At 50.8% G+C, this 57,671-nt stretch carries 56 protein-coding genes, 1 tRNA gene and 1 pseudogene (2 of these 58 only partly in view); 27 read left to right on the top strand and 31 right to left on the bottom strand.

Going from position 1 to position 57,671, the window contains the following annotated elements:
• Positions 1-134, top strand: partial view of a two-component system response regulator TorR gene (gene torR, locus A1WG_RS04420; RefSeq protein ID WP_001120100.1) — the end only. It extends 559 nt beyond the left edge of the window; the window shows 134 of its 693 coding nt (coding positions 560-693); the start codon falls outside the window, past its left edge; it ends in the stop codon at positions 132-134.
• Here the strand turns inward: torR and torT are convergent.
• Positions 107-1,135, bottom strand: coding sequence for a TMAO reductase system periplasmic protein TorT (gene torT / locus A1WG_RS04425; protein ID WP_001516147.1), 1,029 nt, complete (start codon positions 1,133-1,135; stop codon positions 107-109). The genes torR and torT overlap by 28 nt on opposite strands.
• An 82-nt stretch (positions 1,136-1,217) precedes the next feature.
• On the opposite strand from torT, the gene torS reads away from it, so the two are divergent.
• A complete protein-coding gene (gene torS / locus A1WG_RS04430; RefSeq protein WP_001054762.1) occupies positions 1,218-3,962 on the top strand; it encodes a TMAO reductase system sensor histidine kinase/response regulator TorS in 2,745 nt (914 codons plus the stop codon).
• 71 nt (positions 3,963-4,033) lie between these two features.
• A complete protein-coding gene (locus A1WG_RS04435) occupies positions 4,034-5,107 on the top strand; it encodes a 4Fe-4S binding protein (RefSeq protein ID WP_001516145.1) in 1,074 nt (357 codons plus the stop codon).
• Positions 5,108-5,156: 49 nt separating this feature from the next.
• Here A1WG_RS04435 and A1WG_RS04440 read toward each other — a convergent pair whose 3' ends face one another.
• The 4 genes and pseudogenes from A1WG_RS04440 to cspG form a co-directional block, all read right to left on the bottom strand.
• Positions 5,157-5,330 (bottom strand): GnsA/GnsB family addiction module toxin, encoded by a 174-nt coding sequence (locus tag A1WG_RS04440; RefSeq protein WP_001019201.1) that lies wholly within the window; start codon positions 5,328-5,330, stop codon positions 5,157-5,159.
• Positions 5,320-5,541 (bottom strand): annotated as a pseudogene (locus tag A1WG_RS25005) (cold-shock protein). The gene A1WG_RS04440 and the pseudogene A1WG_RS25005 overlap by 11 nt, the downstream one beginning before the upstream one ends.
• On the bottom strand, positions 5,516-5,704 hold the full coding sequence (locus A1WG_RS23730) for a cold shock small protein YmcF (protein ID WP_071524879.1): 189 nt from the start codon (positions 5,702-5,704) through the stop codon (positions 5,516-5,518). Before A1WG_RS23730 ends, A1WG_RS25005 begins: the two are co-directional and overlap by 26 nt.
• Positions 5,705-5,714: 10 nt before the next feature.
• The gene (gene cspG / locus A1WG_RS04445; RefSeq protein WP_000066492.1) at positions 5,715-5,927 is read right to left on the bottom strand and encodes a cold shock protein CspG; all 213 of its coding nucleotides are present in this window, start codon (positions 5,925-5,927) and stop codon (positions 5,715-5,717) included.
• 284 nt (positions 5,928-6,211) lie between these two features.
• Between cspG and cspH the strand changes: the two genes are divergently transcribed.
• A complete protein-coding gene (gene cspH, locus A1WG_RS0122250; protein WP_000087760.1) occupies positions 6,212-6,424 on the top strand; it encodes a cold shock-like protein CspH in 213 nt (70 codons plus the stop codon).
• Here the strand turns inward: cspH and A1WG_RS04450 are convergent.
• The 10 genes from A1WG_RS04450 to hyaA form a co-directional block, all read right to left on the bottom strand.
• Complete coding sequence (locus tag A1WG_RS04450; RefSeq protein WP_001516144.1) at positions 6,412-7,722, bottom strand: AppA family phytase/histidine-type acid phosphatase; 1,311 nt, start codon at positions 7,720-7,722, stop codon at positions 6,412-6,414. The genes cspH and A1WG_RS04450 overlap by 13 nt on opposite strands.
• Positions 7,723-7,809: 87 nt before the next feature.
• Complete coding sequence (cbdX, locus tag A1WG_RS04455; RefSeq protein ID WP_000270307.1) at positions 7,810-7,902, bottom strand: cytochrome bd-II oxidase subunit CbdX; 93 nt, start codon at positions 7,900-7,902, stop codon at positions 7,810-7,812.
• A 13-nt stretch (positions 7,903-7,915) separates the two neighbouring features.
• On the bottom strand, positions 7,916-9,052 hold the full coding sequence (appB, locus tag A1WG_RS04460) for a cytochrome d ubiquinol oxidase subunit II (RefSeq protein ID WP_001516143.1): 1,137 nt from the start codon (positions 9,050-9,052) through the stop codon (positions 7,916-7,918).
• An 11-nt stretch (positions 9,053-9,063) separates the two neighbouring features.
• Complete coding sequence (gene appC / locus A1WG_RS04465) at positions 9,064-10,608, bottom strand: cytochrome bd-II oxidase subunit 1 (RefSeq protein ID WP_001516142.1); 1,545 nt, start codon at positions 10,606-10,608, stop codon at positions 9,064-9,066.
• A 134-nt stretch (positions 10,609-10,742) separates the two neighbouring features.
• Positions 10,743-11,600, bottom strand: a complete 858-nt coding sequence (locus A1WG_RS04470) for a hydrogenase expression/formation protein (protein ID WP_000004881.1) — start codon at positions 11,598-11,600, stop codon at positions 10,743-10,745.
• On the bottom strand, positions 11,597-11,995 hold the full coding sequence (hyaE, locus tag A1WG_RS04475) for a hydrogenase-1 operon protein HyaE (protein ID WP_001516141.1): 399 nt from the start codon (positions 11,993-11,995) through the stop codon (positions 11,597-11,599). The genes A1WG_RS04470 and hyaE overlap by 4 nt, the downstream gene beginning before the upstream one ends.
• Entirely contained in the window at positions 11,992-12,579 is a 588-nt protein-coding gene (gene hyaD, locus A1WG_RS04480; RefSeq protein ID WP_000003648.1) for a hydrogenase 1 maturation protease, read from the bottom strand. The genes hyaE and hyaD overlap by 4 nt, the downstream gene beginning before the upstream one ends.
• The gene (gene hyaC / locus A1WG_RS04485) at positions 12,576-13,286 is read right to left on the bottom strand and encodes a Ni/Fe-hydrogenase b-type cytochrome subunit (protein WP_001156752.1); all 711 of its coding nucleotides are present in this window, start codon (positions 13,284-13,286) and stop codon (positions 12,576-12,578) included. Before hyaC ends, hyaD begins: the two co-directional genes overlap by 4 nt.
• A gap of 18 nt (positions 13,287-13,304) precedes the next feature.
• Entirely contained in the window at positions 13,305-15,098 is a 1,794-nt protein-coding gene (hyaB, locus tag A1WG_RS04490; protein ID WP_001516140.1) for a Ni/Fe-hydrogenase large subunit, read from the bottom strand.
• A complete protein-coding gene (gene hyaA / locus A1WG_RS04495; RefSeq protein ID WP_001516139.1) occupies positions 15,095-16,213 on the bottom strand; it encodes a hydrogenase 1 small subunit in 1,119 nt (372 codons plus the stop codon). The genes hyaB and hyaA overlap by 4 nt, the downstream gene beginning before the upstream one ends.
• A gap of 404 nt (positions 16,214-16,617) precedes the next feature.
• Here hyaA and A1WG_RS04500 point away from each other — a divergent pair.
• From A1WG_RS04500 to tusE, 3 genes are all read left to right on the top strand, one after another.
• Positions 16,618-16,705, top strand: a tRNA-Ser gene (locus A1WG_RS04500).
• A 207-nt stretch (positions 16,706-16,912) separates the two neighbouring features.
• Positions 16,913-17,572: an FtsH protease modulator YccA gene (yccA, locus tag A1WG_RS04505; protein ID WP_000375136.1), complete on the top strand. Its 660-nt coding sequence runs from the start codon at positions 16,913-16,915 to the stop codon at positions 17,570-17,572.
• Positions 17,573-17,663: 91 nt separating this feature from the next.
• Positions 17,664-17,993, top strand: coding sequence for a sulfurtransferase TusE (gene tusE / locus A1WG_RS04510; protein WP_010376933.1), 330 nt, complete (start codon positions 17,664-17,666; stop codon positions 17,991-17,993).
• Here tusE and yccX read toward each other — a convergent pair.
• Complete coding sequence (gene yccX, locus A1WG_RS04515) at positions 17,990-18,268, bottom strand: acylphosphatase (RefSeq protein ID WP_001516138.1); 279 nt, start codon at positions 18,266-18,268, stop codon at positions 17,990-17,992. The two genes, tusE and yccX, sit on opposite strands and share 4 nt — an antisense overlap.
• Before the next feature lie 94 nt (positions 18,269-18,362).
• On the opposite strand from yccX, the gene rlmI reads away from it, so the two are divergent.
• Together rlmI and hspQ are read left to right on the top strand one after the other, a co-directional pair.
• Entirely contained in the window at positions 18,363-19,553 is a 1,191-nt protein-coding gene (gene rlmI, locus A1WG_RS04520; protein WP_000116311.1) for a 23S rRNA (cytosine(1962)-C(5))-methyltransferase RlmI, read from the top strand.
• A 57-nt stretch (positions 19,554-19,610) separates the two neighbouring features.
• Positions 19,611-19,928 carry a heat shock protein HspQ gene (hspQ, locus tag A1WG_RS04525; protein WP_001295356.1) on the top strand — a complete coding sequence of 106 codons (318 nt, stop codon included), beginning with the start codon at positions 19,611-19,613 and terminating at the stop codon, positions 19,926-19,928.
• A 44-nt stretch (positions 19,929-19,972) separates the two neighbouring features.
• Here hspQ and A1WG_RS04530 read toward each other — a convergent pair whose 3' ends face one another.
• Positions 19,973-20,386: a CoA-binding protein gene (locus A1WG_RS04530; protein ID WP_001516136.1), complete on the bottom strand. Its 414-nt coding sequence runs from the start codon at positions 20,384-20,386 to the stop codon at positions 19,973-19,975.
• Between the two features lie 172 nt (positions 20,387-20,558).
• Between A1WG_RS04530 and A1WG_RS04535 the strand changes: the two genes are divergently transcribed.
• Both A1WG_RS04535 and mgsA read left to right on the top strand, forming a co-directional pair.
• Positions 20,559-21,221: a DUF2057 family protein gene (locus A1WG_RS04535; protein ID WP_000847778.1), complete on the top strand. Its 663-nt coding sequence runs from the start codon at positions 20,559-20,561 to the stop codon at positions 21,219-21,221.
• A 95-nt stretch (positions 21,222-21,316) separates the two neighbouring features.
• Positions 21,317-21,775, top strand: a complete 459-nt coding sequence (gene mgsA, locus A1WG_RS04540) for a methylglyoxal synthase (protein WP_001516135.1) — start codon at positions 21,317-21,319, stop codon at positions 21,773-21,775.
• 31 nt (positions 21,776-21,806) lie between these two features.
• Here mgsA and helD read toward each other — a convergent pair whose 3' ends face one another.
• Entirely contained in the window at positions 21,807-23,861 is a 2,055-nt protein-coding gene (gene helD / locus A1WG_RS04545; RefSeq protein ID WP_001516134.1) for a DNA helicase IV, read from the bottom strand.
• A 122-nt stretch (positions 23,862-23,983) separates the two neighbouring features.
• On the opposite strand from helD, the gene A1WG_RS04550 reads away from it, so the two are divergent.
• Complete coding sequence (locus tag A1WG_RS04550; protein WP_001261229.1) at positions 23,984-24,430, top strand: YccF domain-containing protein; 447 nt, start codon at positions 23,984-23,986, stop codon at positions 24,428-24,430.
• A gap of 9 nt (positions 24,431-24,439) precedes the next feature.
• Positions 24,440-26,602 (top strand): YccS family putative transporter, encoded by a 2,163-nt coding sequence (yccS, locus tag A1WG_RS04555; RefSeq protein WP_001516133.1) that lies wholly within the window; start codon positions 24,440-24,442, stop codon positions 26,600-26,602.
• Here yccS and sxy read toward each other — a convergent pair.
• Positions 26,565-27,194 carry a CRP-S regulon transcriptional coactivator Sxy gene (sxy, locus tag A1WG_RS04560; RefSeq protein WP_000839163.1) on the bottom strand — a complete coding sequence of 210 codons (630 nt, stop codon included), beginning with the start codon at positions 27,192-27,194 and terminating at the stop codon, positions 26,565-26,567. The genes yccS and sxy overlap by 38 nt on opposite strands.
• Before the next feature lie 217 nt (positions 27,195-27,411).
• Here sxy and sulA point away from each other — a divergent pair, with 217 nt between their 5' ends.
• Complete coding sequence (sulA, locus tag A1WG_RS04565; RefSeq protein WP_000288698.1) at positions 27,412-27,921, top strand: SOS-induced cell division inhibitor SulA; 510 nt, start codon at positions 27,412-27,414, stop codon at positions 27,919-27,921.
• Positions 27,922-28,276: 355 nt separating this feature from the next.
• Positions 28,277-29,329 carry a porin OmpA gene (ompA, locus tag A1WG_RS04570; RefSeq protein WP_001516132.1) on the top strand — a complete coding sequence of 351 codons (1,053 nt, stop codon included), beginning with the start codon at positions 28,277-28,279 and terminating at the stop codon, positions 29,327-29,329.
• 74 nt (positions 29,330-29,403) lie between these two features.
• Here ompA and matP read toward each other — a convergent pair whose 3' ends face one another.
• Complete coding sequence (gene matP, locus A1WG_RS04575; RefSeq protein WP_001516131.1) at positions 29,404-29,856, bottom strand: macrodomain Ter protein MatP; 453 nt, start codon at positions 29,854-29,856, stop codon at positions 29,404-29,406.
• 187 nt (positions 29,857-30,043) lie between these two features.
• Between matP and A1WG_RS04580 the strand changes: the two genes are divergently transcribed.
• Positions 30,044-31,804, top strand: a complete 1,761-nt coding sequence (locus A1WG_RS04580) for an AAA family ATPase (RefSeq protein ID WP_000156540.1) — start codon at positions 30,044-30,046, stop codon at positions 31,802-31,804.
• Positions 31,805-31,872: 68 nt separating this feature from the next.
• Positions 31,873-32,391, top strand: coding sequence for a bifunctional 3-hydroxydecanoyl-ACP dehydratase/trans-2-decenoyl-ACP isomerase (gene fabA / locus A1WG_RS04585; protein ID WP_000227927.1), 519 nt, complete (start codon positions 31,873-31,875; stop codon positions 32,389-32,391).
• Between the two features lie 69 nt (positions 32,392-32,460).
• Here the strand turns inward: fabA and rmf are convergent, their stop codons facing one another.
• From rmf to rlmKL, 6 genes are all read right to left on the bottom strand, one after another.
• Positions 32,461-32,628 (bottom strand): ribosome modulation factor, encoded by a 168-nt coding sequence (rmf, locus tag A1WG_RS04590; RefSeq protein ID WP_000828647.1) that lies wholly within the window; start codon positions 32,626-32,628, stop codon positions 32,461-32,463.
• A 255-nt stretch (positions 32,629-32,883) separates the two neighbouring features.
• The gene (gene pqiC, locus A1WG_RS04595; RefSeq protein ID WP_001516130.1) at positions 32,884-33,447 is read right to left on the bottom strand and encodes a membrane integrity-associated transporter subunit PqiC; all 564 of its coding nucleotides are present in this window, start codon (positions 33,445-33,447) and stop codon (positions 32,884-32,886) included.
• Entirely contained in the window at positions 33,444-35,084 is a 1,641-nt protein-coding gene (pqiB, locus tag A1WG_RS04600) for an intermembrane transport protein PqiB (protein WP_000445524.1), read from the bottom strand. The genes pqiC and pqiB overlap by 4 nt, the downstream gene beginning before the upstream one ends.
• 4 nt (positions 35,085-35,088) lie before the next feature.
• A complete protein-coding gene (gene pqiA, locus A1WG_RS04605) occupies positions 35,089-36,342 on the bottom strand; it encodes a membrane integrity-associated transporter subunit PqiA (protein ID WP_001516129.1) in 1,254 nt (417 codons plus the stop codon).
• Positions 36,343-36,543: 201 nt separating this feature from the next.
• The gene (locus A1WG_RS04610; RefSeq protein ID WP_000053064.1) at positions 36,544-38,451 is read right to left on the bottom strand and encodes an ABC transporter ATP-binding protein; all 1,908 of its coding nucleotides are present in this window, start codon (positions 38,449-38,451) and stop codon (positions 36,544-36,546) included.
• Positions 38,452-38,462: 11 nt separating this feature from the next.
• A complete protein-coding gene (rlmKL, locus tag A1WG_RS04615; RefSeq protein ID WP_001086563.1) occupies positions 38,463-40,571 on the bottom strand; it encodes a bifunctional 23S rRNA (guanine(2069)-N(7))-methyltransferase RlmK/23S rRNA (guanine(2445)-N(2))-methyltransferase RlmL in 2,109 nt (702 codons plus the stop codon).
• Positions 40,572-40,815: 244 nt separating this feature from the next.
• On the opposite strand from rlmKL, the gene A1WG_RS04620 reads away from it, so the two are divergent.
• A complete protein-coding gene (locus A1WG_RS04620; protein WP_001516128.1) occupies positions 40,816-41,925 on the top strand; it encodes a YcbX family protein in 1,110 nt (369 codons plus the stop codon).
• Here A1WG_RS04620 and zapC read toward each other — a convergent pair.
• Positions 41,922-42,464, bottom strand: a complete 543-nt coding sequence (gene zapC, locus A1WG_RS04625; protein ID WP_001220666.1) for a cell division protein ZapC — start codon at positions 42,462-42,464, stop codon at positions 41,922-41,924. The two genes, A1WG_RS04620 and zapC, sit on opposite strands and share 4 nt — an antisense overlap.
• A gap of 173 nt (positions 42,465-42,637) precedes the next feature.
• Entirely contained in the window at positions 42,638-43,648 is a 1,011-nt protein-coding gene (gene pyrD, locus A1WG_RS04630; protein WP_001516127.1) for a quinone-dependent dihydroorotate dehydrogenase, read from the bottom strand.
• 236 nt (positions 43,649-43,884) lie between these two features.
• Here pyrD and ssuE point away from each other — a divergent pair, with 236 nt between their 5' ends.
• The 5 genes from ssuE to ssuB are packed head-to-tail and all read left to right on the top strand — an operon-like array spanning position 43,885 to position 48,121.
• Positions 43,885-44,460, top strand: coding sequence for an NADPH-dependent FMN reductase (gene ssuE / locus A1WG_RS04635; protein WP_001516126.1), 576 nt, complete (start codon positions 43,885-43,887; stop codon positions 44,458-44,460).
• Entirely contained in the window at positions 44,453-45,412 is a 960-nt protein-coding gene (locus A1WG_RS04640; RefSeq protein WP_016242623.1) for a sulfonate ABC transporter substrate-binding protein, read from the top strand. The genes ssuE and A1WG_RS04640 overlap by 8 nt, the downstream gene beginning before the upstream one ends.
• Positions 45,409-46,554: an FMNH2-dependent alkanesulfonate monooxygenase gene (gene ssuD / locus A1WG_RS04645; RefSeq protein WP_001516124.1), complete on the top strand. Its 1,146-nt coding sequence runs from the start codon at positions 45,409-45,411 to the stop codon at positions 46,552-46,554. The genes A1WG_RS04640 and ssuD overlap by 4 nt, the downstream gene beginning before the upstream one ends.
• 11 nt (positions 46,555-46,565) lie before the next feature.
• The gene (gene ssuC / locus A1WG_RS04650; protein WP_000235185.1) at positions 46,566-47,357 is read left to right on the top strand and encodes an aliphatic sulfonate ABC transporter permease SsuC; all 792 of its coding nucleotides are present in this window, start codon (positions 46,566-46,568) and stop codon (positions 47,355-47,357) included.
• Positions 47,354-48,121, top strand: a complete 768-nt coding sequence (gene ssuB / locus A1WG_RS04655) for an aliphatic sulfonates ABC transporter ATP-binding protein (RefSeq protein ID WP_001516122.1) — start codon at positions 47,354-47,356, stop codon at positions 48,119-48,121. The genes ssuC and ssuB overlap by 4 nt, the downstream gene beginning before the upstream one ends.
• Positions 48,122-48,226: 105 nt before the next feature.
• On the opposite strand, the gene pepN is transcribed toward ssuB, so the two are convergent.
• Positions 48,227-50,839, bottom strand: a complete 2,613-nt coding sequence (pepN, locus tag A1WG_RS04660) for an aminopeptidase N (protein ID WP_000193796.1) — start codon at positions 50,837-50,839, stop codon at positions 48,227-48,229.
• A 265-nt stretch (positions 50,840-51,104) separates the two neighbouring features.
• Here pepN and pncB point away from each other — a divergent pair, with 265 nt between their 5' ends.
• The 4 genes from pncB to aspC all read left to right on the top strand — a co-directional run bounded on the left by pncB (position 51,105) and on the right by aspC (position 56,928).
• Complete coding sequence (gene pncB, locus A1WG_RS04665) at positions 51,105-52,307, top strand: nicotinate phosphoribosyltransferase (protein WP_016242622.1); 1,203 nt, start codon at positions 51,105-51,107, stop codon at positions 52,305-52,307.
• Between the two features lie 169 nt (positions 52,308-52,476).
• Positions 52,477-53,877, top strand: a complete 1,401-nt coding sequence (gene asnS / locus A1WG_RS04670) for an asparagine--tRNA ligase (protein ID WP_000117892.1) — start codon at positions 52,477-52,479, stop codon at positions 53,875-53,877.
• 602 nt (positions 53,878-54,479) lie between these two features.
• The gene (ompF, locus tag A1WG_RS04675) at positions 54,480-55,553 is read left to right on the top strand and encodes a porin OmpF (protein ID WP_000977929.1); all 1,074 of its coding nucleotides are present in this window, start codon (positions 54,480-54,482) and stop codon (positions 55,551-55,553) included.
• A 184-nt stretch (positions 55,554-55,737) separates the two neighbouring features.
• Positions 55,738-56,928, top strand: coding sequence for an aspartate transaminase (aspC, locus tag A1WG_RS04680; protein WP_000462674.1), 1,191 nt, complete (start codon positions 55,738-55,740; stop codon positions 56,926-56,928).
• A gap of 50 nt (positions 56,929-56,978) precedes the next feature.
• Here aspC and gloC read toward each other — a convergent pair whose 3' ends face one another.
• On the bottom strand, positions 56,979-57,626 hold the full coding sequence (gloC, locus tag A1WG_RS04685; RefSeq protein WP_001109447.1) for a hydroxyacylglutathione hydrolase GloC: 648 nt from the start codon (positions 57,624-57,626) through the stop codon (positions 56,979-56,981).
• A 26-nt stretch (positions 57,627-57,652) separates the two neighbouring features.
• On the bottom strand, positions 57,653-57,671 hold the final stretch of the coding sequence (locus A1WG_RS04690; protein ID WP_001516120.1) for a peptidoglycan L,D-endopeptidase MepK. 530 nt of this gene lie beyond the right edge of the window; 19 of the gene's 549 nt are visible here — the last part of the coding sequence; the start codon falls outside the window, past its right edge; the stop codon is at positions 57,653-57,655.

Here is a 57,671-nt window from a genome sequence, read left to right as displayed (position 1 = left end):
CTGCCCGTCGGGTGGAAAACCCCGACCTGCGTACCGTCGATGTGTTAATTCGTCGTTTACGCCATAAACTCAGCGCGGATTTACTGGTGACTCAACATGGCGAGGGCTATTTCCTAGCCGCTGATGTGTGCTGATAAAAATAGACCGGACGAAATCCTCCTGGCGACAGCGAGCGGCGAATATGTTTACGGTCGGCATTTTTCGGCGTCAGGATTAAAATCGGTGGGCTGATATTATCAGACACCGATTGTCCCTGTAATTGTCTGATAGCCTGCTCAACAGCCAGTTCCCCCTGCCAGACCATTTGATCGCTGGCAGCCATAATCACTCTTCCCCGCTTCAGGCCACGATAAACCTGGTGTGAAAGATAAAATGACACTACGGTGAGCGGCGTTTTCAGGTTGCGCCCTTCGCCCATCGCCGCCTCTGCGGCAATGGCCGTTCCGGCAACAACGTCGATTTCTGGATGACGCTCCAGCATCTCCTGCAACAGGTTACGCTGGATTTCAATATCGTTATCTCCGAGCGCAATATCAACAATACGCACCGGGCTTCCGGCAATGGCTGCGCGGAACCCCGCTACCATCTCCTTACTACCTCCGGCGTTGTCCGGGCCGGGCATCAACAATACATTGAGAGGTTTTCCGTTGCTCCATTGCACCAGATACCGCCCCGGCTGATAGCCCATCTGAAACCAGGGCACGCCAACGCGGCTTGTTACCTGTGAGTCGTCAATGGCATTCACCAGCTCGATCACTGGCAGACTTTCTACCTGCTTTTGCAATTCGGGAAATGACGTCGTGCTGCTACCGAGCAAAATCGCTTCTGCGCCCCATTGTTTACACTGCTCAATTTGCGCCTGCTGAGTAGCCAACTGACCGTAGCCACCGGCCTCCAGCACTTTTAAATCCACACCATAGCGGCGGGCTGCTTTCTGCATACCATAGTTCAACGATAACCAGTATGAATCCTTCAGACTGGGATAGAGCGCACACAATTTCCATGAGCGTTTGACTTTAAGTGATGTAACAGGCTGCTCCGTAAAATGTTGCGCATCATGCCAGCGCAACAGGTTATCGCCCGCAAAAACGGGTAACACGAAAAAGGGAAGAAGTAACAAAAGCAGTATGCGCATGATAGCCTCATCAATAATAAGGCTTTATGCTAGATGCATTCCACTTTGCGACTCAACCTTTTTCACCTAAAGTGCACCAACTGTGAATTTAACCCTGACCCGAAGACTCTGGATGGGCTTTGCCCTGATGGCGTTGCTAACCCTGACCAGTACTCTGGTGGGATGGTACAACCTGCGTTTTGTCAGCCAGGTAGAAAAAGCCAATACTCAGGCATTGATTCCTACCATGAATATGGCGCGTCAGTTGAGCGAAGCCAGCGCCTGGGAACTTTTCGCCGCGCAGAACCTGACCAGTGCCGATAACGAAAAGATGTGGCAGGCACAGGGGCGAATGCTCACCGCGCAAAGCCTGAAGATTAACGCGTTGTTGCAAGCGTTACGGGAACAAGGTTTCGACACCTCTGCGATTGAACAACAGGAGCAGGAGATCTCCCGTTCGTTACGTCAGCAAGGCGAACTGGTGGGGCAGCGTTTGCAACTGCGCCAGCAACAGCAACAACTCAGTCAGCAAATTGTCGCTGCCGCTGATGCGATCGCACGTATGGCGCAAGGTCAGGCGAATAACGCTGCGACCTCTGCCGGAGCCACTCAAGCCGGGATTTATGATTTGATCGAACGTCATCAACACCAGGCTGCCGAAAGTGCGCTCGATCGGCTGATTGATATCGATCTTGAGTACGTTAACCAAATGAATGAACTGCGTCTCAGCGCCCTGCGGGTGCAGCAAATGGTGATGACTCTGAGGCTGGAGCAGATCCAGAAAGATGCGCCAACGTTGGAAAATCAACTCAATAATGCAGTGAAAATTCTACAACGTCGGCAAATACGCATTGAAGATCCGGGTGTGCGCACACGGGTGGCACAATCCTTAGAAATCATTCATCGTTATAGCGATTTACTGGCGCTTTATCAGCAGGACAATGAAATCAGCAATCGTCTGCAAACTCTCGCCCAAAATAACATCGCCCAGTTCGCACAGTTTAGTAGCGAAGTCAGCCAACTGGTTGACACTATTGAGCAACGCAACCAAAGTGGACTCACTCATCTGGAAAAAGCCAGTGAACGAGGGCAATACAGCTTGCTACTCCTGGGCGTTGTTTCCCTTTGCTCTTTGATTCTGATCCTCTGGCGCGTGGTTTATCGTTCAGTCACGCGCCCACTTGCCGAACAAACGCAGGCACTGCAACGCCTGCTGGACGGCGATATCGACTCCCCTTTCCCGGAAACCGCTGGCGTGCGGGAGCTGGATACCATCGGGCGGCTGATGGATGCTTTTCGCAGTAGTGTTCATGCGCTTAATCGCCACCGCGAACAACTGGCAGCGCAGGTCAAAGCGCGCACTGCCGAATTGCAGGAACTGGTAGTAGAACACCGGCTGGCACGGGCGGAAGCAGAAAAAGCCAGTCAGGCAAAATCGGCGTTTCTGGCGGCAATGAGCCATGAGATCCGCACTCCGCTGTACGGCATTCTCGGCACCGCTCAACTGCTGGCGGATAACCCGGCGCTTAACGCCCAGCGTGATGATTTGCGGGCAATTACCGATTCTGGCGAATCATTGCTGACCATCCTTAACGATATTCTCGATTATTCGGCTATCGAAGCAGGTGGCAAGAATGTCTCGGTCAGCGATGAACCGTATGAACCGCGCCCGCTGCTGGAAAGTACCCTGCAATTAATGAGCGGGCGGGTGAAAGGTCGTCCGATTCGACTGGCAACGGAAATTGCCGACGATGTACCGACCGCGTTAATGGGTGATCCGCGACGTATTCGCCAGGTTATTACCAATTTGTTGAGTAATGCCCTGCGTTTCACTGACGAGGGGCAGATTGTCCTGCGTAGCCGCACTGATGGCGAACAATGGCTGGTCGAAGTGGAAGACAGCGGCTGTGGTATTGATCCCGCGAAACTGGCTGATATCTTCCAGCCATTTGTTCAGGTGAGTGGTAAACGCGGCGGCAGTGGACTGGGGTTGACCATCAGTACCAGCCTGGCCCAGGCGATGGGCGGCGAACTGATCGCCACAAGCACGCCGGGGGTTGGAAGCTGTTTTTGCTTACGGTTACCGTTACGCGTTGCCACCGCGCCAGCACCTAAAATAGTCAATCAGGCGGTGCATCTGGATGGTTTACGCTTGCTGTTAATTGAAGATAACCCGCTAACGCAGCGTATTACCATCGAGATACTGAACGCCAGTGGTGCTCAGGTCACTGCTGTTGGAAATGCCACGCAGGCTTTAGAGACGCTGCAAAATAGTGAATCGTTTGCTGCCGCGCTGGTGGATTTTGATCTGCCGGATATCGACGGCATTACACTTGCCAGGCAACTTTCGCTGCAATATCCGTCGCTGGTTTTGATTGGCTTTAGCGCCCATGTCATCGACGAAACGTTGCGCCAGCGTACCAGTTCGCTATTTCGCGGAATTATCCCTAAACCGGTGCCGCGTGAAGTGCTCGGTCAGTTACTGGCGCACTATCTCCACCAGCAAAAAAATAACGATCAGCCGCTGGATGTATCGCAACTCAATGAAGATGCACAGTTAATGGGAGCGGATAAGATCCACGAATGGCTGACATTATTTAAACAACATACCCTGCCGCTTCTTGATGAAATAGACACTGCTCGCGCCAGACACGACAGCGAGAAAATCAAACGCGCTGCGCACCAGCTAAAAAGTAGTTGCGCCAGTCTGGGAATGCGCAGTGCCAGCCAGTTGTGCGGGCAACTTGAGCGGGAACCATTAGCCGCTCTCCTGCCGCGCGAAGAAATTACACGCAGTATCGCGGCTCTGGAAGAGTGGTTGAATAAGAAAGACCTGAACGCGATTTGAATCAATATCAGCCAGATAAGAAGACTTAGAATAGTAGCATTTAGCATGCAACTTAATGGACTGGCAAAATCATGGCTGAGAAAAAAAGAATCCGCTGGCAGCGGCGGCCAGGCACAACGGGCGGTAAATTACCGTGGAATGACTGGCGCAATGCCACGACCTGGCGTAAAGCGACGCAATTATTACTGCTGGCAATCAATATTTATATTGCCATCACCTTCTGGTATTGGGTGCGCTATTACGAAACGGCAGGTAGTACGCCTTTTATCGCAAGGCCAGGTGGTATTGAAGGCTGGCTCCCTATTGCCGGTCTGATGAATCTGAAATACAGCCTTGAAACAGGCCAGTTACCTTCCGTGCACGCCGCCGCGATGCTGTTGCTGGTCGCTTTTATCATTATCAGCTTGCTGCTGAAAAAAGCCTTTTGCTCGTGGCTATGCCCGGTTGGTACGCTATCTGAGTTAATTGGCGATCTGGGGAAAAAACTGTTTGGTCGGCAATTTGCCCTTCCTCTCTGGCTGGATATTCCTCTGCGTGCGGTGAAATATCTGCTGTTGAGTTTTTTTCTCTATATCGCGTTATTCATGCCCGCTCAGGCGATTCACTATTTTATGCTATCGCCCTACAGCGTGGTGATGGATGTTAAAATGCTCGATTTCTTTCGTCATATGGGGACAGCGACGTTAATCAGCGTGATCGTTTTGCTGATTGCCAGCCTGTTTATTCGCCATGCCTGGTGTCGTTATCTCTGCCCGTATGGCGCGTTAATGGGACTGGTTTCGCTATTATCGCCGTTTAAGATTCGTCGCAATGCCGAAAGTTGTATCGACTGCGGCAAATGCGCAAATAATTGTCCGTCACGGATCCCTGTCGATAAATTAATCCAGGTTAGAACGGTGGAATGTACCGGCTGTATGACCTGCATCGAGTCATGCCCGGTCGCCTCAACATTAACTTTTTCGCTGCGAAACCCCGCGATAAATAAAAAAACTTTTGCGTTATCTGGCTGGCTAATAACACTACTGATATTGGGAATTATGTTCGCGGTGATTGGTTACGCGATGTATGCAGGTGTATGGCAAAGCCCGGTGCCAGAGGAATTGTACCGACGCTTAATTCCACGGGCGGCAATGATTGGTCATTAACAGAGTGACAAGCGGAACATCACCTCGTGCTGGGGTGATGTCCACAAAATCACATTATTTGGATTTTGACGTCATAGCCTTCAAGCCCGGTCATTTTCTCCCGCGCAGTGAAGCGAATTTCAGAGACTTCTTTCCCTGTGCTCTTGTTTAATTCGGTGATTTTTTGCGCAATAAAGTCGGAGATTTCTGTTTCGGCTTGTTTTTTTAGCTCTTCAATATTCACTGTTAACCTCTTCTGGTCTTAAAAGGCAGCAACACGCCAGTAAGGTGTTGGTTCCCTGTTCAGGTAACAAAAGTTATAAGCTATCTGCCTGAAAGATTCAATAATCAGTAGGTTATCGCTCAATATGCATACAGGGATGAGTGCAAACAGAAGATATAAAAAAGGCTCCGCGAGGGAGCCTGATATTATTTTGTGAAATCCAGTGGCGCATGGTCTGTGCGTATTTGTAAAGCAACGTTATCAAAGGTGATCATCGTCGATTTACAGAAAATACACTTAGCTCCCAAAGGATTTCGCTCCGTCACATCGAATGCCGATGTGCGGTACTGTGAACCATGACAACATGGACAGCGGAAATGGAGATGTTGAGTAATAACGGCAACCTTAGAGCGCAACAACGTTCGCTGCCGAGGGACCACGTTGCCCCTGCTCAATAGAAAATTCGACTTTCTGATTTTCATTCAGAGTGCGGAATTCATTGCTCTGGATGGCGGTGAAATGAACGAAGACGTCCTTGCTGCCATCATCAGGAGTGATAAAGCCAAAACCTTTATCTGCGTTAAACCATTTTACTAAACCAGTCATTTTATTAGACATATTTTACTTCCTTCATTTTGGGCCTTTCGGCAAACAGGGCTTTAATACAGAAACTACTTAGTGTTCAGGAGAGAGACTCAAAAGAAGGGGATAATGCCTGATAATGAGAACTGCTTTAGTAAACTACTTTGTATGCTGTCTGTCTTTCAAACCGACGCAGCTATTAACGCATGATACACATAATTAAGCAAATTTATTTTAGCCGTCCGGCGGTCTTAAATATCGCTGGCTTTATTTTTTTAAAACCGTATAGTGCAGCGCAGTATTTTTAGTAAGGAATTTGTTTGTCCCGTAAAATGACAGGAATTGTCAAAACCTTTGATCGCAAAAGCGGCAAAGGATTCATCATCCCCTCCGACGGTCGTAAAGAAGTCCAGGTCCATATTTCCGCATTCAGCCCCCGCGACGCAGAAGTACTTATACCAGGGTTACGCGTAGAGTTTTGCCGCGTTAATGGCCTGCGTGGACCAACAGCGGCAAATGTTTATTTATCCTGATATAAACTGCAGGCCGGAATACGCGCTTCATTCACGATTTGCGTAAAATCCGCCAGTGAACACATGCCCTGCGCGTTTCTTTCTTCACACTCGGCCAGCGTCAACTTCACTTCCCCTGGCGGCGTATCAAGCGACAGACGGGCTTTATCACGCATCTGCTGCAAGGTCTGGAATACCAGCGAAACCTGAATCCACTGACTGTTATCACTTAGCCGCCGCCAGCGTTCAAATACCAGTTCACCTCCCGGCGGGGTGTTATCCGGTTGGCCCGGCAGCGTCCAGTTAAGTCCCAGTGCCCCACCTAAATCCGCCAGGTTAGTATCATGCCCGGCAATAAACAGCAGCGAAGTCGGTAGCGTAACACCATAGCTCTGCCTTTGCGGATTATGTGGCGTCAGCGCCGTCAGGAGCAAATCCAACAGGGGCGTGGCACGGCTACGGGCCACTTCTGGGGTACGTTGCAGCAGATAAAACTGCGCATTATGCAGACTCAGCAAGGTGTTCCACTGGTGTGAATCAGTAATTCGTCCCCAACCAGGCTCCGGCATTCCCTGTGCCTGCTGCAGGAGAAATATCTCCGTCAGCATTGATGCCAGACTCACCGCACCGGTTAATGAAACGTTATCGGTACTTACTTTCAGTTCAGACGGCAATACTTGCGTCAATGAACAACTTTCGTCTTGTTTCTCTCGTTTGAGGCACAGACTTGATTGCGGGAAATTAAGCACCCGCTCCAGTTCGTGAAATGCCGTTTGCCGATGATCAGTAAAGTTAGTGATCGAGCCGCCTGCCCTGTTAAGAATAGCTTCTGTCACGTTCGCTTTATCCAGTTGGCAGACACCGGTTTTCAGCGGGTTAAATAGCGGATCGGGACTGGCGGTGTCTGACCGGGTATGTACGGTTATTGCACAATTGGGAGCCAGCCCGGCGGCAAAGGCTTCGCCTGTTTTACGGGTGCGTTCGTCGACATCAGCAATAATCGCCACCTGACCTGGTTTCGGACAGCCATTTTTTGCCAGCAAACCGTCAGTCACCAGACGCTGGCGTTGGTAATGTCCGAGATAAGAGATCAGCTCACCGCCTCGTGGTGTCAGCCAACCCAGTTTCACCGGCCAACCTGGCCATGTGTCTGGAGTAATTTCCTGCATGAGTTGCGTAGATTTAGTGGGGGCACGCACGCCATGACGGCTGACAATCACCACACTCTCCAATTTCAGTTCCGGCTCACTCTGAGCGTATGCAGGTAGTGGTGTTAACGGAAGCAGAAGAGAAAAAAAGGGGAGCAATATCGCTTTCATCGCCAGGTTTCCGTTTTTCATGTTTCGCATTATTGCCGGATACGACGCTGACGCTTCTTCTCCGGCCTATGTTCGTTGTGCGTCAAATCAACCTTTTAGACGCGGTTCCAGCCACACCAACACCACGGTGGAGAGTGAACACATCAACAAAATGCCGACGAACCACAATAAATACCACATTGTTCATCCCTCCTTAGTACAGCTCATGATCGTGATGGCGGAGAGTTTCAGTTGTCATACGCCCCCACATTTTGTAGTAGCTCCACACAGTGTAGAGCAACACAATAGGCAAAAATATCAGCACAATTACTAACATAATGCTCAACGTCAGTTGACTGGAGGTGCTATCCCACAGCGTCAGGCTGGAGATCGGGCTGATGTTCGAAGGCATAACAAATGGAAACAGCGTGATGCCTGCCGTGAAAATCACGCCAAATTGCATCAATGACGCCAGCAGAAATCCCCAACCGGGGCGACCACGATAAATCGCCATCACCGTCAGCAACGGGCAGAAGAAACCCAGCAGCGGGAAGATCCACAATACCGGCGATTCAACAAAATTATTCATCCAGGCACCAGGTAGTACCGCAACCAGTTTCATTAACGGATTGGATGGACCGTTAACATCCTGAGCGAGCAATACGAAGCCATCAATACCAACCCACAGCCAGTACCCCGCCAGCAAAAAGCAGAGCATCACCAGCAGAGCCGCGCGTTTGGTCGCCAGTTGCGAACGCAGGTGAATAGCACCGACTGTTTTTAGTTGCAGCCAGACGCCCCCTTGCAAAATCACCATTCCAAGACTGAGCAAACCGCACAGTAGAGGGAATGGCGTCAGCAATTGCCAGAAGCTACCGAGGTACTCCACGCGTAATTGCGGCGTGAAAGCAAACGGCACGCCGAGTAACAAATTGCCAAACGCGATACCGAAGACGACCGGCGGTATCAGACTACCGATGACCAGCCCGGCATCCCACATTTTACGCCAGCGTGCATCCTCGATTTTTCCGCGATAATCAAAGGCCAGCGGGCGGAAGAACAGCGAGCACAGCACCAGGATCATCGCCACATAAAATCCAGAAAACGCAGCGGCGTAAACTCTGGGCCAGGCGGCAAATAATGCCCCTCCCGCGAGGATTAACCAGACCTGGTTGCCTTCCCAGTGTGCGCCAACACTGTTAATCACTATCCGGCGTTCATCATCATCACGCGCCACCAGCGGCAGCAGGCAACCGATCCCCATGTCAAATCCGTCGGAGATCATAAAGACCACCAGAATCACGCCAATCAGTAGCCACCAGATGAAGCGCAATGTTTCATAATCAAACATGATTCTCTCCTTTACCCCTGCTGCTGTGTCGGTTGTTCACTCTGCATCGCGCTTGGCCCCAGACGGGCATATTTCTGCATCAGGTAGACTTCAGCGATTAAGAACAGGGTGTAAAGCCCTACTATCATGATCAGTGAAAAAGCCAGTTGTCCTGTGGTTAAGGCAGAGTGCGCGGAGTATGTTGGCAAAATGTCCTGAATCGCCCACGGCTGACGGCCAAACTCGGTCATAAACCACCCTGCTTCAATGGCAATCCACGGCAGCGGCAAACTCCAGAGCACCATTTTCAGCACCCAACGATGCTGGTCGATTTTGCCGCGCAGCGTCTGAACGAGCGCAATCAGCATTACCAGTAACAACAGCGAACCGCAGCCCACCATGATGCGGAAACTCCAGAACACCGGCGCAACTTGTGGAATAGCACCGCGCATAGCCGCCTGATACTGCGCAGGTGTGACATGATTCATATCCGGCGCATAGCGGGAGAGCAACATGCCATAACCGAGATCGTTTTCCAGCTCATGAAATGCTTGCAGTACATGCGGCTCGCGGTTGCCTTGCGAAATCTCCTGCATCAGCAGCCAGGCCATACGCCCGCGTTGCAATCGTGGATAAGTTTCAGCCATCAAATTTTTCAACCCTGGTACAGGCTTATCTAATGAGTGAGTGGCGAGGATCCCTAACAGCGCAGGGATTTTGATGGCAAAAGCGTTACGCTCTTGATCCTGTTCCGGCCAGGCAATGAGATGGAACGGCGCAGGTGCCGGTTCGGTTTGCCACTCCCCTTCCATTGCCGCCAGTTTTACCGGCTGAACGCGTGCGACTTCATAGGCAGAACTGTCTCCAAGTTGCAGCGCGCCGATTATCGCCAGTGTGCCAAAGACCGAACCGATAGCAAACGAACGTAAAGCGACATCACGCTCCCGTCCGCGCAGTAAGTACCAGGCGCTGATCGCCATAATGAACATCGCCCCGGTCACATAACCTGCCATCACCGTATGGACAAATTTCACCTGGCTGACGGGGTTAAAGACCAGATCGCTGAAACTGGTCATCTCCATACGCAAGGTGTCGATATCGAAATGCGCGCCGGTCGGAAACTGCATCCACCCATTGGCATTCAAAATCCACAATGCGGAGATATTGGAACCAAATGCCACCAGCCAGGTGACCAGCAGGTGCTGGTATTTATTCAGCCGTTGCCAGCCAAAGAAGAACAGACCGACAAAGGTGGATTCGAGGAAGAAGGCCATTAATGCTTCCATCGCCAACGGTGCGCCAAAAATGTCGCCCACATAGTTGGAATAGAATGACCAGTTAGTACCAAACTGAAACTCCATGGTGAGACCAGTAGCCACGCCGAGAGCGAAGTTGATACCGAAGAGCTTACCCCAGAAGCGCGTCATATCGCGGTAGACTGTTTTGCCGGTGACCACGTAAATGGTTTCCATGATAGCCAGCAAAAAAATCAGCCCCAGGGTAAGGGGCACGAACAAAAAGTGGTATAGCGCGGTCAGTGCAAACTGCCAGCGCGACAAATCAATAACATCCCACATGCGAACTCCTGTAGGCGAAGAGAGGGAAATAACCCTTTAATAGTAGATCTCCCTTTTTATCCTTACAGTTTGTAGGTGGTTGTATTCGCTGATTGCGATATTCATAGGACTGAAAGCGATATTTGCCGCCATTTTCACTGTTGCGCGCTTTCTATAAGCCACTGACACACCTCGCCCAACCGCTGCGCGGAGTCCGCCAAATCTTCCGGCGCTGCCAGCACAACTTCCGGTATCGGGCAGATTTCATAACTCTCAAGTAATGGGCCTTTTAACGTATCCATACAGCGTAAATGCCAGACATGTCGCAAACCGGTGGCGTTGATATAGCTCTCGCCATAGCCAATAGTGCGAATCTGGATATTACCCGGCCCGCACAGCCGCGAGAGAAATAACCTGTCAGCCTCGCTGACAGGCAACTGCGTCAGGTTAATACTATGTGGCTGCGCCTCAGGATTACGCACATGCGCCAGCAATTCATGAGCCAGCGGCAGTCCGTTCATCAGACCATCAATGGGCGGTGGTAGCAGCGAATCTGTCGGCAGCGTATTATGCGTTGCCGCCTGCCATAACGGCAGCGGCGCGCAGCCTGTCTCCAGCCGGTCTTCCAGCAACAGCTCACCGCTACGCCTGCGTACTCGCCACAATCCGCAGAAGATCGCCTCCTGAATTTCACTTTCACTGCCGTCAATATGTTGGATGCGCACTGACACTTCCCCTTCTCCGAGAAGCGTATTGATAAAGTGGCGATCATCAGCATTGAGATTTAACAGATCGACGGCCAGCACCTCGCCTAATGGCGGTACGCGTTGCGTTAGTTGATGCTGTAGATCGTTTAACAGCGTAATCACCCGTGGACTATGAGCACACTGCTCCAGTGCCGCCATGCTCGGTTCATCATTCACCTGACAGGTAATTGGCAGCGGATTCATGCTGAAACTGTCATCATCAGGTTGCGTTCCTGGCCCCAGCAGATGGAAAAAAGTCTCACTCATGAATCACATTCCTGTTTTGATTCGACAAGGCCGCGCATCAGGTTTATCAGCTCTGCCCACGGGTGAATGCCATTCAATACGCCGCGATAATGACCATCAGTAAACACTAATGTGGCTGGAAAACGAAAAACACTAAATCTGTCTCCGATGGCTTCACTTTGCTCAAGATCGGCAATTGCCACCTGCCATGCATAATCTGGAAACTCACGCAGTAGCTCTGCGACCATCACCGGATTATCACTGACTTCAGGAGTACGTTTCGGATCGCTGCTTAACAGCACCACACTATCCGGCGCTTGCATAAGCCACTGATCGAGACGAGGCTCAGTGATCGGCGTCCAGCCACGCGCCAGCATACGTTGCCACAACGCACTAAAAGGTGAGTCGTTAATCATCCCTGCTCCTCCAGCGTCATCCGATACTGACGCAAGCGAACACCTTCGTAATTTTCCATCGACAGACAGTCATAATTGAGACAACGCGATTCCTCCGCCCGTTGCGGCACAACTCCCCACGCCGACAGTTGCACCAGCGCCGCCTGTTCCGCTGCAGGCAGTTGCTCCCGCGCAAGCTCGCTAAGGCTACCGCCGTAGTCGTCGAGCATTGCCGGTTGTAACCCGACGAGGGCAATATGTGTTGGCAGATGTCCGCGGATATCTGCCAGCGCTAATACTTCGGAGAAACTGTTCTGGTGCAGGCTCATTTTCTTCGCACTGAGATATGCCGGAATGCGCTCTCCGGCATATGTTCGTAGTGTTCCGGGTTCCAGCCCGTAATCAATAGCATCGAGAATCAACAGATGGCTGGCGTTTTCAACATACCCCAGCAGGTTCAGCCCCTGAGTACCACCATCGACAATCTCCACGTTTTCGGGCCAGTGATAATGGGCATACAGCCGTTCCGCCACCCGCACACCGAAACCTTCATCGGCCCACAGCAGGTTGCCCAACCCCATTACCACTACACGTTGCTCGCTCATGAACGCTCCTTGTCGCTGCTCATTTTTCCAAATTTGTGGCTACGGTAGCCGTTCACCATCGTGGAGATCACCGTGTCGTCGGACATGATGTCTTCACGCAGCGCCATATAAACATGACCAATCACAAATGCGCCAATCAACCACATGCCCAGCCGATGCCAGCTATGAATGTCCAGCGAGTTGCCGCCCGTCCAGTAGAAAAATTCCACTACATAACGAAACGGCGCAAAAATGGCGTACTGGCTGTGTTCGCTATACAGCGCAAAACCGGTGACGATCATAAAAACAGACATCAGGAAATAGCCGAACATCGCAGCCTGCGCGATGGGGTTATGGCCAATGTCAGCGCTCGGGCGTTTTGCCAGAAACAGATACCAGCGGATTTCGTACCACACGCCCAGCCACCAGCTTTTGCGCCATACCGGCACGATGAAAAGCTCGCGTGAGTAGCGATTGCCGACAAACGCCCAGTAGATCCGCATCAGCAAGACGACGGTAAAAATCATCCCGGCGCTGAAGTGTATTAGCCTGATGTAGCCCATATAGAACAGATACGTCGCCTCACCACTGACTGAAGGCAGCGGCTTGCCGATAAAGTAGCCGGTGACCATCAATACCGCCATGCACAGCACCGTCAGCCAGTGCCATATCCGCACGGGCGCTTCAAAGACATAGTGGCTGATAACGTTGTCGCTTTTCTCTTGCATGATGATTCTCCTTCGCTGTTAGCGCACCTGCACGGAGATCAGTTCGCTACCGTCGTCGCCCAGCACATGCGTTGAACAGGCGAGGCACGGGTCGAAGCTGTGCAGGGTACGCAGGATCTCCAGCGGTTGCTCGGGGATCGCCATTTTGGTGTTCATCAGTGCGGCTTCATAAGCACCAATTTGCCCTTTGGGATCGCGCGGGCTGGCGTTCCAGGTGGTCGGCACCACACACTGGTAGAGATCGATTTTGCCATCGCGAATAGCGGCCCAGTGACCTAAAGCCCCACGCGGTGCTTCAGTAAAGCCGACGCCACGGCACACTTTCGGCCAGGTCGCAGGCTCCCATTTTTCGGTGGAGGCGGTGGCAAGATTGCCGTTTTTCAGGTTGGTCATTAACTTGTTGAAAAAGTACTGTAACTTACTTGCAGCCCACTGAGCTTCATGGGCGCGGCACAGAATGCGGCCTAACGTCGACTGGATGCCAGAAAGCGGCAGGTTCAGCGCCGACATCATCCGATCAACCGACTCAACGGTCGCAGCATCGCCTTTGTGGTAAGCGATTAACGTGCGAGCCAGCGGCCCTACTTCCATCGCATGACCGCGCCAGCGTGGCGCTTTGATCCACGAGTAGCGCTCCTGTTCATTCAGTTGCTGAATGTTTGTATCGCTACCTTTAACGTCGCCGGGGTTGTACCACGGGTCGGTGATACCATCGAACGGATGACGCCCGACCTGATCGTCGGGATAACGATACCAGGCGTGATCGACAAATTCCTGCACCTGCTGCGGATCAACTAAATCCACTGGCAGTACGTTTTTGAAATCGCCATTGATCACCGCACCGCCAGGCATCAGCAGACTTTTCTCGCCAAAGTCGTTAGCGATATCCGGGAACGCACCGTAGCTGAGGACGCATTTATCAGAAAGGCCAGTGCCGATTTCACTCCACGGTTTGTTGAACTGGCCGATGGCTAAGGCGTCGGGGATCATCACGTTATTAATGAAGTCCGCCGTGCGGGTAATGATCGACTGCACCAGGTTCAGGCGCTCCATATTAACCGCCCCGACCGCACCGCTTTCGTCGATATTTATGGCACAAGGCATCCCGCCGACAATCCAGTTGGGATGCGGGTTTTTACCGCCAAAGACCGCGTGGATTTTGACAATCTCACGCTGGAAATCGAGAGCTTCGAGATAGTGAGCAAAGCCCATCAGGTTGGCTTCTGGTGGCAGTTTGTACTGCGGGTGCCCCCAGTAGCCGTTGCGGAAGATCCCTAACTGCCCGCCTTCGACAAATTTCTTCAGTCGATTTTGCACATCAAAGAAGTAACCTGGGGAAGACTTCGGCCACGAGGAGAGGCTTTGCGCCAGTTCGGAAGTTTTACGCGGGTCGGCTTGCAGCGCGTTAAGTACGTCGATCCAGTCCATTCCGGCGAGCTGATAAAAGTGCACCAGATGGTCGTGGCACCAGAGCGTCGCCAGCATAATGTTGCGAATGATATTGGCGTTATCCGGCACTTTGATGCCAATAGCATCTTCAATGGCGTAAACCGAAGCCAGGGCGTGTACGCCGGTGCAGACGCCGCAGATACGTTCAACGAACGCCCACGCATCACGCGGATCACGGCCTTGCAAAATGATCTCCAGCCCGCGAAACATCGTGCCGCAGGAGACAGCATTGGTGATCACATTCTGATCGTTAATATTCACTTCACAGCGCATATGACCTTCGATACGCGTGATCGGGTCGACCACCAGGCGACGTCCGGCATTATTGATGGTGTATCCCTGAGTTTCGTACTGAGTGCTCATGCCTGTTTATCCTCGTTGCCTGGCTGTTGTTCGGTCTCTGCTGGTTGCTGGTTATGACGTCTGCGCTGGTCAATCGCGCTGGCGACTGCATGTACGCCAACAGCCGCAGCCACGACGCCAAGCGCGGTTAAGCCCACGGTATCGGCGGTAGAGTGCGTTCCCATCTGCGGAATATCGACCACGCGGCTGTAGAATGAGCCGCGATCCCAGAAACCATTTTCAGAACAGCCCAGGCAACCGTGACCGGACTGGATCGGGAAGGAGACGCCATCATTCCAACGGGTTGAGGAGCAGGCGTTATAGGTGGTTGGCCCTTTACACCCCATTTTGTACAGGCAGTAACCTTTGCGAGCGGCGTCATCGTCCCAACTCTGGACAAACTCACCAGCGTCAAAGTGGGCGCGGCGATAGCATTTATCGTGGATACGTTGACCGTAGAACATCAGTGGACGCCCCATTCTGTCGACATCTGGCAGGCGATCAAACGTCACCATATAAGTAATGATGGCGCTCATCACATCCGGGATCGGCGGACAACCAGGGACTTTAATGATTGGTTTGTCGGTAATGACTTTATCGATAGGCGTTGCCTGCGTCGGATTGGGGCGAGCGGCTTGTACGCAGCCCCAGGATGCGCAGGTTCCCCAGGCAATAATTGCGCTGGCCCCCGCGGCGGCACGTTTGAGTTTCTCAATAAACGGCCGACCGCTGCTGATACAAAACATCCCCTGCTCGCCCAGAGGCGGGTTACCTTCTACTGCAAGGATATATTTGCCGTTGTATTGCGTGATGATATCTTCAAAGACTTCCTCCGCCTGAGTACCAGCGGCAGCCATTAAGGTATCGTCGTAGTCGAGAGAAATAAGGGAAAGAATGACATCCTTCGCCAGCGGATGAGCAGAACGGATAAAAGATTCGGTGCAGCAGGTACATTCCAGACCGTGGATCCACACTACCGGAATACGCGGTTTATTCTCCAGCGCCCAGGCAATCTTCGGTGCCATCCCCGCGCCTAATCCCAGCGAGGTGGCAGCCAGACTGCAATATTTAAGAAAACTCCGCCGGGTAACCCCCTGACGTCGCATAGCCTGGTAAAAGGTTTCCTCATTATTCATATCGCACGTCTCTTCTCCTTGCGACACCGACTGAAGTGCCGGGCGCTTTTGGTCGGCAAGCGACGTCCCTGTAGCAAGGTAAACTATCGCTTCACGAGAGAGACAGAAAACGAAAGCTCATCCTTCTGCACTGGCGCACGTCGCCAGAAAGTATTGTTAATAAAGCGTAGTGAACGTTTTGCACAAAACAATACAAAGTATGTGGATTTATCTTTTAGCGATAAAAATGGATCTTATTTTCCTAAAAGCCTGGCGCAGGAAGATTACGAGTGGTTTTTATGGCGACGAAACACCCAAATTGCTGTTATTTCACGCAAACAACACCATTTTGGCTGTTTTTCAGGCAAACAAACAAATTGGGGGTTTACACGACGCATCGGGATGTTTATAGTTCGCGTCATTCCGGAAGTGTGGCCGAGCGGTTGAAGGCACCGGTCTTGAAAACCGGCGACCCGAAAGGGTTCCAGAGTTCGAATCTCTGCGCTTCCGCCAAATAAGATAAGGGGTTAGCTAAATGCTAACCCCTTTTTCTTTTACCTGTCAAAATCACCATGCCGTTATACCATTCCCAATGGTTAAACTCGTCTTTGCTAAATCTGTTCCAGATCAAATGCGTAAAGATGGGTAAAACCTCTGGGTAGCTTTCGGCAATATCATTATGCTGCTTTATTAATTACACCTGTCATAGAGAGTGACTCCATGGATCGTATAGTTAGTTCTTCACATGACCGTACATCACTACTTAGCACCCATAAGGTGCTGCGTAATACCTATTTTCTGCTGAGCCTGACGCTGGCCTTTTCGGCAATTACCGCGACGGCCAGTACGGTTCTGATGCTGCCATCTCCGGGCCTGATTCTGACGTTGGTAGGGATGTATGGTCTGATGTTCCTGACCTATAAAACTGCCAACAAACCAACCGGGATTATCTCCGCGTTCGCCTTTACCGGTTTTCTCGGTTATATCCTCGGCCCGATTCTGAACACTTACCTGTCTGCCGGAATGGGCGACGTAATCGCTATGGCGCTGGGCGGCACAGCATTAGTGTTCTTCTGCTGCTCTGCGTATGTGCTTACCACCCGCAAAGACATGTCTTTCCTCGGCGGTATGCTGATGGCCGGTATTGTGGTGGTGTTGATTGGAATGGTAGCGAATATCTTCCTGCAACTGCCTGCCCTGCATCTGGCAATCAGTGCGGTATTTATTCTGATCTCCTCTGGCGCGATTCTGTTTGAAACCAGCAACATCATTCATGGCGGTGAAACGAACTACATTCGTGCCACGGTGAGTCTGTATGTGTCGCTGTACAACATCTTCGTGAGCCTGTTGAGCATTCTTGGCTTCGCCAGCCGCGATTAATCTCGCCCGATACCACTTACAGAGCCTCGCTTTATGCGGGGCTTTGTTTTTTGCTACACTGCAGCCAGTCTGACTAAGGTAGTAAATGAATATGTTGATCTTCGAAGGTAAAGAGATAGAGACCGATACCGAAGGCTATCTCAAAGAGAGTAGCCTGTGGAGCGAACCTCTGGCAGCCGTGATTGCCGAAAAGGAAGGGATTACGCTGTCGCCTGAACACTGGGAAGTAGTGCGCTTTGTGCGTGACTTCTACCTGGAATTTAATACGTCTCCGGCGATTCGTATGCTGGTAAAAGCGATGGCGAATAAGTTTGGCGAAGAAAAAGGTAACAGCCGCTATCTGTACCGACTGTTCCCGAAAGGCCCGGCAAAGCAAGCCACCAAAATTGCCGGCCTGCCGAAACCCGTGAAATGCATTTAACGGATACGAAAATCCGTTAATTCGCCAGAAGGATGATGCGGTTCGCTAATCACCCGTTCCACGCGGGCTGAACGCGGACCGCCGCTCTTTAACCACTGCATTAATTTTTCCACCTGCCCTTCATCACCACAGGCAACCACTTCCACGCTGCCATCATCAAGATTTTTTGCGTAGCCGGTTAACCCTAGCCTTTTCGCTTCGTACTGAGTGGTATAACGAAACCCTACCCCCTGAACTCGCCCATAAACCCAGGCAATTATGCATACTTTCGACATCACCGCTCTCCTTATCCTTAATGGACGCGTTGCAAATCCATGGAAAACTCCGGACAATGACGCCCATTTCTTTGCATCGACAGAATAGTAAATTATGAGTGTACGTTTAGTGTTAGCCAAAGGGCGCGAAAAATCATTACTTCGTCGCCATCCGTGGGTCTTTTCCGGTGCCGTCGCACGTATGGAAGGTAAAGCCAGCCTCGGTGAAACCATCGATATTGTTGATCATCAGGGAAAATGGTTAGCACGCGGCGCTTATTCGCCAGCGTCGCAAATCCGCGCTCGTGTCTGGACGTTTGATCCGTCAGAATCCATCGACATTGCCTTTTTCACCCGCCGCTTACAACAGGCGCAAAAGTGGCGCGACTGGCTGGCGAAAAAAGATGGTCTCGATAGCTATCGTTTAATCGCCGGTGAGTCTGACGGCCTGCCGGGTATTACTATTGATCGTTTCGGCAATTTTCTGGTGCTGCAACTGCTGAGTGCAGGCGCGGAGTATCAGCGCGCAGCATTAATCAGCGCCCTACAAACGCTCTATCCGGAATGCGCGATTTACGATCGTAGCGACGTGGCAGTACGTAAAAAAGAGGGGATGGAGCTGACCCAGGGGCCAGTAACCGGCGAGCTGCCACCTGCCCTGCTGCCTATTGAAGAACATGGCATGAAGCTACTGGTGGACATTCAACACGGGCACAAAACGGGCTACTACCTGGACCAGCGTGACAGTCGCCTGGCAACACGCCGCTATGTAGAAAATAAACGCGTGCTGAACTGCTTCTCTTATACCGGTGGATTCGCAGTATCGGCATTGATGGGCGGTTGTAGCCAGGTGGTCAGTGTCGATACTTCACAGGAAGCACTGGATATCGCACGGAAAAACGTTGAGCTAAACAAACTCGATTTGAGCAAAGCTGAGTTTGTGCGCGATGACGTCTTTAAATTACTGCGCACCTACCGCGATCGCGGTGAAAAATTTGACGTTATCGTGATGGACCCGCCGAAGTTTGTTGAGAACAAAAGTCAGCTAATGGGCGCGTGCCGCGGCTATAAAGACATCAACATGCTGGCAATTCAGTTATTGAATGAGGGCGGTGTTCTTCTGACTTTCTCCTGTTCTGGCCTGATGACCAGCGATTTATTTCAGAAAATCATCGCTGATGCCGCAATTGATGCCGGTCGTGATATACAATTTATAGAGCAGTTCCGTCAGGCAGCCGATCATCCGGTGATCGCTACCTACCCGGAAGGGCTATATCTGAAAGGGTTTGCCTGTCGCGTCATGTAACTTGAAATGTGGAATTCTGTCCTTATATCAAAGGTGAAGATTTCCCGGGAGGTGACTATGATTGCCAGCAAATTCGGTATCGGCCAGCAGGTCCGCCATTCCCTGTTAGGTTATCTCGGAGTGGTCGTGGATATCGACCCGGTTTATTCGCTCTCTGAACCGTCACCTGATGAGCTGGCGGTGAACGATGAGCTTCGCGCCGCTCCGTGGTATCACGTGGTGATGGAGGATGACAACGGCCTACCGGTTCATACCTACCTGGCTGAAGCCCAGCTAAGTAGCGAATTGCAGGATGAACATCCAGAGCAGCCGTCAATGGATGAGCTGGCGCAGACGATCCGCAAGCAACTCCAGGCACCGCGTCTGCGTAACTAATCCCCATAAAATCCCCGGAAGGTTTTTGCCTTCCGGGGATTTTTTTATTTAGCCAGCCCCAGACGAGGGATCTCAATGGCCGGGCAACGATCCATTACCACATTTAACCCAGCTTCCCGCGCCAGTACCGCAGCTTGCTCATTAATCACCCCTAGCTGCATCCATAAGGTTTTCGCACCGATGGCGATAGCTTCCTGCGCTACATCCCACGCAGCTTCTGAATTACGGAAGACATCTACCATATCTACTTTTTCCGGAACTTCCGCCAGCGTACCGTAACCCTGCTGGCCCAGCAGCGTTTTACCGGCGACTTTTGGTGAGACAGGAATGACGTGATAGCCCTGATCAAGCAGATATTTCATTACGCGATAACTTGGACGGTCAGGTTTATCACTTGCCCCTACCAGCGCAATGGTGTGAGTGGACGTTAAAATGGCTGCAATATCGGTTTCTTTCATCATTTCCTCCAGACTATTTACCAAAGTGTACGACAATACCGACATACCAACCATGCAGCTAATACGAATGTATGAGAGCAAAAGATGGAAATATGTCTATATGTTAGTAAGTATGATTAAAGAAAAATTTTGATACATTATTATTCGGGCGGTCATTAGACAGGAGCTATCTATGAAAACCGGCATTTTGACCACCTTGATTGTATTATGTTTGCCGGTGACCGTTTTTGCCACCACGCTGCGGCTGTCCAGCGACGTTGACCTTCTGGTGCTCGACGGCAAGAAAGTTTCCAGTTCTCTGCTGCGCGGCGCGGACAGCATTGAACTGGATAACGGCCCGCATCAATTAGTGTTTCGCGTCGAGAAAACCATCAACCTTTCTGGTAATGAAGAACGTCTGTATATCTCCCCACCTCTGGTCGTCAGTTTTAATACTCAACTTATCAGCCAGGTGAATTTTCGCCTGCCCCGTCTGGAGAATGAACGGGAAGCGACCCATTTTGATGCCACTCCGCGCCTTGAATTGTTAGATGGCGATGCGACGCCGATCCCGGTAAAGCTGGATATTCTGGCGATTACCTCAACCGCAAAAACGATTGATTATGAAGGAGAGGTTGAACGCTATAACAAATCTGCGAAGCGCGCCTCGCTTCCGCAATTTGCCACCATGATGGCAGATGACAGCACACTGCTTTCTGGCGTTTCCGAACTGGATGCGATTCCACCGCAATCTCAGGTGCTCACTGAACAACGGCTGAAGTATTGGTTTAAGCTGGCTGATCCACAAACGCGAAATACCTTCCTGCAATGGGCGGAAAAACAACCATCTTCCTGATATTTTTGTGCCTGCGCGCAGGCTTTTTCGGTCTTTATCTTGCAGCGGTAAGTGCTTACAGTAATCTGTAGGAAAGCTAACTACGGATGTAAATTATGGAACTGACGACTCGCACTTTACCTGCGCGGAAACATATTGCGCTGGTGGCACACGATCACTGCAAACAAACGCTGATGAGCTGGGTGGGGCGGCATCAACCGCTTCTGGAGCAGCACGAGCTTTATGCAACGGGCACCACGGGTAACTTAATTTCCCGCGCAACAGGAATGAACGTTAATGCCATGCTAAGTGGCCCAATGGGCGGTGACCAGCAGGTCGGCGCATTAATTTCTGAAGGGAAAATTGATGTGCTGATTTTCTTCTGGGACCCGTTAAACGCCGTGCCGCACGATCCCGATGTGAAAGCATTGCTACGTCTGGCGACAGTGTGGAACATTCCGGTCGCTACCAACGTAGCAACGGCAGATTTCATCATCCAGTCGCCGCATTTCAACGACGCCGTGGATATTCTGATCCCGGATTATCAGCGTTATCTCGCGGAACGCCTGAAATAATATTGCACAGGTGGCAAATGCCACCTGTTTCTTACGGTTTTCTCGCCACCGGAACATCCAGTTTTTTCAGGACTTCGACAAAGGGAGAAGGATTCTCTTTGTTGAACAATGCCCATACCCGATACCTTGCACGAGTCAGCGCAACGTACATTAACCGCCGTTCTTCGGCGTCAGGGAAATCTTCCACTGGCGGCAATAGCGCCTCTTCCATAATCGACTCACGCGCCGCAGCCGGGAAGCCATCACTCCCCTCCTGCAAACCAACAATGATGACGTAATCCGCCTGTTGCCCTTTGCTGGCATGAATCGTCATAAAGTCAATTTGCAACTTCGGCCAGCGCGTCGCCGCTTTTTCCAGACTGACGGGTTTCAAATGATGGTAACGCGCCAGCACCAGAATGCGCTCTTCCGGTTTGGCATAACCAGACAGTTTATCCAGCAAAGCATCAAGCTGGCTCTCTTCCAGCAGAGTAACGGCTTTTTTGTCGCCATTGGTTAAACTGTTTAGCGGCTTTTTCAGTTGACTGGGGTTTTGCTGGATAAAGCGATTCGCCACCTCCCCGATACGGCTGTTGAAACGATAAGTAGTATCTAAATCACAGCGATCGCCTTCACCGAAGTTTTCATGGAAAGCCGTGGTGAGCGACATTTGCGCCCCGCTGAAGCGGTAAATGGCCTGCCAATCATCGCCAACGGCAAACAACGTCGTCTGACTGTTTTGCTTGCGTAATGCCGCTAACAAAGCGGCGCGCTGCGGTGAGATATCCTGAAACTCATCGACCAGAATATGTTTCCACGGGCTGATAAAGCGGCCTTTCTCAAGGATTACAATGGCCTGATGAATCAAACCGGAAAAATCAACGGCATTTTCTGCCTTCAGTGCGCTTTTCCACGCCTTCAACAAGGGAGCCATCAACTTGATGCGTTTACTGAACAAGTCACGAATTTCCTCGGGCGCGCTGGCAATCATTTCAGCCTGTGCACCACCGTGCATCCGCATCAGGTTTACCCAGCGATCGAGGCGAGATGCGAGACGACGCTGCAATTTTTCATCATCCCAGAAGTTACCTTCTGGCACTGACCACTGCATTTCTTCCGTCAGCCATTGCCGCCAGCCCTTCGCCTGCGCTTTCTTCTCGCTGCATTGCTTGCGCCACTCAGCAATAAAGAGTTCATGACGGGCAGTAGTATCATTTTCCAGGTTGCTGACTGTCGGTACTTTTTTGCTACCTTGCTGAATAATATGCAGCGCCAGTGAATGAAACGTGCGTGCGGTAATGTCTTCAGTATGGAGCCGTTCGCGAATACGCTCATCCATCTCTTCAGCCGCTTTTCGGCCAAACGCCAGCAATAAGATTTGCTCAGGAGACGCTTCGCCGCGCGCCAGCAACCAGCCGGCTCGCGCTACCAGCACGGACGTTTTTCCGCTTCCTGCGCCAGCAAGTACTAATAACGAATGCTCGCCATTGACAACTGCACGAGCCTGCGCCGGATTAAGTGGTGAAGACTCAACCTGACGGAAAAAATCCGCATACTTATTGAGCATGATTTCGGTGTACGCCTGATTATGCTGCAACCGACTGCCTTCAATATCTTTCAGCCAGGCCTGACATTTGTGCCACGCTTCACGACAGTTATCGAATTCGTCTAGCCGGTTGACCGGCAACGGTAACGCCGACAAAGCCTGGCGAATTTGTTGCTGTACGCCAGAAGTTTGCTCCCGCGTCAGCCATTTATTGTCGCCGGTGCGCGTGGCAATCAAATCGAGTTGCTGCTGTAAGACGCCGGCCGCAATTTCGCTCATCTCCTCGCTCCACCGCCGCCAGTGTGCATCAAGATGATGGTGAAAACGCTGTGTCTCAGCCCATTCGGTGCCGTGCAGACGCACTACTTTTTCATCAGGCAACACAAATTCCAGCTCGCCCCACACCAGACCGCGCTTACAGTGAATCGCCAGTAATTGATTGAAAGGAATGAGATATTCGTGACGATCGCCGGAAACTTTTATCCCGGCATTGAGGATCACCGCCCGATCGTAAGGGTGCTGTGCCAGACGCTTGCCAAGAGTTGTCGCTTTCAGTTCCATGTCTCTGTAGATCCACACGATGTTATTTCTTATCAGTGTAACCGTCAGAGAAAACGTGCTCCAGCCCAAAAAAACGTTACAATTGCCGCCCATTACTGAAAACCACAGTAAAGCGAGGTTTTATGCGTACCGTTTTGAACATTCTGAACTTTGTCCTGGGCGGATTCGCCACTACCCTGGCCTGGTTGTTAGCGACCCTTGTCAGTATTGTGCTGATTTTTACCTTACCGCTGACTCGTTCCTGCTGGGAAATCACTAAACTTTCGTTGTTGCCCTACGGCAATGAAGCTATTCATGTCGATGAACTGAATCCGGCGGGTAAAAATGTGTTGCTCAACACGGGCGGCACCGTACTGAATATTTTCTGGCTGATTTTCTTCGGCTGGTGGTTATGCTTGATGCATATTGCTTCTGGTATTGCGCAATGCCTCACCATCATCGGTATTCCTGTCGGCATTGCGAACTTTAAAATTGCCGCTATTGCACTGTGGCCGGTAGGTCGCCGCGTAGTTTCTGTGGAAACAGCTCAAGCTGCGCGTGAAGCGAATGCGCGCCGCCGTTTCGAATAATCTAATTTTATGGCCTTTATGCTAAGCCCTTTGCTCAAACGCTATACCTGGAACAGCGCCTGGCTGTATTACGCCCGCATTTTTATCGCACTTTGCGGTACTACTGCGTTTCCGTGGTGGCTGGGTGATGTAAAACTGACGATTCCGCTGACACTCGGAATGGTTGCGGCGGCATTGACCGATCTCGATGACCGGCTGGCGGGACGTCTGCGTAACCTCATCATTACGCTGTTCTGCTTTTTTATCGCTTCGGCCTCGGTAGAACTGTTGTTCCCGTGGCCCTGGTTGTTTGCCATTGGCTTAACGCTCTCCACCAGCGGCTTCATTTTGCTCGGCGGACTGGGGCAACGCTACGCGACTATCGCTTTTGGCGCGTTGTTGATAGCCATTTACACCATGCTGGGAACATCTCTGTATGAGCACTGGTATCAACAGCCTATGTATCTGCTTGCAGGAGCCGTCTGGTACAACATCCTGACGCTTATCGGCCATCTGCTGTTCCCTGTCCGCCCATTGCAGGACAATCTGGCGCGTTGCTATGAACAACTGGCACGTTATCTGGAACTGAAATCACGCATGTTCGATCCCGATATAGAAGACGAAAGCCAGGCGCCGCTCTACGAACTGGCTCTCGCCAACGGGAAACTAATGGCGACGCTGAACCAGACGAAGCTCTCATTGCTGACTCGCTTACGCGGCGATCGTGGTCAACGGGGAACGCGTCGCACATTACATTACTACTTTGTGGCGCAAGATATCCACGAGCGTGCCAGCTCTTCTCATATTCAATATCAAACGTTGCGGGAACATTTTCGCCACAGCGACGTGCTGTTCCGTTTCCAGCGGCTGATGTCAATGCAGGGACAAGCTTGCCAGCAACTGTCACGCTGTATTTTGCTGCGTCAGCCTTACCAACACGACCCGCATTTTGAACGCGCCTTCACTCACATTGACGCAGCGCTTGAGCGGATGCGCGATAACGGTGCGCCGATTGATTTGCTAAAAACGTTGGGATTTCTGCTGACAAACTTACGCGCCATTGATGCTCAACTGGCGACGATTGAATCAGAGCAAGCTCAGGCGATGCCGCATAACGATACTGAAAGCCAACTTGCCGACGACAGCCCACACGGATTAAGTGATATCTGGCTGCGCCTTAGCCGTAACTTTACGCCGGAATCCGCCCTCTTCCGCCACGCGGTAAGGATGTCACTGGTGTTGTGCGTCGGCTACGCCATCATTCAGATAACCGGGATGCATCACGGTTACTGGATCTTGCTGACCAGCCTGTTTGTTTGCCAGCCAAACTATAACGCCACGCGCCACCGCCTGAAGTTAAGGATTATTGGTACGTTGGTGGGTATTGCGATTGGTATTCCAGTGCTGTGGTTTGTTCCATCACTGGAAGGGCAATTGGTGCTCCTGGTCATTACCGGCGTGCTCTTTTTCGCCTTCCGTAACGTGCAATACGCTCATGCAACGATGTTCATTACGCTGTTGGTGCTGCTGTGCTTCAATCTGCTGGGTGAGGGTTTTGAAGTGGCGCTGCCACGCGTAATCGATACGCTAATCGGGTGTGCCATAGCATGGGCAGCGGTAAGTTACATCTGGCCAGACTGGCGTTTCCGCAATCTGCCCAGGATGCTTGAACGCGCGACCGAGGCCAACTGCCGCTATCTCGATGCCATTCTCGAGCAATATCATCAGGGACGTGATAACCGTCTGGCGTATCGTATTGCCCGCCGCGATGCCCACAACCGCGATGCAGAGCTGGCTTCAGTAGTGTCGAATATGTCCAGCGAACCGAACGTTACACCGCAAATTCGCGAAGACGCGTTCCGGTTACTGTGTCTCAACCATACATTCACCAGCTACATCTCAGCCCTCGGCGCACACCGTGAGCAGTTAACTAATCCTGAAATTCTGGCGTTTCTTGATGATGCTGTTTGCTACGTTGATGACGCGCTACATCATCAACCTGCCGATGAAGAACGCGTCAATCAGGCATTAGCAGGCCTGAAACAACGGATGCAGCAACTTGAGCCGCGAGCAGACAGCAAGGAGCCTCTGGTTGTACAACAAATCGGGTTATTGATTGCATTACTGCCAGAAATTGGCCGCCTGCAGCACAGGATTACTCAAGTTCCGCAGGAAAATCCTGCTTTGGCGTAATAGAATCAGCCCATTCAGCAAGCTCCTGGCGGCGTGCCACCGGGAGCGCTGCTTCATGAATACCGATAATTGCGCCTTCAAGCATAAACAAGATCTTTTCTGTCACCAGACTATTTTGCTGCCGCAGCCGCAACCAACACATTTTCGCCCCAAGTATACGTAACGCCCGTACATCCTTAATCCCCACTTCCCCGAGAATCGCTTCCAGATGAAAAGACATATTGGGCAAATCTTTCAGTCTTTCCCGAGTATTACGTGTAGTTTTCTCTTTAAGCGCTGCGTCGAGAGAATATTTTGACAGACGTACCAGCTTCAGTTGATTTCGCCATAAACTTTCATCAACCCGATAGTAATTGAGGGTAACGAACCGTCCACACTTTTTATATGTCAGCCAGACTGGCGGATGTTTTACACAGTATTGTGCGCTTTGCTCACAAGCCCGAAGATACAACTCACCATCAGAAACTACCGCAAATACCGTGTCGTCAACGGTCAGACTGTAACTACCAAACAATGATCGGTATTCAATTGTGCCCAACGTTGCCAGGTATTTCTGTGACTTATAGATCCGCTTATAGGAGAGGCTTTTCATAAAATTCCTTTTAAAATCATAATATAAAAGAATGATTCACATTAACGGATCCGTTAAATACGAAAATAGGCAACTTATTCTCAAGGGGCAAGATTAATTTATGTTTTCCAGCCACCAACGACAAAATTTGCGAGGCACTTTCCGAAAATAGGGTTGATCTTTGTTGTCACCGGATGTACTGTATATCTATACAGTAACTCACAGGGCTGGATTGATTATGTACACTTCAGGCTATGCACATCGTTCTTCGTTGTTCTCATCCGCAACAAGCAAAATCGCGCGTGTCTCTACGGAAAACACTACAGCTGGGCTAATTAGTGAAGTTGTCTATCGCGAAGATCAGCCCATGATGACGCAACTCTTGCTTTTGCCATTATTACAACAACTCGGCCAACAATCGCGTTGGCAGTTATGGTTAACGCCACAACAAAAATTGAGTCGTGAATGGGTTCAGGCTGCTGGACTACCTTTAACGAAAGTGATGCAGATCAACCAGCTTTCCCCTTGCCACACAGTGGAATCAATGGTTCGCGCATTACGCACAGGAAATTACAGCGTGGTGATCGGTTGGTTAGCAGATGATCTGACAGAAGAAGAACATGCTGAACTTGTGGATGCCGCCAATGAAGGTAACGCAATGGGGTTCATTATGCGTCCAGTAAGCGCATCCTCTCACGCCACGAGACAACTTTCCGGGTTAAAAATTCACTCTAATTTGTATCATTAAGTAAATTTAGGATTAATCCTGGAACTTTTTTTACCGTCCGGCTGATGATTTCACTCATGGCTCATTTTCCCTGCGGAGGCTTGTCTGAAGCGGTTTCCGCGATTTTATGCTGTAAATTATCGTTAACAAAAAAGGTTAAACGTACCTTATACAAATCTTTTTTTTCATATGCCTGACGGAGTTCACACTTGTAAGTTTTCAACTACGTTGTAGACTTTACATCGCCAGGGGTGCTCGGCATAAGCCGAAGATATCGGTAGAGTTAATATTGAGCAGATCCCCGGTGAAGGATTTAACCGTGTTATCTCGTTGGAGATATTCATGGCGTATTTTGGATGATAACGAGGCGCAAAAAATGAAAAAGACAGCTATCGCGATTGCAGTGGCACTGGCTGGTTTCGCTACCGTAGCGCAGGCCGCTCCGAAAGATAACACCTGGTACACTGGTGCTAAACTGGGCTGGTCCCAGTACCATGACACTGGTTTCATTCCTAACAATGGTCCGACCCACGAAAACCAACTGGGTGCAGGTGCTTTTGGTGGTTACCAGGTTAACCCGTATGTTGGCTTTGAAATGGGTTACGACTGGTTAGGTCGTATGCCGTACAAAGGCGACAACATCAATGGCGCATACAAAGCTCAGGGCGTTCAACTGACCGCTAAACTGGGTTACCCAATCACTGACGATCTGGACATCTACACTCGTCTGGGTGGTATGGTATGGCGTGCGGACACCAAGGCTAACGTACCTGGTGGCGCATCCTATAAAGACCACGACACCGGCGTTTCCCCGGTATTCGCAGGTGGTGTTGAGTACGCGATCACTCCTGAAATCGCTACCCGTCTGGAATACCAGTGGACCAACAACATCGGTGACGCACACACCATCGGCACTCGTCCGGACAACGGCCTGCTGAGCCTGGGTGTTTCCTACCGTTTCGGTCAGGGCGAAGCAGCTCCAGTAGTTGCTCCGGCTCCAGCTCCGGCACCGGAAGTACAGACCAAGCACTTCACTCTGAAGTCTGACGTTCTGTTCAACTTCAACAAAGCAACCCTGAAACCGGAAGGTCAGGCTGCTCTGGATCAGCTGTACAGCCAACTGAGCAACCTGGATCCGAAAGACGGTTCCGTAGTTGTTCTGGGTTACACTGACCGCATCGGTTCTGACGCTTACAACCAGGCTCTGTCCGAGCGTCGTGCTCAGTCCGTCGTTGATTACCTGATCTCTAAAGGTATCCCGTCTGACAAAATCTCTGCACGTGGTATGGGCGAATCCAACCCGGTTACCGGCAACACCTGTGACAACGTGAAACAGCGCGCTGCACTGATCGACTGCCTGGCTCCGGATCGTCGCGTAGAGATCGAAGTTAAAGGTATCAAAGACGTTGTAACTCAGCCGCAGGCTTAAGTTCTCGTCTGATAAAAAACCCCGCTTCACGCGGGGTTTTTTTCGTCTTCAGTAAAGTAAATAATCTTTGCAAGTTATTCCTTACCCAGCAAGGCCTGCAAATCCTGCTTCAAAGAAGACATTTTATTCGCATATTTTTCTTTGTTTTCTGCATCTTCAATTAGCTGGACAATCGTTTCGGAAAGCGTTTTACCGCGACGCTGCGCAAGACCTGCCAGCCGTTGCCAGACAATAAATTCCAGATCAATTGATTTCTTACGTGTGTACTGATGTTCCGCATTAAAATGGCGTTTCCGTCTGGCCCGAATGGTCTGCTTCATGCGATTGACCAGCTCCGGATTCATATGCTTTTCAATCCAGCCATTAACATGCACGGGTTCATTTTCCAGCGATAGCAACACGTCAACGGCTTCCTGGGCGGCACTGGCTTCCAGGTAACGGGTGATTAACTCCCCTTCACGGTGTTTCTTCACCAGATACTTCCATTTCCAACCGCTTTCCAGATTTTCAAGTTGTTGATATTTCATAGCGATCTCAATGTTACCCTGTAACTCTTTACAGAATATCAGTTTTTTAACTGTGTGATGAAAAGAATCTCGCATCCTGTGATGCTTTAGCGTGAATGCCTGGTCTTTTGTCAGCGCTTTCCACGTGTGCTGAAGTGTCGGTTACGGTATAATCGCATCTTTGACAACAGACTAAAAAACATCAACTTTGACCATTACGAAACTTGCATGGCGTGACTTAGTCCCTGATACCGAAAGCTATCAGGAAGTATTTGCACAGCCACATTTGATTGACGAAAACGAGCCTTTATTCAGTGACATTCAACCGCGGCTGCAATTTGCGCTGGAACAGTTACTGCACGCCCGAGCATCATCCTCTTTTATGCTGGCGAAAGCCCCGGAAGAGTCCGAGTATCTGAATTTCATTGCCGATGCCGCAAGCACGCTACAAAGCGATGCAGGCCAACTGATGGGCGGTCACTATGAGATTTCCGGCCACACCATTCGCTTACGTAACGCCGTTAGCGCAAATGATAATTTCGCAACACTAACGCAAGTCGTCATTGCTGACTGGGTGGAAGCGGAACAACTCTTTGGCTGCCTTCGCCAGTTTAATGGCGACATTACCTTGCAACCAGGGCTGGTGCATCAGGCAAATGGCGGTATTTTAATCATCTCCTTGCGTACACTGCTGGCACAACCTCTGCTGTGGATGCGGCTGAAAAATATCGTCAAGCGCGAACGTTTTGACTGGGTAGCGTTTGATGAGTCGCGCCCCCTCCCTGTCTCTGTTCCTTCAATACCGCTGAAGCTTAAAGTCATTCTGGTCGGTGAACGCGAGTCATTGGCTGATTTTCAGGAGATGGAGCCGGAACTGTCTGAGCAGGCTATTTATAGTGAATTTGAAGATACCCTCCAGATTGTCGATGCGGGATCAGTAAGCCAGTGGTGTCGGTGGGTTACGTTTATCGCCCGACATAACCAGTTACCTGCGCCTGGTGCCGATGCCTGGCCTGTGCTTATCCGCGAAGCCACCCGCTACACAGGTGATCAAGAAACTCTGCCGCTTGGACCGCAGTGGATCCTGCGCCAGTGTAAAGAAGTCGCATCCTTATGCGAAGGCGATAGCTTTACCGGCGAGCAGCTAAACTTGATGCTACAACAGCGGGAATGGCGCGAAGGATTCCTTGCCGAACGGATGCAGGATGAGATCCTTCAGGAGCAGATCCTGATCGAAACCGAAGGTGAACGCGTTGGGCAGATTAACGCTCTTTCGGTTATCGAATTTCCGGGCCATCCGCGCGCTTTTGGCGAACCTTCTCGTATTAGCTGTGTTGTGCATATAGGCGACGGCGAATTTACCGATATCGAACGCAAAGCCGAGCTTGGCGGCAACATACACGCTAAAGGGATGATGATCATGCAGGCGTTCCTGATGTCGGAACTGCAGCTCGAGCAACAGATCCCTTTCTCGGCATCACTGACTTTTGAGCAGTCATATAGCGAAGTGGATGGCGATAGCGCCTCAATGGCTGAACTCTGCGCCCTGATAAGCGCCCTTGCCGATGTACCGGTGAATCAGAGTATCGCTATCACAGGTTCGGTGGATCAATTCGGTCGCGCCCAGCCAGTCGGCGGTTTAAATGAGAAAATTGAAGGTTTCTTCGCTATCTGCCAACAGCGTGAGTTAAGTGGTAAACAAGGCGTGATTATCCCTACGGCTAACGTTCGCCATTTGAGTCTTCACAGCGAACTGGTGAAGGCGGTTGAGGAAGGCAAATTCACAATCTGGGCAGTGGACGATGTCACTGATGCACTGCCTTTATTATTAAATCTGATGTGGGATGGCGAAGGCCAGACGACGTTGATGCAGACCATACAGGAGCGTATTGCGCAAGCATCGCAACAGGAAGGTCGTCACCGTTTTCCGTGGCCATTACGTTGGCTGAACTGGTTTATTCCGAACTGATCGGACTTGTTCAGCGTACACGTGTTAGCTATCCTGCGTGCTTCAATAAAATAAGGCTTACAGAGAACATGGTAGATAAACGCGAATCCTATACAAAAGAAGACCTTCTTGCCTCTGGTCGCGGTGAACTGTTTGGCGCAAAAGGCCCACAATTGCCAGCGCCGAACATGCTAATGATGGATCGGGTGGTCAAAATGACCGAAACCGGTGGCAACTTCGACAAAGGGTATGTTGAAGCAGAACTGGATATTAACCCGGATCTGTGGTTCTTCGGTTGTCACTTCATCGGTGATCCGGTAATGCCGGGATGTCTGGGCCTGGATGCCATGTGGCAGTTGGTAGGGTTCTACCTGGGCTGGCTGGGCGGCGAAGGTAAAGGCCGCGCACTGGGCGTAGGCGAAGTGAAATTCACTGGTCAGGTTCTACCTACGGCAAAAAAAGTGACCTATCGTATTCACTTTAAACGCATTGTTAACCGTCGCTTGATCATGGGTCTGGCAGACGGCGAAGTACTGGTTGATGGTCGTCTGATCTACACCGCCAGCGATCTGAAAGTTGGTCTGTTCCAGGATACTTCTGCATTCTGATTTAAATCAGGCTGCATATTAAAAGGCGAAACCTCCGCATTGCGGAGGTTTCTTTTTAAAGAGACAGAATCAGGCCATAACTACCCTGTCCGCCATGGCTTCTCGCCAGCCTCCCAGCCATTCTGACCTTTGATTCAGCGTCTGATAGGGACACATTTCTTTTGAGCGTCCGGCGATGCCGGCCTGATAACCACGTTGATGTGCCCGTTCCAGGCGATCTCGTTTTTGTCTCTTCATGCCTCGTTTCCCTCATACTGGTTTCTGGTGGAAAAGAAAACAGTGATTACTAAATGTGCAATCACAGTTAAGCAATACCGCGAATCATAACTGCCGTCAATGCGCAAAATTCACGCCACTGTCATATTTGTGAGCCACACGGACATGTTGGTTGTACAAAAAATGTGAAGAGGAACAAGTTTTTTACTGCGAATTGCACAAAAAAACCGCCTCTGGCAACATGCCGGAGACGGTTATATTTACAAATATTTATAATTAAGGTAGACGCTTTATCTCTTGCGCAATAGCAGCGGCTTCCTGACTCCAGACATTAGCCAGCACTTTGACCATTTCATCGTAACCATCCTGATTTTGTACCCCTTCCAGACGGAACGGCCGTTTGATCAGTTGTCCCTGGTGATTCAATAGCCACTCGCCACTGACAATAACCTTGCCATCATAGCGGCCGTTAAACTCAGTTACGGTTACGTTGAGCGTGTCCTGGGCGCTTCCCAAAGGCTGGGAGGCAACCACCCAACCGGGCAGTTGCGTACTCAGGTTGGCGACCAGGGTGTTGCGCAACTGTTGATCTAGTGGGCTGGCCCACAGGTTGTTGTTGGCAATCACATACTTCACATCGCTGGTTTGATAAACCACGCCATTCCCCGCCAGATAGTCAGGAACTGCGACCTGCTCTACCCATAACAGGCGATTACCCTGGCTGGCGGTACTTTGCGTACCGCTCTGCATAACAGGTAACTGGTAATAGTTTTTATTGATTTCGCCGGAGCTGCATCCGGCCAGCCACAGTGCCGCGATCGTCACTAGCCACTTTTTCATTGTTTCGCCCTCTTCGGCTCTGGATCTTTTTTGTCCTTCGCTTCAAATACCAGCGCGTTGCTCTTCTCATTGAGCGTTTTCAGCACTGGTTGCAATTCACGCAAGACCTGATCAAGACGCTGCATATCCGCCACCATCTTGTTGTAAGCTGCGGAGCCAGGCTGGAAGCCCTGCATACTGCGATTCAGCTCACGCAACGTTGACTGCATATCCGTCGGCAACTGCTGCATCGACTGGCTGGCCAGAATCTTGTTCATACTATCCAGCGTAGTTTGCAGGTTTTTCATCGTGCGCTGGCTTTCCGACAGCGTGCTGGTCGCCTGCTCAATCATCGGATTCAACGGAAGTTTGTTGATCTTATCCAACGCCTCCATCAGACGCTGCTGGATTTGCGCCAGGCCGCCGCTAACGGTCGGGATAATCTGATAACCATTAAACTCTCGGATCCCAGTTATCGCTGGCGTATTCGGGTAGAAATCGAGATCAACATAGAGTGCGCCAGTAACCAGATTTCCGGTTTTCAGCGATCCACGTAAACCACGCTTCAACAACTCTCCGAGATGCTTAACGACATCCGCATTTTCGCCAAGCTGCATTTTCAGTCGTTCCGGTTCAATGCGAATGAGTACCGGAATACGGTAATCATCATTAAATGTCTGACGCATATTCGGCGCAAAGAAAGGCACCTTACTGACTGTACCCAGGCGAATACCACGGAATTCCACTGGTGCGCCAGGCTGCAGGCCGCGTACCGAATCTTTAAAGAACATCAGATAATCAATGTGATCGGTGTACAGCGAATCCTGAATGCTCTTCTGATCGTCATACAAAACGAATGCTGTTTTCGGTGCAACAGGCTGCCCTAAATCCAGCCCTTCAGGCACGTCAAAGCTGACGCCGCCGCTGAGTAGCGTTGTCAACGAACCCATCTCCACGCGCATTCCCGCTGACGTGAGATCAACCGCAATGCCACTGTCCTTCCAGAAGCGAACATTGCTGGTCACCAGTCGGTCGTAAGGCGCGTTAACAAAGAGCTGGTAACTAATATTACGTTTTTGGGTATCAAACGTGCTGGTTTCCACCGAGCCAACCCGAAAGCCGCGGAATAACACCGGATCCCCCGGAGAAAGCTGCCCGGCTTTTTTACTGTCAAGTATCACCCGAATCCCTTTCGCATCCGGCGGAGCCAGCGGTGGTGAATCAAGCAAATCGTATCTCGTCTGCTTGCCCCCTTTCGCCCCAGGCTGCAGCTCAATATAAACCCCTGACAGCAGAGTCCCCAGGCCGCTAATGCCCTCGCGACCAATCTGCGGTTTTACTACCCAAAAAACGGTATCTTTATGCAGCAGTTTTTCCATACCTGCGTTCAAACGCGCTTTGATTTCAACGTGCGTCAAATCATCAGCCAGTGTGGCGCTTTCAACCACGCCGACATCAACACTACGGCTTTTAATAGTGGTCTTGCCACCTTCTATCCCTTCCGCATTCGCGGTGATCAGGGTCACTTCCGGCCCCTGATGGCTGTAATGATAAAAAAGAACCCACGCTCCTATAAGCGCCGTGACGATAGGAAATATCCACACGGGAGACCAGTTCTTCACTTTCTGGATTTTGGCTTCCCCATTATTAGATTCCATACTGTCAGGACTCCTCATGCTCTGGTTCAGGTTGACGATCCCACGACAAACGCGGGTCAAACGTCATCGCAGAAAACATTGTCATAATGACGACTAAAGCAAACATTAATGCACCCATTGCCGGATAAATACTCATTAAACCTCCCATACGCACCAGCGCCGAGAGCACCGCAATCACGAAAACGTCAATCATTGACCAGCGGCCTACAAACTCAACAACTTCGTAAATCAAATGCATTCTTTCGCTGTCACGCTTGCCGTGTCCTTTGGCATCCCAGCACAACCAGCCAATGGCGATCATTTTTAAGGTCGGAACCATGATACTGGCCAAAAAGATAACCGCAGCGACCGGATAAGAACCTTCGCTCCACAGCAAGATCACCCCGGCGAGAATAGTCGACGGCATCTTTGCACCTAAAAAATCGGTCACCATGATGGGCAAGATATTGGCAGGGAGATACAGCATGATCGACGTAACGAGCAACGCCAGCGTCCATTGCAGACTGTTTTTACGTCGAACATACCCTTTGGTGCTACAGCGTGGGCACACCGGTTCATCGGCAGGAAGGATTGCTGTGCAACAAGAACAGGAGCGCAGCCCCTGGTTAATACCTGTCACCCCCGGTTTCAGCGGCTGATTCAGCGCAGGCATAGGAGCAATATCATCCCATAACCAACGGCGATCGACACACTGAAAGGCACGCAACTGAAGCACGCAGAACAAACACCAGGGAATAAAACTGCTGCCTACGCCAATGCTGCCATAAGCCATCAGTTTAACGAAACTCACCAGTACACCAGCGAGGAAAATCTCCGCCATTCCCCAGGTTTTAAGTTGAAAAAGCACCCGTCCTAAGTGCTCTTTCAGGCGAACTGGCAATTCCGCGCGGTTGACCAATAACAAAATAGTTATCAGGCAAAACGCAGGAACCAGTTGCACAAATAACAGAAAGAAAGTGCCAAGGCTGGCATAGTTTTCGGAAAACAACACGCCAGGAATTTCCAGCAACGTAATTTCGCTGGTTACCCCGGCGACGTTCATTTTCACAAAAGGAAACAGGTTGGACAGCAACAGCATAAACAGTGCAGCCAACGCGTATGCTGTGGGGCGCTGACGTGGGGCATCCCACGCAACAGTTAACGTCGTGCCACACCGGGGACATGCCGCTTTCTGACCATGCTCAAGGTGGGGTAACGCCACCAGCATGTCACACTGCGGGCACAAAATATGCTTCGCGGCATGATGATGTTCGCACATTGGTACTCCTTAATGATGCGCTATTTTACAGATTGCTGACAAAGTATTCGTTTTTCATGCCGGATGCGGCGCGAGCGCCTTTTCCGGCATGATAAATTGTACAAATCCAATAAATTGAGGTTTCCCTCATGCCTGATAAGCGTAGCGCATCAGGCAATTTATCTTTGTCATCAGCCTCTATATCAAACAACTGTTTTGCGATCAGCCACCATTTTTCAACGCTTCAAGATACTCCCAACGCTCAAAAGCTTGTTCCAGCTCCTGCTCAGCAGCAGCCAGATCGGCAAGCACTTTTTGCGTATGTTCATGAGACTGACTGAAGAAGGAGGCATCTGCCACCTGTGCCTGTAAGGCTTCCAGCTTTGCTTCCAGCTCTTCAAGTAATTGCGGGAGCTGTTCCAGTTCGCGCTGCAGTTTATAGCTTAGTTTGCTCGTGCTGCGTTTTACAGTTTCTGCTTTTGGCACAGGCACTTCTTCGGTTTTCTTCACCGCTGGTTGCTTAAGCGCCACATACTGTTCTTGCTGACCGCGAGCGTCGTGATAACCGCCAACATAACGACCGATTTTACCTTCACCTTCAAAGATCCAGCATTCTGTTACGGTGTTATCGACAAACTGACGATCGTGGCTCACCAGCAACACCGTGCCCTGGTAGCTGTCGATGAGTTCTTCAAGCAGTTCCAGCGTTTCGACGTCAAGGTCGTTGGTCGGTTCATCAAGGATCAGTAAGTTACTTGGTTTGAGGAACAGACGCGCCAGCAGCAGACGGTTACGCTCCCCACCAGAAAGTGCACGTACCGGCGTCATCGCCCGTTTCGGATGGAACAGGAAGTCCTGCAAATAGCCCAGCACGTGGCGTGGTTTACCGTTAACCATCACCTCTTGCTTACCTTCTGCCAGGTTATCCATCACCGTTTTATCGGGATCGAGTTCCGCACGATGCTGATCGAAATAAGCCACCTCCAGTTTCGTCCCGACATGGATGCGCCCGCTGTCTGGCTGAAGTTGCCCCAGCATCAGTTTTAACAACGTGGTTTTTCCGCAACCATTCGGGCCAATCAACGCAATTTTGTCGCCACGTTGCACCTGAGCGGAAAAATCTTTCACCAGTTGTTTGCCCTCAACCTGATAGCAAACATCTTCTATTTCAAAGACGATTTTACCGGAGCGGCTGGCCTCTTCGACCTGCATCTTCGCTGTGCCCATTACCTCGCGGCGCTGGCTACGTTCACGACGCATCGCTTTCAGGGCACGTACACGACCTTCATTACGGGTACGACGCGCTTTGATCCCCTGACGGATCCACACCTCTTCCTGTGCCAGCTTGCGATCGAACTCAGCATTTTGTAGTTCTTCCACGCGCAGAGCTTCTTCTTTTTCCAGTAAATACTGGTCGTAATTCCCAGGATAGGTCACCAGCTTACCGCGATCGAGGTCGACAATACGCGTCGCCATATTGCGAATAAATGAACGATCGTGGGAGATGAAAATTATCGTCCCGTTGAATGTTTTGAGGAAACCTTCCAACCAGTCGATAGTTTCGATATCCAGATGGTTGGTCGGTTCGTCGAGCAGTAATACGCGCGGATTGCTAACCAGCGCACGTCCTAATGCCGCTTTACGCAACCAACCGCCAGAAAGCGACGACAGCGCAGCATTGGGATCTAATCCCAATTGTGCCAGTACTTCGTTGATGCGGTTTTCCAGTTGCCACAGGTTATGGTGATCAAGCTGTTCCTGAACTTTCGCCAGTTCGTTAAGATTTTTCTCGCTCGGGTCATTCATCACCAGGCGTGAAATATCGTGGTAGCGTTTCAGGTATTCCGCTTGTTCTTCAATACCTTCAGCGACGAAATCATAAACGCTTCCCTCAACGTTACGCGGCGGATCTTGTTGCAGACGAGCAACGATTAAATCTTGCTCGTAAATAATGCGACCGTCATCCAGCCCCTGTTCACGGTTGAGGATCTTCATTAACGTCGATTTGCCCGCGCCATTACGGCCCACCAGACAAACACGTTCGTTATCTTCGATATGCAGCTCTGCATTATCGAGAAGTGGCGCGTCGCTGAACGACAGCCATGCGCCATGCATACTGATTAATGACATTACTATTCCTTTCAGGCTGCGGTAATCAGCCAGCAGTTGTGGATCTGGCGGTTACGGGCAAAATCCTGGGAAAGTGTTTTTTGCGTAATTTCTTGTGCTTTCAGCCCCAGTTTTGCCAGTCCGTCGAGATCCATACGAAAACCGCGTTTGTTGTTTGAGAACATAATCGTCCCCCCTGCGCGCAGCAGACGCTTCAGATCTTTCATCAGCGCCAGATGATCGCGCTGAACATCAAACGCATCTTCCATTCGTTTTGAGTTAGAGAAGGTTGGCGGATCGATAAAGATTAGATCGAACTGCTCATTAGCCTCACGCAGCCACGCCAGGCAATCGGCCTGAATCAGTCGATGCGCACGGCCAGTTAAGCCATTCAGACGCAGGTTGCGTTCTGCCCACTCCAGATACGTACGCGACATATCCACCGTAGTGGTGCTGCGTGCGCCGCCTAATCCCGCATGCACGGTGGCGCTACCGGTATAGGAGAAGAGGTTGAGGAAATCTTTGCCTTTGCTCATTTGACCGAGCATACGGCGTGCGATGCGGTGATCGAGGAACAGACCAGTATCGAGGTAATCCGTCAGATTCACCCATAAGTGAGCGTTGTATTCAGTGACTTCAAGAAACTCGCCTTTTTCGCCCAGTTTCTGATACTGATTTTTACCCTTCTGCCGTTCACGGGTTTTCAGCACCAGTTTGTTTGGCGCAATCCCCAATACCGAAATGGTCGCGGCGATAATATCGAACAGGCGCTGACGCGCTTTGTGCGCATCAATCGTTTTCGGCGGCGCATACTCCTGCACCACCACCCAGTCAGCATAGCGGTCAACGGCAACGTTGTATTCCGGCAAATCGGCGTCATACAGGCGATAACATTCAATCCCTTCCTGGCGTGCCCACTTCTCGAACTTTTTCAGGTTTTTACGCAGACGGTTAGCGTAATCTTCCGCCACCATCGCTGGTTTGCTGTCCGGAGTACTTTCGGCAACGTGGTAATTTTTCTGCACGCAGTCCAGCGGTCCGTTTTTCGCTTTGTACTGTTTGTCTGCGCGCAGTTGCAGGCAACTTAACAAATCCGGCGAAGCGCTGAATAAAGAGAGATTCCAGCCACCAAACTGGTTTTTCATGGTTCGACCCAGCAGGCTATGTAGCGCAATCAGCGCCGGTTCGCTGTCCAGACGTTCACCATATGGCGGGTTGCTCAGTACTGTACCGTACGGCCCTTTTGGCAGCGGATTGGTCAGTTGCGCGACATCTTTCACTTCAAAAGTAATCAGTTCGCCAATACCGGCGAGGCGGGCGTTAGTGCGTGCGCGTTGAATCACCCGCGCATCGCTGTCGGAACCGTAAAAATGAGAGCTGTATTCCGCCAGACCTTTACGGGCACGGGTCTGTGCTTCAGCTTTTACTTCCTGCCAGATGGCTTCGTCGTGCTGCGCCCAGCCGCTAAATCCCCAACGCCCACGGTGCAAGCCCGGTGCGCGATCGGTCGCCAGCATCGCCGCTTCAATCAGCAACGTACCGGAACCACACATCGGATCGAGCAGTGGTGTTCCCGGCTGCCAGCCGGAACGCATTACAATAGCCGCCGCCAGGGTTTCTTTGATTGGCGCAATACCCGCACGATCACGATAGCCACGCAGATGTAAACCGTCACCGCTTAAGTCGAGAGCAATGCTGGCGGTTTCTTTATTCAGCCAGACGTTAACGCGGATATCCGGCGTATCGCGATCAACATTCGGACGCGGCAGATTCTTACGCGTGAAAGCATCAACGATGGCATCTTTCACTTTCATCGCGCCATACTGGCTGTTACGGATGGTGTCATTCAAGCCGCTGAAGTGAACAGCGAAGGTCGCGCCTGGATTAAACATCTCTGTCCAGTTGATCGCCTGAACACCGAGATAGAGGTCTAAATCGCTGTAAACCTTGCACTCGCTCAGCGGCAACATAATACGCGAGGCCAGGCGGCTCCACATCAGGCTCTGGTAAACAAGCCGCGTGTCGCCCTTGAAATGGACCCCACCCTGAACCACCTGGCATTCAACGGCCCCCAGGTTTTCCAGTTCAGTTTTTAACAGCTCTTCCAGCCCACGGGCCGTACTGGCAAACAGAGAATTCATATCGTCACTTTTACTCTAAGAGCCTACCGCAGTAGGCGTAATTGTTGCAGTCAGTCAGGAGATGGGCAGCGCGGAGAAACCGGTGCGTACACGTAGTACCTAATGATTTCGGGCGCAGCCCAGGGCCGAACTGACAAATAAAATAGCCTATTGGTATAGGCTCTAAGAAAATTGTTGCGCATTATAGCTAATAAGTGCGTCATGTCATAAAGTTGAGGGCTTATTTTCATTTGAGGACCGCTCCGTGGCGACATTAACCCGGCTTTTTATTCATCCTGTTAAATCCATGCGCGGCATTGGTCTGACACACGCTCTTGCAGATATCAGCGGGCTGGCCTTCGATCGAATTTTTATGCTGACAGAACCCGACGGCACATTTATTACCGCCCGTCAGTTTCCACAGATGGTGCGCTTTACCCCCTCTCCCGTTCATGACGGTCTGCATCTCACTGCGCCCGATGGCAGCAGCGCGTGGGTACGCTTTGCCGATTTCGCCGTACAGGACGCACCAACGGAAGTGTGGGGCAACCATTTTACTGCACGTATTGCTCCAGCCACGATCAACACATGGTTAAGTGGATTTTTCTCCCGCGAAGTGCAGTTGCGCTGGGTGGGGCCGCAGATGACGCGGCGCGTAAAACGCCACAACACTGTACCCCTGTCATTCGCTGATGGCTATCCGTATCTACTCGCGAATGAATCCTCATTACGTGATGTACAGCAACGCTGTCCGGCAAGCGTCAGAATGGAACAATTCCGCCCCAATCTGGTTGTTTCTGGCGTGCCTGCGTGGGAAGAAGACACCTGGAAAGTGATTCGTATTGGCGATGTGGTGTTCGATGTGGTGAAGCCATGTAGCCGTTGTATTTTCACCACCGTTAGCCCGGAAAAAGGGCAAAAGCATCCGGCTGGCGAACCATTAAAAACGTTGCAATCTTTCCGTACTGCCCAGGATAACGGCGATGTCGATTTCGGTCAGAACCTGATTGCCCGCAACAGCGGTGTTATTCGTGTTGGCGATGAAGTGGAAATTCTGGCAACGGCACCGGCAAAAGCCTACGGCGCAGCCGCAGCGGACGACACTTTCCCAGCGACACAACAAGCGGACGCAAATGTAGATATCGACTGGCAAGGGCAGGCATTTCGCGGTAATAACCAACAGGTATTACTGGAACAATTAGAAAATCAAGGGATTCGTATTCCCTATTCTTGCCGTGCTGGCATCTGCGGAAGTTGTCGTATCCAGCTTCTGGAAGGCGAAGTCACCCCGCTGAAAAAATCAGCTATGAGCGACGACGGAACAATTCTTTGCTGTAGTTGTGTGCCGAAGAGTGCATTGAAACTGAAAGGTTAAACGGCTTGTTCAAGGCTGACGCTGTCATAACTCACGTGCGGTCTCAGCCTGTCATTCATAATTTTGATAGCGTCACCCAGTTGCATGGCGCGCCCGGCGATGACGACGCAAGGCTGTGCCAGCAGGCACAGTGCAGCATTTTCGCCAGATTCAATAACCAGTAAATTGACTTGCTCATTGGTGTCGCTTAACCAGACACAGGCTGCATCACCCGATACTGGTGCCCACATTTCGCCATGAGAAACAAAATGCCAGCTTTTCGGCATTTGCGGTTTGAGGTAACGAATCGCCACCAGCGCATTAAGCACCAGTTCGGCTTTTTGTTCTTTTGATAAGTTAAGGTCGCGGCATTTTTCTTCAAACGTGAAATAGAGCGCGGCGTCATCAACGCAAAATCCCGCAGGAGAAAAAGCATCCGGTGTCAGCATTTTACGAGCAAAACGTGAGCGAAATAGCATACCATTGGCTAAATCAAGCATCATTCGATCATGCTCTTCATCGTAATACCAACGCCAGTTATCATCTGGTTTAATTCGCATATGCCTCTCCTCTACCCTATAAATCTACCGCAACACATTCCATTGTCGCTTTGCTTAATAACCTCAACAAGAAAAGTACAAAATATCTAAATAAGTAACAGGAATGAATATAAAACAACCAGGGCTGAAAATAAAGCCCTGATTATCTTATAAAGAGAAAATGAAAGAAATAATTAGATATGGGTAATGATTTCTTTAATCAGCGGCGGGCCTTTAAAAATAAAACCAGAATAAATTTGCACCAGTGATGCACCCGCAGCAATCTTCTCACGGGCGGCGATGACCGAGTCAATACCACCAACACCAATGATTGGTAAACGGCCGTTTAATTCCTGCGACAAGCGGCGAATAATTTCTGTACTCTTTAATTGTAACGGGCGACCACTTAAACCACCGGTTTGCTCGCAATTTTTCATTCCCTGAACTAAAGAACGATCGAGGGTGGTATTAGTCGCAATAACACCATCAATATTATGGCGAACCAAACTATCGGCCACCTGGATCAACTCCTCTTCAGAAAGATCCGGCGCGATCTTCACTGCAATTGGCACATATTTATGGTGGATCGCCTGTAAATCATTTTGCTTATTTTTAATTGCAGTTAATAAATCATCCAGTGCTTCGCCATATTGTAAAGTGCGTAATCCTGGGGTGTTTGGCGATGAAATATTGATGGCAATATATCCCGCATAGGCGTAGATTTTTTCCATACAAATCAGATAGTCATCTTTACCCTGCTCTACCGGCGTATCTTTATTTTTGCCGATGTTAATTCCCAGAACACCGTCATAATGGGCTTTTTTAACGTTCTCTACGAGATTATCAACGCCGAGGTTATTAAAGCCCATACGGTTGATCAAACCTTCCGCATCCACCAGGCGAAAGAGACGAGGCTTATCGTTTCCTGGCTGTGGACGCGGGGTGACAGTACCGATCTCGATCGATCCAAATCCCATTGCACCTAAAGCGTCAATACACTCCCCGTCTTTATCAAGACCGGCAGCCAGACCAAGCGGGTTTTTAAAGGTCAGTCCCATGCAGTTAACCGGTTTCGCTGGAACGTTCTGCCGAACAAGTGCTTCAAACGGCGTTCCGGTAATGCGGCGTAATTGCTGAAAAGTAAATTCATGAGCGCGCTCAGGATCGAGCTGGAAAAGGGCTTTACGAACGAAGGGGTAGTACATGAACTCTCCTGGATTCCCGGTGTGCAAACCGGGGGCGTATTATGTGCGAGTTCAGCCAAAAAGGGAATTGACCTGCGGCAATAAATAGCAAACGTTTTCTTATTGCGCCTTTTTTATGCTTTTTTTGGCTTTCCTTCACCAGATAAATCATTTCGACTCACCAGCTCCCTCTGTCAGACTGACCCAATTGTTATCAATGTTAACGAAATAAGAACAATTAGTTATAAGGAGAGAGTATGCGTGTCATTACCCTGGCTGGAAGTCCTCGCTTTCCTTCTCGCTCCAGTTCCTTACTGGAATATGCGCGAGAAAAGCTGAATAGCCTGGATGTGGAGGTTTATCACTGGAATCTGCAAAACTTCGCCCCGGAAGATTTGCTCTATGCACGTTTCGACAGCCCGGCCCTGAAAACTTTCACTGCACAACTGCAAGAGGCTGACGGGCTGATTGTCGCGACCCCCGTCTACAAAGCGGCTTATTCCGGGGCGTTAAAAACCCTTCTCGACCTGCTACCTGAACGCGCACTGCAAGGCAAAGTGGTTTTACCACTGGCAACAGGCGGCACAGTGGCTCATCTATTGGCGGTCGATTACGCACTCAAACCGGTACTAAGCGCTTTAAAAGCGCAGGAGATCCTGCACGGTGTGTTTGCCGATGACTCGCAGGTGATTGATTTCCAGCATAAGCCGCAATTCACGCCGAATCTGCAATCCCGTCTTGATGTCGCACTCGAAGCCTTCTGGCAGGCGTTGCACCGTCGTGATGTCCAGGTTCCTGATCTTTTCTCTCTACGAGGAAACGCCCATGCGTAACATATTTAAACTGGCGCTGGCGGGATTACTTAGCGTCACTACGCTCGCGGTTGCTGCGGAGTCTTCGCCTGAAGCGTTACGGATAGGTTATCAGAAAGGCAGCATCAGCATGGTGCTGGCAAAAAGCCATCAACTCCTGGAAAAACGCTATCCGCAAACAAAAATTTCATGGGTGGAATTTCCTGCGGGTCCGCAGATGCTGGAAGCACTCAACATCGGCAGTATTGATCTTGGCAGCACGGGCGACATTCCACCTATCTTTGCCCAAGTTGCTGGTGCGGATTTGGTATACGTCGGTGTCGAGCCGCCAAAACCAAAAGCCGAAGTCATTCTGGTGCCAGAAAACAGTCCCATAAAAACCGTGGCTGAACTGAAGGGCCACAAAGTCGCATTTCAGAAAGGTTCCAGTTCGCACAACCTGTTACTACGCGCACTGCAACAGGCCGGGCTTAAATTCACCGATATCCAGCCCACTTACCTGACACCTGCTGATGCCCGCGCGGCCTTCCAGCAAGGTAACGTAGATGCCTGGGCCATCTGGGATCCTTACTACTCTGCTGCATTATTACAGGGTGGTGTGCGGGTATTAAAAGATGGTACTGGTCTGAATCAGACCGGGTCGTTTTATCTGGCGGCCCGCCCCTATGCAGAAAAAAACGGTGCCTTTATTCAGGGCGTACTGGAGACCTTTAGCCAGGCCGATGCGTTAACCCACAGCCAGCGCGAGCAAAGTATCACCTTGCTGGCAAAAACGATGGGCTTACCGGCACCGGTAATAGCCTCTTATCTTGGCCACCGTCCTCCCACCACCATCAAACCAGTGAGTGCCGAGGTTGCCGCTTTACAGCAACATACTGCCGACCTGTTTTATGAAAATCATCTGCTGCCGAAAAAAGTCGATATTCGCCAGCGCATCTGGCACCCCACTCAACTGGAAGGAAAACAATTATGAGTCTGAATATATTCTGGTTTTTACCTACGCACGGTGACGGTCATTATCTGGGAACGGAAACAGAGTCTCGTCCGGTTGATCACGGTTATCTGCAACAGATCGCGCAAGCGGCGGATCGTCTTGGCTATACCGGCGTGCTGATCCCTACGGGCCGTTCCTGCGAAGATGCGTGGCTGGTGGCGGCGTCGATGATCCCGGTTACGCAAAGGCTGAAGTTTCTTGTCGCCCTGCGCCCTGGTGTAACGTCACCTACCGTTGCCGCCCGCCAGGCCGCCACGCTCGACCGTCTGTCGAATGGCCGTGCGTTGTTTAACCTGGTAACAGGCAGCGATCCACAAGAACTGGCGGGAGACGGCGTGTTCCTCGACCACAGCGAGCGTTACGCAGCCTCGGCGGAATTTACTCAGGTCTGGCGACGTTTATTGCAGGGAGAAACTGTCGATTTCAACGGTAAGCATATTCATGTGCGCGGGGCAAAACTACTCTTTGCACCGATTCAACAACCGTATCCTCCGCTTTACTTTGGCGGATCGTCAGACGTCGCCCAGGATCTGGCCGCAGAACAAGTTGATCTTTATCTCACCTGGGGCGAACCGCCAGCACTGGTAAAAGAGAAGATCGAGCAAGTGCGGGCAAAAGCGGCCGCACATGGTCGCAAAATTCGTTTCGGTATTCGCCTCCATGTGATTGTCCGCGAAACCAACGACGAAGCGTGGCAGGCCGCAGAACGGTTAATCTCCCATCTTGATGATGACACCATCGCCAGAGCACAGGCTGCATTTGCCCGCACGGATTCCGTGGGGCAACAGCGAATGGCTGCGTTACATAACGGCAAGCGCGACAACCTGGAGATCAGCCCCAATTTATGGGCAGGCGTTGGTCTGGTACGCGGCGGTGCGGGGACGGCGCTGGTAGGCGATGGTCCGACAGTCGCCGCACGAATCAACGAATACGCCGCGCTTGGCATCGACAGTTTTGTCCTCTCAGGATATCCACATCTGGAAGAAGCGTATCGGGTTGGCGAATTACTGTTCCCACATCTGGATGTTGCCATTCCACAGATTCCCCAACCACAGCCATTGAACCTGCAAGGCGAAGCGGTAGCGAATGAGTTCATCCCACGTAATGTCGCGCAAAGCTAAGGAAGAAAATGATGGCAACGCCAGTGAAGAAGTGGTTATTGCGCGTTGCCCCCTGGTTTTTACCGGTGGGCATCGTGGCGGTGTGGCAACTGGCCTCCTCGGTTGGCTGGCTGTCGACGCGTATTTTGCCCTCTCCGGAAGGAGTGGTGGCCGCGTTCTGGACGCTCTCGGCCAGCGGTGAGCTTTGGCAGCATCTGGCGATCAGCTCCTGGCGGGCGCTGATTGGTTTTTCGATTGGCGGATCGCTGGGGTTGATTCTGGGATTGATTAGCGGCCTGTCGCGCTGGGGAGAACGGTTGCTGGACAGCTCAATTCAAATGTTGCGCAACGTGCCGCATCTGGCGCTGATCCCGCTGGTGATTTTGTGGTTTGGCATTGATGAGTCTGCAAAAATTTTCCTGGTAGCGCTCGGCACGCTGTTCCCCATTTATATCAATACCTGGCACGGCATCCGTAATATCGATCGCGGGCTGGTGGAGATGGCGCGTAGCTATGGCTTATCCGGCTTGCCGCTGTTTGTGCATGTGATCCTGCCTGGTGCCCTGCCCTCAATTATGGTCGGCGTGCGTTTTGCGTTGGGCCTGATGTGGCTGACGCTGATTGTTGCCGAAACCATCTCTGCCAATTCTGGCATTGGTTATCTGGCGATGAATGCGCGGGAGTTTCTGCAAACGGATGTCGTCGTCGTCGCCATTATTCTCTACGCCCTGCTCGGCAAACTTGCTGACATTAGCGCCCAATTGCTAGAGCGTCTCTGGTTGCGCTGGAACCCGGCTTATCATCTGAAGGAGGCCACGGCATGAATACTGCCCGTCTGAACCAGGGTACACCACTGCTACTTAATGCGGTGAGCAAACATTACGCAGAAAATATCGTGCTGAATCAACTGGATTTGCATATTCCGGCAGGTCAGTTTGTGGCTGTTGTTGGTCGTAGCGGCGGCGGTAAAAGTACTCTGCTGCGTCTGCTGGCAGGGCTGGAAACACCAACCGCAGGTGATGTACTGGCGGGTATAACACCGCTGGCCGAGATTCAGGATGATACGCGGATGATGTTTCAGGATGCGCGTCTGCTGCCATGGAAATCGGTGATTGATAACGTTGGGTTAGGTCTTAAAGGCCAATGGCGCGATGCGGCGCATCAGGCACTGGCTGCTGTAGGGCTGGAAAATCGTGCCGGGGAATGGCCTGCCGCACTTTCTGGTGGGCAGAAACAGCGTGTGGCGCTGGCAAGAGCGTTAATTCATCGTCCGGGTTTATTGTTGCTCGATGAGCCGCTGGGCGCACTGGACGCCTTAACGCGACTGGAGATGCAGGATTTAATTGTGTCACTTTGGCAGGAGCACGGCTTTACCGTCTTGCTGGTGACGCATGATGTGAGCGAAGCGGTAGCGATGGCTGACCGGGTGCTGTTGATTGAAGAGGGAAAGATTGGCCTGGATTTGACGGTGGATATTCCTCGCCCGCGCCGATTAGGGTCGGTACGGTTAGCGGAACTGGAAGCGGAAGTGTTACAGCGGGTGATGCAGCGAGGGCATTCTGAACAACCAGTTCGGCGTCATGGTTAACATGCCAGATGCGACGTGAACGCCTTATCAGCCTACAAAACCAACAATTCCAACGGGTTTGTAGGCCTGATAAGACGCGCCAGCGTCGCATCAGGCACTTTTATATTAAGCCAGTGCTTTGGTGATCTTCTCGTAAAGATCGCCAGAGAGATTATCCAACCCTTTCAATTGTTCCAGCGCCGCACGCATTTTCTCCTGACGTTTGGCATCGTAACGTTTCAGGCGAATCAGCGGCTCAATCAAACGTGAAGCCACCTGCGGATTACGGCGGTTCAGATCGGTGAGCATTTCCACCAGGAACTGGTAACCACTGCCATCTTCAGCATGGAACGCTGCCAGGTTGCTGCCTGCAAACGCACCAATCAACGAACGAATACGGTTCGGGTTGCTCATGGTGAATGAGCGATGCTGTAACAGACCACGCACCGTCTCCAGCACATTCGCCGCTGGACTGGTGGCTTGCAGGATAAACCATTTATCCATCACCAGACCGTCCTGATGCCACCTGTCGTCGTACTCCTGCATCAACGCGTCACGGCACGGTAACTGCGCAGCAACCGCCGCCGAAAGTGCCGCCAGCGAATCGGTCATATTGTTCGCTTTATGGAACTGCTTACTCACTAACACGTCAGCCAGATGCGTTTCACCAAAGGCGAGGAAGCGCAGGCAGGCATTACGCAGAGTACGTTTCGCAATGTCTTCATGTTCAACACGATACTCACTCTGGTGATTGGCGTTATAGATAGCCAACAATTCATCCGCCAGTTCAGTCGCCAGTGTACGGGTGAGTGCTTCGCGAACTTCGGCAATGGCAATCGGATCGATGATATCGAATAGTTCCGCCATTTCATTGACAGAAGGCAGTGTCAGGATTTCTGCCGCCAGCGCCGGGTCGATCTTCTCATCGAGCAGCACAGCGCGGAAAGCATCTGCAACATGTGCTGGCAGCGATAACGGCTGCCCTTGTTGATGACGGGCGACATTCAGTTTGATGTACGTTGCCAGCAGACTTTGCGCCGCATCCCAGCGGGAAAAATCATTGCGCGCATGACGCATCAGGAAGGTCAGTTGCTGATCGCTCCATTTATATTCCAGTTTCACCGGCGCGGAAAATTCACACAGCAGCGCAGGCACCGGCTGGAAGTAGACGTTATCAAAAACAAAAGTCTGTTCCGCCTGGGTGACATTCAGCACTGAATTGACCGGATGACCGTCCTTCTGCAACGGGATTACTTTGCCCTCGTTGTCATACAACTCAATAGCAAACGGAATATGCAGCGGCAGTTTTTCTGCCTGATCTGGCGTAGCTGGCGTGCGCTGACTGATGGTCAGGGTGTACTGCTCAGTTTCTGGATCGTAGTCGTCTTTAACAGTCACAATCGGCGTGCCGGACTGGCTGTACCAACGGCGGAAATGAGAGAGATCGACATTTGACGCATCTTCCATCGCCTGGACGAAATCGTCACAGGTTGCCGCACTGCCATCATGACGCTCGAAATAGAGCTGCATCCCTTTCTGGAAATTTTCTTCGCCCAGCAGGGTGTGGATCATTCGAATCACTTCTGCGCCCTTCTCGTAAACGGTCAGGGTATAGAAGTTGTTCATCTCAATGACCATGTCCGGGCGGATTGGGTGAGCCATTGGGCTGGCGTCTTCCGCAAACTGCAACCCGCGCATGGTGCGCACATTGTTGATGCGATTAACGGCACGGGAACCCAGGTCAGAGCTGAACTCCTGATCGCGGAACACGGTTAAACCTTCTTTCAGGCTAAGCTGGAACCAGTCGCGGCAAGTCACACGGTTACCGGTCCAGTTGTGGAAATATTCATGGCCAATAACGCGTTCAATGTCGAGGTAATCTTTGTCGGTAGCGGTGTCGGTGCGCGCCAGTACATATTTGGAGTTAAAGATGTTAAGACCTTTATTCTCCATTGCGCCCATGTTGAAGAAGTCCACGGCAACGATCATATAAATATCAAGGTCATACTCCAGACCAAAGCGCTCTTCATCCCACTTCATGGAATTTTTCAGCGAGGTCATCGCCCACGGCGCGCGGTCAAGGTTGCCGCGATCGACATACAACTCCAGCGCCACTTCGCGGCCAGAACGCGTGGTGAAGGTGTCGCGTAGCACATCAAAATCGCCTGCCACCAGCGCAAACAGATAGCACGGTTTCGGGAACGGGTCCTGCCACTGTACCCAGTGACGTCCGTTTTCCAACTCACCTTGCGCAACGCGGTTACCGTTGGAAAGCAGGAACGGGTATTTGGTTTTATCGGCAATAATTTTAGTCGTAAAACGCGCCAGCACGTCCGGGCGATCGAGATAGTACGTAATGTGGCGGAAACCTTCGGCTTCACACTGGGTGCAAAGCGCATCGCCTGACTGGTAAAGCCCTTCCAGTGCAGTGTTGGACGCAGGGCTAATTTCATTAACGATCTTGAGCGTAAAACGCTCCGGTAAATTACTGATGACCAGTGCGCCCTCTTCTTCTTTCCAGGCGGACCACGGCTCATCATTAATATGAATAGAGACCAGTTTAAGATCTTCGCCGTCAAGACGAAGTGGAGCATCTGATGCACCATGACGGACAGCCTGGCTGATCGCGGTAACCACCGTCTTTTGCGCGTCCAGGTCAAAGGTCAAGTCAATATCAGTAATCTGGTAATCCGGCGCACGATAATCGTGACGGTATTTGGCTTGTGGCTGTTGAGTCATAAATAACCTTTAGCATCTTTTATAGAGTCAGGTGTTCAGTCTATTCCTGTTGTATAAATCTCGCTACGCAGAATCTTCATCTTTTCAGGTACAAACGCTTTTATTGCTACATTTTTATAACATACAGAGCGCAACGCCATCGACCATAAACGTGGCATATGGTGTGATCGGGGTTCAATAAATTGCGAAACAAGGTATACTCCAGCAGTTCCTGAAGATGTTTATTGTACTAAACGCTCCCGTACGAGGACGCTACTGCGCACCTATGACACAATTCGCTTCTCCTGTTCTGCACTCGCTGCTGGATACAGATGCTTATAAGTTGCATATGCAGCAAGCCGTGTTTCATCACTATTATGATGTGCATGTCGCGGCGGAGTTTCGTTGCCGAGGTGACGATCTGCTGGGTATTTATGCCGATGCTATTCGTGAACAGGTCCAGGCGATGCAGCGTCTGCGCCTGCAGGATGATGAATATCAATGGCTCTCTGCCCTGCCTTTTTTTAAGGCCGACTACCTCAACTGGTTGCGCGAGTTCCGCTTTAACCCGGAACAGGTCACCGTCACCAACGATAACGGCAAGCTGGATATTCGTTTAAGCGGTCCGTGGCGTGAAGTCATCCTCTGGGAAGTTCCTTTGCTGGCGGTCATCAGTGAACTGGTACATCGCTACCGCTCACCGCAGGCCGACGTTGCGCAAGCCCTCGATACGCTGGAAAGCAAATTAGTCGACTTCTCGGCGTTAACTGCCGATCTCGATATGTCGCGCTTCCATCTGATGGATTTCGGCACCCGCCGACGTTTTTCCCGCGAAGTCCAGGAAACCATCGTTCAACGTTTGCAACAAGAATCCTGGTTCGTTGGCACCAGTAACTACGATCTGGCGCGTCGGCTTTCCCTCACGCCAATGGGAACTCAGGCTCACGAATGGTTCCAGGCGCATCAACAAATCAGCCCGGATCTTGCCAACAGCCAACGTGCCGCACTTGCCGCATGGCTCAATGAATATCCCGATCAACTGGGAATTGCGTTAACCGATTGCATTACTATGGACGCATTCTTGCGTGATTTCGGCGTGGAATTTGCCAGCCGCTATCAGGGGCTGCGTCATGACTCTGGCGACCCGGTAGAATGGGGCGAAAAAGCCATCGCGCATTATGAGACGCTGGGAATCAACCCTCAGAGCAAAACGCTGGTTTTCTCTGACAATCTGGATTTACGCAAAGCGGTCGAGCTTTATCGCCACTTCTCTTCCCGTGTGCAATTAAGTTTTGGTATAGGTACACGCCTGACCTGCGATATCCCCCAAGTCAAGCCACTGAATATTGTGATTAAGCTGGTGGAGTGTAACGGTAAACCTGTGGCGAAACTTTCTGACAGTCCTGGCAAAACAATCTGCCACGACAAGGCGTTTGTTCGCGCACTTCGTAAAGCGTTCGACCTTCCGCACATTAAAAAAGCCAGTTAATATCATCAGGGAGCCATAACGGCTCCCTTTTTTACCTTTAATTCCGAAATCTTTCGCTGCATCTGCGAATTCTGCTTGTCTGATTGCGGATGCCAGGTAACATAGGTATCCCCCCATTTCACGGGTGGACAAGTGTTTATTTTTTCCGACTATTAACAGAGAGAATATTATGAGCGTTGTGCCTGTAGCCGACGTACTCCAGGGCCGCGTAGCCGTTGACAGCGAAGTCACCGTACGCGGATGGGTACGTACCCGCCGAGATTCAAAAGCTGGCATCTCCTTCCTCGCCGTTTATGACGGTTCCTGCTTTGATCCTGTACAGGCTGTCATCAATAATTCTCTGCCCAATTACAATGAAGACGTACTGCGTCTGACCACCGGTTGCTCGGTCATTGTGACGGGTAAAGTCGTGGCGTCGCCGGGCCAGGGGCAACAATTTGAAATTCAGGCCAGCAATGTTGAAGTCGCTGGTTGGGTTGAAGATCCAGACACTTACCCGATGGCAGCAAAACGCCACAGCATTGAGTATCTGCGTGAAGTCGCTCACCTGCGTCCACGTACCAACCTGATTGGTGCCGTTGCGCGCGTTCGCCACACGCTGGCGCAGGCACTGCATCGATTCTTTAACGAACAAGGTTTCTTCTGGGTTTCTACACCGCTGATCACCGCGTCCGATACCGAAGGCGCTGGCGAAATGTTCCGTGTTTCAACACTGGATCTGGAAAACCTGCCACGTAACGATCAGGGCAAAGTTGATTTCGACAAAGATTTCTTCGGTAAAGAGTCGTTCCTGACCGTATCAGGCCAGTTAAACGGCGAGACTTATGCCTGTGCGCTGTCTAAAATTTATACCTTCGGCCCGACTTTCCGTGCAGAAAACTCCAACACCAGCCGTCACCTGGCGGAATTCTGGATGCTGGAGCCGGAAGTCGCGTTTGCTAACCTGAACGATATCGCCGGCCTGGCAGAAGCCATGCTGAAATACGTCTTTAAAGCGGTTCTCGAAGAACGTGCTGACGATATGAAATTCTTCGCTGAACGCGTGGATAAAGATGCAGTTTCACGTCTGGAGCGTTTCATTGAGGCAGACTTCGCGCAGGTGGATTATACCGACGCGGTAACCATCCTCGAAAACTGCGGTAAGAAATTTGAAAACCCGGTTTACTGGGGTGTGGATCTCTCTTCCGAGCATGAACGTTACCTGGCAGAAGAACACTTTAAAGCGCCGGTAGTCGTGAAAAACTATCCGAAAGACATTAAAGCGTTCTACATGCGCCTTAACGAAGACGGTAAAACCGTTGCAGCAATGGACGTTCTGGCTCCGGGTATCGGTGAGATCATTGGTGGTTCCCAGCGTGAAGAGCGTCTGGACGTTCTGGACGAACGTATGCTGGAGATGGGCCTGAATAAAGAAGATTACTGGTGGTATCGCGATCTGCGTCGCTACGGTACTGTTCCACATTCCGGTTTTGGTCTTGGTTTTGAACGCCTGATCGCCTACGTGACTGGCGTTCAAAACGTGCGTGACGTAATTCCGTTCCCACGCACTCCACGTAACGCCAGTTTCTAATTTAACTTTTCCGAGAGCCAGCACCCGCTGGCTCTTTTTTATCCCCTTCTGTCAAGTTATCTGTTTGTTAAGTCAATCAATCTAATTGCAACCCTGCCAAAGCAATCTTCCTGTTACGGAATGTTTCTTTGCAACATTTGCGAACAAAAAATAACCCATAGCCTTATTGCGGATTAGTCATTTCTTATCTGATAGCACAATTTTTATACTTATTATTGGCTTTCTGGATGGCTGAAAGTGTATTAGAGAGAAGTCACAGAGAGAAATCATCAGAAAGAAAATTTCTGTTTAGTTAGATTTAATATAAGTAAATCATATACATATATAAGATCCGCCATAAATATCATTAAATCCTGGTGGAAATATGACGGTGTTCACAAAGTTCCTTAAAATTAATACTTGGTTACACATTTTTTCTTTTTGTAACTATATCTTTATCTTTGTAGCACTTTCACGGTAGCGAAACGTTAGTTTGAATGGAAAGATGCCTGCAGATACATAAAGACACCAAACTTTCATCAATAGCTCCGTAAATATTTATTGACGAAACTTATTGACGGCAGTGGCAGGTGTCATAAAAAAAACCATGAGGGTAATAAATAATGATGAAGCGCAACATTCTGGCAGTGATCGTCCCTGCTCTGTTAGTAGCAGGAACTGCAAACGCTGCAGAAATCTATAACAAAGATGGCAACAAAGTAGATCTGTACGGTAAAGCTGTCGGTCTGCACTATTTTTCCAAGGGTAACGGTGAAAACAGTTACGGTGGCAATGGCGATATGACCTATGCCCGTCTTGGTTTTAAAGGGGAAACTCAAATCAATTCTGATCTGACCGGTTACGGTCAGTGGGAATACAACTTCCAGGGTAACAACTCTGAGGGTTCTGATGCCCAAAATGGCAACAAAACCCGTCTGGCGTTCGCTGGTCTGAAATTTGCTGACGCTGGCTCAATCGATTACGGTCGTAACTATGGTGTTGTTTATGACGCACTGGGTTACACCGATATGCTGCCGGAATTTGGTGGTGACACTGCATACAGCGATGACTTCTTCGTTGGTCGTGTTGGCGGCGTTGCAACTTACCGTAACTCAAACTTCTTTGGTCTGGTTGACGGCCTGAACTTCGCTGTTCAGTACCTGGGTAAAAACGAACGCGACACCGCACGTCGTTCTAACGGCGACGGTGTTGGCGGCTCCATCAGCTACGAATTCGAAGGCTTTGGTATCGTTGGTGCTTATGGTGCTGCTGACCGTACAAACTTGCAGGAAGCCCAGCCTCTCGGCCAGGGTAAAAAAGCTGAACAGTGGGCTACTGGCCTGAAGTACGATGCGAACAACATCTACCTGGCAGCAAACTACGGTGAAACCCGTAACGCTACGCCGATCACCGGCGGCTTTGCTAACAAAACGCAAGATATCCTGTTAGTTGCACAATACCAGTTTGACTTCGGTCTGCGTCCGTCCATCGCTTACACCAAATCTAAAGCGAAAGACGTAGAAGGTGGTATCGGTGATGTTGATCTGGTGAACTATGTTGAAGTGGGCGCAACCTACTACTTCAACAAAAACATGTCTACCTATGTTGACTACATCATCAACCAGATCGATTCTGACAACAAACTGGGCGTAGGTTCTGACGACACAGTTGCTGTGGGTATCGTTTACCAGTTCTAATAGCAGACCTCTTTGTTAAATGCCGAAAAAACAGGACTTTGGTCCTGTTTTTTTTATGCCTTCCAGAGCAATCTCACGTCTTGCAAAAACAGCCGGCGTTTTCATCAGTAATAGTTGGAATTTTGTAAATCTCCCGTTACCCTGATAGCGGACTTCCCTTCTGTAACCATAATGGAACCTCGTCATGTTTGAGAACATTACCGCCGCTCCTGCCGACCCGATTCTGGGCCTGGCCGATCTGTTTCGTGCCGATGAACGTCCCGGCAAAATTAACCTCGGGATTGGTGTCTATAAAGATGAGACGGGCAAAACCCCGGTACTGACCAGCGTTAAAAAGGCTGAACAGTATCTGCTCGAAAATGAAACCACCAAAAACTACCTCGGCATTGACGGTATTCCTGAATTTGGTCGTTGCACCCAGGAACTGCTGTTTGGTAAAGGTAGCGCCCTAATCAACGACAAACGCGCCCGCACAGCTCAGACCCCTGGTGGTACTGGTGCGTTACGCGTGGCTGCCGATTTCCTGGCAAAAAATACCGACGTTAAGCGTGTGTGGGTGAGCAACCCTAGCTGGCCGAACCATAAGAGCGTCTTTAACTCTGCAGGTCTGGAAGTACGTGAATACGCTTATTACGACGCGGAAAAACATACTCTGGACTTCGACGCCCTGATTAACAGTCTGAACGAAGCCCAGGCTGGCGACGTGGTGCTGTTCCACGGTTGCTGCCATAACCCAACCGGCATTGATCCTACACTGGAGCAATGGCAAACGCTGGCGCAGCTTTCCGTTGAGAAAGGCTGGTTACCGCTGTTTGACTTTGCTTACCAGGGTTTTGCTCGCGGTCTGGAAGAAGATGCTGAAGGTCTGCGCGTTTTCGCAGCTCTGCATAAAGAACTGATCGTCGCCAGTTCCTACTCTAAAAACTTTGGTCTGTACAACGAGCGTGTAGGCGCATGTACGCTGGTTGCTGCGGACAGTGAAACCGTGGATCGCGCATTCAGTCAGATGAAAGCGGCGATTCGTGCGAACTATTCTAACCCACCCGCGCACGGAGCTTCGGTTGTTGCCACTATCCTGAGTAATGATGCGTTACGTGCTATCTGGGAACAAGAGCTGACTGATATGCGTCAGCGTATTCAGCGTATGCGTCAATTGTTCGTTAATACGCTGCAGGAAAAAGGCGCAAACCGCGACTTCAGTTTCATTATCAAACAAAACGGCATGTTCTCTTTTAGCGGTCTGACTAAAGAACAGGTACTGCGTCTGCGTGAAGAGTTTGGCGTGTATGCTGTGGCTTCCGGTCGTGTGAACGTAGCCGGGATGACGCCAGACAACATGGCTCCGCTGTGCGAAGCGATTGTGGCTGTACTGTAAGCATTAAAACCAATGAAGCCCGCTGTGAAAGCGGGCTTTTTTATGCGCCTTTACCAGACGGGAATTTCGTCTTGCAGGAAGGGGTTATGCAACCGTTCATAGCCGAGGGTGGATAACGGCCCGTGCCCTGGAATAAACGTCACATCATCGCCAAGCGGCAGCAGTTTATCTTTGATAGAGGAGATCAGTTGATTATGGTCGCCACGTGGGAAGTCACTGCGCCCTACTCCACCTTTGAAAATGACGTCGCCAGAAATCAGCAGTTTTGACTGATTATCAAAAAAGACCACATGACCCGGTGTATGCCCTGGGCAATGTAACACCTGTAAAGTCACATTCCCTATGCTGATCGTGTCGCCTTCATTCAGCCAACGATCCGGCGTCAGTGGCTGACACTCATCCAGGCCAAACATGCGGCTTTGCGCAGGCAAGCCTTGCAGCCAGAACTCATCTTCCTTTTCCGGACCAAGTACTGGCACGCCGTAATGTTTTGCCAGTTCCGCCGCTGCACCAACGTGATCCAGATGGCCATGTGTCAGTAGGATCTGCATCAGCGTCAGGCCGCTGGCATCAACTTCCTGTTTAATTTTTTCCGCATCACCGCCAGGATCAACCAGTGCTGCCAGGCGAGTTTGTTCACACCAGATCAATGAGCAGTTCTGGGAGAATGCAGTGACCGGAATAATACGATAATTCATACTGCCCCTGTTTCGTTAAGCGATTGCTACCAGTGCCGTGCAGGT

It is taken from the genome of Escherichia sp. KTE96, assembly GCF_000408525.1.
In the GTDB taxonomy this organism is placed as follows: Bacteria; Pseudomonadota; Gammaproteobacteria; order Enterobacterales; family Enterobacteriaceae; genus Escherichia; species Escherichia marmotae.
The sequence above is the reverse complement of the archived record's forward strand: the minus strand, read 5'-3'. Positions and strand labels throughout refer to the sequence as shown.

What these genes read in the sequence shown, in the direction of transcription:
- torT (WP_001516147.1), bottom strand. Translation starts at nt 1,135, where the DNA reads ATGCGCATACTGCTTTTGTTACTTCTTCCCTTTTTCGTGTTACCCGTT.
- A1WG_RS04435 (WP_001516145.1), top strand. Translation starts at nt 4,034, where the DNA reads ATGGCTGAGAAAAAAAGAATCCGCTGGCAGCGGCGGCCAGGCACAACG.
- cspG (WP_000066492.1), bottom strand. Translation starts at nt 5,927, where the DNA reads ATGTCTAATAAAATGACTGGTTTAGTAAAATGGTTTAACGCAGATAAA.
- A1WG_RS04450 (WP_001516144.1), bottom strand. Translation starts at nt 7,722, where the DNA reads ATGAAAGCGATATTGCTCCCCTTTTTTTCTCTTCTGCTTCCGTTAACA.
- cbdX (WP_000270307.1), bottom strand. Translation starts at nt 7,902, where the DNA reads ATGTGGTATTTATTGTGGTTCGTCGGCATTTTGTTGATGTGTTCACTC.
- appB (WP_001516143.1), bottom strand. Translation starts at nt 9,052, where the DNA reads ATGTTTGATTATGAAACATTGCGCTTCATCTGGTGGCTACTGATTGGC.
- appC (WP_001516142.1), bottom strand. Translation starts at nt 10,608, where the DNA reads ATGTGGGATGTTATTGATTTGTCGCGCTGGCAGTTTGCACTGACCGCG.
- A1WG_RS04470 (WP_000004881.1), bottom strand. Translation starts at nt 11,600, where the DNA reads ATGAGTGAGACTTTTTTCCATCTGCTGGGGCCAGGAACGCAACCTGAT.
- hyaE (WP_001516141.1), bottom strand. Translation starts at nt 11,995, where the DNA reads ATGATTAACGACTCACCTTTTAGTGCGTTGTGGCAACGTATGCTGGCG.
- hyaD (WP_000003648.1), bottom strand. Translation starts at nt 12,579, where the DNA reads ATGAGCGAGCAACGTGTAGTGGTAATGGGGTTGGGCAACCTGCTGTGG.
- hyaC (WP_001156752.1), bottom strand. Translation starts at nt 13,286, where the DNA reads ATGCAAGAGAAAAGCGACAACGTTATCAGCCACTATGTCTTTGAAGCG.
- hyaB (WP_001516140.1), bottom strand. Translation starts at nt 15,098, where the DNA reads ATGAGCACTCAGTACGAAACTCAGGGATACACCATCAATAATGCCGGA.
- hyaA (WP_001516139.1), bottom strand. Translation starts at nt 16,213, where the DNA reads ATGAATAATGAGGAAACCTTTTACCAGGCTATGCGACGTCAGGGGGTT.
- yccA (WP_000375136.1), top strand. Translation starts at nt 16,913, where the DNA reads ATGGATCGTATAGTTAGTTCTTCACATGACCGTACATCACTACTTAGC.
- tusE (WP_010376933.1), top strand. Translation starts at nt 17,664, where the DNA reads ATGTTGATCTTCGAAGGTAAAGAGATAGAGACCGATACCGAAGGCTAT.
- yccX (WP_001516138.1), bottom strand. Translation starts at nt 18,268, where the DNA reads ATGTCGAAAGTATGCATAATTGCCTGGGTTTATGGGCGAGTTCAGGGG.
- rlmI (WP_000116311.1), top strand. Translation starts at nt 18,363, where the DNA reads ATGAGTGTACGTTTAGTGTTAGCCAAAGGGCGCGAAAAATCATTACTT.
- hspQ (WP_001295356.1), top strand. Translation starts at nt 19,611, where the DNA reads ATGATTGCCAGCAAATTCGGTATCGGCCAGCAGGTCCGCCATTCCCTG.
- A1WG_RS04530 (WP_001516136.1), bottom strand. Translation starts at nt 20,386, where the DNA reads ATGAAAGAAACCGATATTGCAGCCATTTTAACGTCCACTCACACCATT.
- A1WG_RS04535 (WP_000847778.1), top strand. Translation starts at nt 20,559, where the DNA reads ATGAAAACCGGCATTTTGACCACCTTGATTGTATTATGTTTGCCGGTG.
- mgsA (WP_001516135.1), top strand. Translation starts at nt 21,317, where the DNA reads ATGGAACTGACGACTCGCACTTTACCTGCGCGGAAACATATTGCGCTG.
- helD (WP_001516134.1), bottom strand. Translation starts at nt 23,861, where the DNA reads ATGGAACTGAAAGCGACAACTCTTGGCAAGCGTCTGGCACAGCACCCT.
- A1WG_RS04550 (WP_001261229.1), top strand. Translation starts at nt 23,984, where the DNA reads ATGCGTACCGTTTTGAACATTCTGAACTTTGTCCTGGGCGGATTCGCC.
- yccS (WP_001516133.1), top strand. Translation starts at nt 24,440, where the DNA reads ATGGCCTTTATGCTAAGCCCTTTGCTCAAACGCTATACCTGGAACAGC.
- sxy (WP_000839163.1), bottom strand. Translation starts at nt 27,194, where the DNA reads ATGAAAAGCCTCTCCTATAAGCGGATCTATAAGTCACAGAAATACCTG.
- sulA (WP_000288698.1), top strand. Translation starts at nt 27,412, where the DNA reads ATGTACACTTCAGGCTATGCACATCGTTCTTCGTTGTTCTCATCCGCA.
- ompA (WP_001516132.1), top strand. Translation starts at nt 28,277, where the DNA reads ATGAAAAAGACAGCTATCGCGATTGCAGTGGCACTGGCTGGTTTCGCT.
- matP (WP_001516131.1), bottom strand. Translation starts at nt 29,856, where the DNA reads ATGAAATATCAACAACTTGAAAATCTGGAAAGCGGTTGGAAATGGAAG.
- fabA (WP_000227927.1), top strand. Translation starts at nt 31,873, where the DNA reads ATGGTAGATAAACGCGAATCCTATACAAAAGAAGACCTTCTTGCCTCT.
- rmf (WP_000828647.1), bottom strand. Translation starts at nt 32,628, where the DNA reads ATGAAGAGACAAAAACGAGATCGCCTGGAACGGGCACATCAACGTGGT.
- pqiC (WP_001516130.1), bottom strand. Translation starts at nt 33,447, where the DNA reads ATGAAAAAGTGGCTAGTGACGATCGCGGCACTGTGGCTGGCCGGATGC.
- pqiB (WP_000445524.1), bottom strand. Translation starts at nt 35,084, where the DNA reads ATGGAATCTAATAATGGGGAAGCCAAAATCCAGAAAGTGAAGAACTGG.
- pqiA (WP_001516129.1), bottom strand. Translation starts at nt 36,342, where the DNA reads ATGTGCGAACATCATCATGCCGCGAAGCATATTTTGTGCCCGCAGTGT.
- A1WG_RS04610 (WP_000053064.1), bottom strand. Translation starts at nt 38,451, where the DNA reads ATGTCATTAATCAGTATGCATGGCGCATGGCTGTCGTTCAGCGACGCG.
- rlmKL (WP_001086563.1), bottom strand. Translation starts at nt 40,571, where the DNA reads ATGAATTCTCTGTTTGCCAGTACGGCCCGTGGGCTGGAAGAGCTGTTA.
- zapC (WP_001220666.1), bottom strand. Translation starts at nt 42,464, where the DNA reads ATGCGAATTAAACCAGATGATAACTGGCGTTGGTATTACGATGAAGAG.
- pyrD (WP_001516127.1), bottom strand. Translation starts at nt 43,648, where the DNA reads ATGTACTACCCCTTCGTTCGTAAAGCCCTTTTCCAGCTCGATCCTGAG.
- ssuE (WP_001516126.1), top strand. Translation starts at nt 43,885, where the DNA reads ATGCGTGTCATTACCCTGGCTGGAAGTCCTCGCTTTCCTTCTCGCTCC.
- A1WG_RS04640 (WP_016242623.1), top strand. Translation starts at nt 44,453, where the DNA reads ATGCGTAACATATTTAAACTGGCGCTGGCGGGATTACTTAGCGTCACT.
- ssuD (WP_001516124.1), top strand. Translation starts at nt 45,409, where the DNA reads ATGAGTCTGAATATATTCTGGTTTTTACCTACGCACGGTGACGGTCAT.
- ssuC (WP_000235185.1), top strand. Translation starts at nt 46,566, where the DNA reads ATGGCAACGCCAGTGAAGAAGTGGTTATTGCGCGTTGCCCCCTGGTTT.
- ssuB (WP_001516122.1), top strand. Translation starts at nt 47,354, where the DNA reads ATGAATACTGCCCGTCTGAACCAGGGTACACCACTGCTACTTAATGCG.
- pepN (WP_000193796.1), bottom strand. Translation starts at nt 50,839, where the DNA reads ATGACTCAACAGCCACAAGCCAAATACCGTCACGATTATCGTGCGCCG.
- pncB (WP_016242622.1), top strand. Translation starts at nt 51,105, where the DNA reads ATGACACAATTCGCTTCTCCTGTTCTGCACTCGCTGCTGGATACAGAT.
- asnS (WP_000117892.1), top strand. Translation starts at nt 52,477, where the DNA reads ATGAGCGTTGTGCCTGTAGCCGACGTACTCCAGGGCCGCGTAGCCGTT.
- ompF (WP_000977929.1), top strand. Translation starts at nt 54,480, where the DNA reads ATGATGAAGCGCAACATTCTGGCAGTGATCGTCCCTGCTCTGTTAGTA.
- aspC (WP_000462674.1), top strand. Translation starts at nt 55,738, where the DNA reads ATGTTTGAGAACATTACCGCCGCTCCTGCCGACCCGATTCTGGGCCTG.
- gloC (WP_001109447.1), bottom strand. Translation starts at nt 57,626, where the DNA reads ATGAATTATCGTATTATTCCGGTCACTGCATTCTCCCAGAACTGCTCA.